This is a genomic window from Dyella sp. KRB-257 (assembly GCF_049445995.1).
Classification (GTDB): domain Bacteria; phylum Pseudomonadota; class Gammaproteobacteria; order Xanthomonadales; family Rhodanobacteraceae; genus Dyella_A.
Map to the genome: position 1 here is coordinate 1 of NZ_JBMSDZ010000010.1, position 55434 is coordinate 55434.

59 protein-coding genes and 1 pseudogene (1 of these 60 only partly in view) are annotated in these 55434 nt (G+C 65.4%); 34 read left to right on the forward strand and 26 right to left on the reverse strand.

The genetic code is table 11. The features are described from left to right. Window positions 1-238: 238 nt before the first annotated feature. The 3 genes from ACO2Q2_RS09580 to ACO2Q2_RS09590 all read left to right on the forward strand — a co-directional run bounded on the left by ACO2Q2_RS09580 (window position 239) and on the right by ACO2Q2_RS09590 (window position 5192). Entirely contained in the window at window positions 239-1966 is a 1728-nt protein-coding gene (locus ACO2Q2_RS09580) for a PAS domain S-box protein (RefSeq protein ID WP_423255648.1), read from the forward strand. Window positions 1967-2024: 58 nt separating this feature from the next. Then, on the forward strand, window positions 2025-4883 hold the full coding sequence (locus ACO2Q2_RS09585; protein WP_423255545.1) for a PAS domain-containing protein: 2859 nt from the start codon (window positions 2025-2027) through the stop codon (window positions 4881-4883). Window positions 4884-5006: 123 nt separating this feature from the next. Further along, entirely contained in the window at window positions 5007-5192 is a 186-nt protein-coding gene (locus tag ACO2Q2_RS09590; RefSeq protein WP_423255546.1) for a hypothetical protein, read from the forward strand. 211 nt (window positions 5193-5403) lie between these two features. Here the strand turns inward: ACO2Q2_RS09590 and ACO2Q2_RS09595 are convergent. Continuing rightward, window positions 5404-5617, reverse strand: a pseudogene (locus tag ACO2Q2_RS09595) (manganese catalase family protein); the annotation flags it as partial. After that, on the reverse strand, window positions 5618-5995 hold the full coding sequence (locus ACO2Q2_RS09600) for a hypothetical protein (protein WP_423255547.1): 378 nt from the start codon (window positions 5993-5995) through the stop codon (window positions 5618-5620). 223 nt (window positions 5996-6218) lie between these two features. On the opposite strand from ACO2Q2_RS09600, the gene ACO2Q2_RS09605 reads away from it, so the two are divergent. From ACO2Q2_RS09605 to ACO2Q2_RS09670, 14 genes are all read left to right on the forward strand, one after another. Further along, window positions 6219-6488, forward strand: a complete 270-nt coding sequence (locus ACO2Q2_RS09605) for a hypothetical protein (RefSeq protein ID WP_423255548.1) — start codon at window positions 6219-6221, stop codon at window positions 6486-6488. A gap of 141 nt (window positions 6489-6629) precedes the next feature. Then, window positions 6630-7136: a ferritin-like domain-containing protein gene (locus tag ACO2Q2_RS09610; protein ID WP_423255549.1), complete on the forward strand. Its 507-nt coding sequence runs from the start codon at window positions 6630-6632 to the stop codon at window positions 7134-7136. A gap of 83 nt (window positions 7137-7219) precedes the next feature. Continuing rightward, entirely contained in the window at window positions 7220-7558 is a 339-nt protein-coding gene (locus ACO2Q2_RS09615; RefSeq protein ID WP_423255550.1) for a divalent metal cation transporter, read from the forward strand. 5 nt (window positions 7559-7563) lie between these two features. Next, window positions 7564-8409, forward strand: a complete 846-nt coding sequence (locus ACO2Q2_RS09620; protein WP_423255551.1) for a divalent metal cation transporter — start codon at window positions 7564-7566, stop codon at window positions 8407-8409. Then, the gene (gene ctaD, locus ACO2Q2_RS09625) at window positions 8327-10195 is read left to right on the forward strand and encodes a cytochrome c oxidase subunit I (RefSeq protein WP_423255552.1); all 1869 of its coding nucleotides are present in this window, start codon (window positions 8327-8329) and stop codon (window positions 10193-10195) included. Before ACO2Q2_RS09620 ends, ctaD begins: the two co-directional genes overlap by 83 nt. Beyond that, a complete protein-coding gene (locus tag ACO2Q2_RS09630) occupies window positions 10192-10842 on the forward strand; it encodes a cytochrome c oxidase subunit 3 (protein WP_423255553.1) in 651 nt (216 codons plus the stop codon). Before ctaD ends, ACO2Q2_RS09630 begins: the two co-directional genes overlap by 4 nt. Continuing rightward, complete coding sequence (locus tag ACO2Q2_RS09635; RefSeq protein WP_423255554.1) at window positions 10839-11228, forward strand: hypothetical protein; 390 nt, start codon at window positions 10839-10841, stop codon at window positions 11226-11228. Before ACO2Q2_RS09630 ends, ACO2Q2_RS09635 begins: the two co-directional genes overlap by 4 nt. Continuing rightward, a complete protein-coding gene (locus tag ACO2Q2_RS09640) occupies window positions 11225-11599 on the forward strand; it encodes a c-type cytochrome (RefSeq protein ID WP_423255555.1) in 375 nt (124 codons plus the stop codon). Before ACO2Q2_RS09635 ends, ACO2Q2_RS09640 begins: the two co-directional genes overlap by 4 nt. Before the next feature lie 2 nt (window positions 11600-11601). Then, window positions 11602-13476, forward strand: coding sequence for a PQQ-dependent dehydrogenase, methanol/ethanol family (locus ACO2Q2_RS09645; RefSeq protein WP_423255556.1), 1875 nt, complete (start codon window positions 11602-11604; stop codon window positions 13474-13476). 52 nt (window positions 13477-13528) lie between these two features. Continuing rightward, a complete protein-coding gene (locus ACO2Q2_RS09650) occupies window positions 13529-14356 on the forward strand; it encodes a substrate-binding domain-containing protein (RefSeq protein WP_423255557.1) in 828 nt (275 codons plus the stop codon). Then, window positions 14356-14850 (forward strand): c-type cytochrome, encoded by a 495-nt coding sequence (locus ACO2Q2_RS09655; RefSeq protein ID WP_423255649.1) that lies wholly within the window; start codon window positions 14356-14358, stop codon window positions 14848-14850. The genes ACO2Q2_RS09650 and ACO2Q2_RS09655 overlap by 1 nt, the downstream gene beginning before the upstream one ends. Before the next feature lie 2 nt (window positions 14851-14852). After that, window positions 14853-15869: a cytochrome c oxidase subunit II gene (locus ACO2Q2_RS09660; RefSeq protein WP_423255558.1), complete on the forward strand. Its 1017-nt coding sequence runs from the start codon at window positions 14853-14855 to the stop codon at window positions 15867-15869. An 11-nt stretch (window positions 15870-15880) separates the two neighbouring features. Beyond that, complete coding sequence (locus ACO2Q2_RS09665) at window positions 15881-16726, forward strand: GlcG/HbpS family heme-binding protein (protein ID WP_423255559.1); 846 nt, start codon at window positions 15881-15883, stop codon at window positions 16724-16726. A gap of 218 nt (window positions 16727-16944) precedes the next feature. Next, the gene (locus tag ACO2Q2_RS09670) at window positions 16945-18060 is read left to right on the forward strand and encodes a cytochrome D1 domain-containing protein (RefSeq protein ID WP_423255560.1); all 1116 of its coding nucleotides are present in this window, start codon (window positions 16945-16947) and stop codon (window positions 18058-18060) included. A gap of 204 nt (window positions 18061-18264) precedes the next feature. Here ACO2Q2_RS09670 and ACO2Q2_RS09675 read toward each other — a convergent pair whose 3' ends face one another. Further along, a complete protein-coding gene (locus ACO2Q2_RS09675; protein ID WP_423255650.1) occupies window positions 18265-19242 on the reverse strand; it encodes an SDR family oxidoreductase in 978 nt (325 codons plus the stop codon). Between the two features lie 242 nt (window positions 19243-19484). Between ACO2Q2_RS09675 and ACO2Q2_RS09680 the strand changes: the two genes are divergently transcribed. Beyond that, entirely contained in the window at window positions 19485-19769 is a 285-nt protein-coding gene (locus ACO2Q2_RS09680) for a hypothetical protein (protein ID WP_423255561.1), read from the forward strand. Window positions 19770-19832: 63 nt separating this feature from the next. Here ACO2Q2_RS09680 and ACO2Q2_RS09685 read toward each other — a convergent pair whose 3' ends face one another. After that, window positions 19833-19994 (reverse strand): hypothetical protein, encoded by a 162-nt coding sequence (locus ACO2Q2_RS09685; protein WP_423255562.1) that lies wholly within the window; start codon window positions 19992-19994, stop codon window positions 19833-19835. A gap of 342 nt (window positions 19995-20336) precedes the next feature. Here ACO2Q2_RS09685 and ligD point away from each other — a divergent pair, with 342 nt between their 5' ends. Then, entirely contained in the window at window positions 20337-22907 is a 2571-nt protein-coding gene (ligD, locus tag ACO2Q2_RS09690; protein WP_423255563.1) for a DNA ligase D, read from the forward strand. A gap of 18 nt (window positions 22908-22925) precedes the next feature. Here the strand turns inward: ligD and ACO2Q2_RS09695 are convergent, their stop codons facing one another. After that, window positions 22926-23867: a Ku protein gene (locus ACO2Q2_RS09695; RefSeq protein WP_423255564.1), complete on the reverse strand. Its 942-nt coding sequence runs from the start codon at window positions 23865-23867 to the stop codon at window positions 22926-22928. 221 nt (window positions 23868-24088) lie between these two features. On the opposite strand from ACO2Q2_RS09695, the gene ACO2Q2_RS09700 reads away from it, so the two are divergent. Continuing rightward, complete coding sequence (locus ACO2Q2_RS09700; RefSeq protein ID WP_423255565.1) at window positions 24089-24271, forward strand: hypothetical protein; 183 nt, start codon at window positions 24089-24091, stop codon at window positions 24269-24271. 453 nt (window positions 24272-24724) lie between these two features. Here ACO2Q2_RS09700 and ACO2Q2_RS09705 read toward each other — a convergent pair whose 3' ends face one another. The 14 genes from ACO2Q2_RS09705 to ACO2Q2_RS09770 form a co-directional block, all read right to left on the reverse strand. Beyond that, window positions 24725-25735, reverse strand: a complete 1011-nt coding sequence (locus ACO2Q2_RS09705) for a DNA topoisomerase IB (protein WP_423255566.1) — start codon at window positions 25733-25735, stop codon at window positions 24725-24727. Window positions 25736-27568: 1833 nt separating this feature from the next. Next, a complete protein-coding gene (locus tag ACO2Q2_RS09710; protein ID WP_423255567.1) occupies window positions 27569-27925 on the reverse strand; it encodes a hypothetical protein in 357 nt (118 codons plus the stop codon). Between the two features lie 330 nt (window positions 27926-28255). Further along, a complete protein-coding gene (locus ACO2Q2_RS09715; RefSeq protein WP_423255568.1) occupies window positions 28256-28450 on the reverse strand; it encodes a hypothetical protein in 195 nt (64 codons plus the stop codon). Between the two features lies 1 nt (window position 28451). After that, window positions 28452-29603: a zonular occludens toxin domain-containing protein gene (locus tag ACO2Q2_RS09720; RefSeq protein ID WP_423255569.1), complete on the reverse strand. Its 1152-nt coding sequence runs from the start codon at window positions 29601-29603 to the stop codon at window positions 28452-28454. Continuing rightward, window positions 29600-29887, reverse strand: coding sequence for a hypothetical protein (locus ACO2Q2_RS09725; RefSeq protein WP_423255570.1), 288 nt, complete (start codon window positions 29885-29887; stop codon window positions 29600-29602). Before ACO2Q2_RS09725 ends, ACO2Q2_RS09720 begins: the two co-directional genes overlap by 4 nt. Continuing rightward, window positions 29887-31296 (reverse strand): hypothetical protein, encoded by a 1410-nt coding sequence (locus ACO2Q2_RS09730; RefSeq protein ID WP_423255571.1) that lies wholly within the window; start codon window positions 31294-31296, stop codon window positions 29887-29889. The genes ACO2Q2_RS09725 and ACO2Q2_RS09730 overlap by 1 nt, the downstream gene beginning before the upstream one ends. A 122-nt stretch (window positions 31297-31418) precedes the next feature. After that, window positions 31419-31637, reverse strand: coding sequence for a major capsid protein (locus ACO2Q2_RS09735; RefSeq protein ID WP_423255572.1), 219 nt, complete (start codon window positions 31635-31637; stop codon window positions 31419-31421). 217 nt (window positions 31638-31854) lie between these two features. Beyond that, window positions 31855-32130, reverse strand: coding sequence for a hypothetical protein (locus ACO2Q2_RS09740; protein ID WP_423255573.1), 276 nt, complete (start codon window positions 32128-32130; stop codon window positions 31855-31857). Next, window positions 32127-33209 (reverse strand): rolling circle replication-associated protein, encoded by a 1083-nt coding sequence (locus tag ACO2Q2_RS09745; protein ID WP_423255574.1) that lies wholly within the window; start codon window positions 33207-33209, stop codon window positions 32127-32129. The genes ACO2Q2_RS09740 and ACO2Q2_RS09745 overlap by 4 nt, the downstream gene beginning before the upstream one ends. Beyond that, window positions 33178-33378, reverse strand: a complete 201-nt coding sequence (locus ACO2Q2_RS09750; RefSeq protein WP_423255575.1) for a hypothetical protein — start codon at window positions 33376-33378, stop codon at window positions 33178-33180. The genes ACO2Q2_RS09745 and ACO2Q2_RS09750 overlap by 32 nt, the downstream gene beginning before the upstream one ends. After that, entirely contained in the window at window positions 33371-33763 is a 393-nt protein-coding gene (locus tag ACO2Q2_RS09755) for a hypothetical protein (RefSeq protein ID WP_423255576.1), read from the reverse strand. Before ACO2Q2_RS09755 ends, ACO2Q2_RS09750 begins: the two co-directional genes overlap by 8 nt. Further along, a complete protein-coding gene (locus ACO2Q2_RS09760; RefSeq protein ID WP_423255577.1) occupies window positions 33760-34449 on the reverse strand; it encodes a hypothetical protein in 690 nt (229 codons plus the stop codon). The genes ACO2Q2_RS09755 and ACO2Q2_RS09760 overlap by 4 nt, the downstream gene beginning before the upstream one ends. After that, a complete protein-coding gene (locus ACO2Q2_RS09765) occupies window positions 34446-34643 on the reverse strand; it encodes a hypothetical protein (RefSeq protein ID WP_423255578.1) in 198 nt (65 codons plus the stop codon). The genes ACO2Q2_RS09760 and ACO2Q2_RS09765 overlap by 4 nt, the downstream gene beginning before the upstream one ends. A gap of 106 nt (window positions 34644-34749) precedes the next feature. Next, window positions 34750-34917, reverse strand: coding sequence for a hypothetical protein (locus tag ACO2Q2_RS09770; RefSeq protein WP_423255579.1), 168 nt, complete (start codon window positions 34915-34917; stop codon window positions 34750-34752). Window positions 34918-35117: 200 nt separating this feature from the next. On the opposite strand from ACO2Q2_RS09770, the gene ACO2Q2_RS09775 reads away from it, so the two are divergent. After that, a complete protein-coding gene (locus ACO2Q2_RS09775; protein WP_423255580.1) occupies window positions 35118-35477 on the forward strand; it encodes a hypothetical protein in 360 nt (119 codons plus the stop codon). 325 nt (window positions 35478-35802) lie between these two features. Here ACO2Q2_RS09775 and ACO2Q2_RS09780 read toward each other — a convergent pair whose 3' ends face one another. Beyond that, entirely contained in the window at window positions 35803-37734 is a 1932-nt protein-coding gene (locus ACO2Q2_RS09780; protein ID WP_423255581.1) for a putative bifunctional diguanylate cyclase/phosphodiesterase, read from the reverse strand. Between the two features lie 106 nt (window positions 37735-37840). Further along, window positions 37841-39526, reverse strand: coding sequence for a methyl-accepting chemotaxis protein (locus ACO2Q2_RS09785; RefSeq protein ID WP_423255582.1), 1686 nt, complete (start codon window positions 39524-39526; stop codon window positions 37841-37843). A gap of 285 nt (window positions 39527-39811) precedes the next feature. On the opposite strand from ACO2Q2_RS09785, the gene ACO2Q2_RS09790 reads away from it, so the two are divergent. The 5 genes from ACO2Q2_RS09790 (at window position 39812) to ACO2Q2_RS09810 (ending at window position 43662) form a co-directional block, all read left to right on the forward strand. Further along, on the forward strand, window positions 39812-40144 hold the full coding sequence (locus tag ACO2Q2_RS09790) for a helix-turn-helix domain-containing protein (RefSeq protein ID WP_423255583.1): 333 nt from the start codon (window positions 39812-39814) through the stop codon (window positions 40142-40144). Between the two features lie 73 nt (window positions 40145-40217). Then, window positions 40218-41459, forward strand: coding sequence for an MFS transporter (locus ACO2Q2_RS09795; protein WP_423255584.1), 1242 nt, complete (start codon window positions 40218-40220; stop codon window positions 41457-41459). A 111-nt stretch (window positions 41460-41570) separates the two neighbouring features. After that, the gene (gene modA / locus ACO2Q2_RS09800; protein ID WP_423255585.1) at window positions 41571-42293 is read left to right on the forward strand and encodes a molybdate ABC transporter substrate-binding protein; all 723 of its coding nucleotides are present in this window, start codon (window positions 41571-41573) and stop codon (window positions 42291-42293) included. A 2-nt stretch (window positions 42294-42295) separates the two neighbouring features. Beyond that, on the forward strand, window positions 42296-42973 hold the full coding sequence (gene modB, locus ACO2Q2_RS09805) for a molybdate ABC transporter permease subunit (protein ID WP_423255586.1): 678 nt from the start codon (window positions 42296-42298) through the stop codon (window positions 42971-42973). Window positions 42974-42975: 2 nt separating this feature from the next. Beyond that, window positions 42976-43662 (forward strand): ABC transporter ATP-binding protein, encoded by a 687-nt coding sequence (locus ACO2Q2_RS09810; protein WP_423255587.1) that lies wholly within the window; start codon window positions 42976-42978, stop codon window positions 43660-43662. A gap of 58 nt (window positions 43663-43720) precedes the next feature. Here the strand turns inward: ACO2Q2_RS09810 and ACO2Q2_RS09815 are convergent, their stop codons facing one another. Both ACO2Q2_RS09815 and ACO2Q2_RS09820 read right to left on the reverse strand, forming a co-directional pair. Beyond that, the gene (locus ACO2Q2_RS09815; protein ID WP_423255588.1) at window positions 43721-44719 is read right to left on the reverse strand and encodes a DUF4105 domain-containing protein; all 999 of its coding nucleotides are present in this window, start codon (window positions 44717-44719) and stop codon (window positions 43721-43723) included. An 84-nt stretch (window positions 44720-44803) separates the two neighbouring features. Beyond that, window positions 44804-44938 (reverse strand): hypothetical protein, encoded by a 135-nt coding sequence (locus tag ACO2Q2_RS09820; protein ID WP_423255589.1) that lies wholly within the window; start codon window positions 44936-44938, stop codon window positions 44804-44806. A 129-nt stretch (window positions 44939-45067) separates the two neighbouring features. Between ACO2Q2_RS09820 and ACO2Q2_RS09825 the strand changes: the two genes are divergently transcribed. Then, window positions 45068-45613: a DUF2058 domain-containing protein gene (locus ACO2Q2_RS09825; RefSeq protein WP_423255590.1), complete on the forward strand. Its 546-nt coding sequence runs from the start codon at window positions 45068-45070 to the stop codon at window positions 45611-45613. A 270-nt stretch (window positions 45614-45883) separates the two neighbouring features. Here the strand turns inward: ACO2Q2_RS09825 and ACO2Q2_RS09830 are convergent, their stop codons facing one another. Further along, a complete protein-coding gene (locus ACO2Q2_RS09830) occupies window positions 45884-46162 on the reverse strand; it encodes a DUF6624 domain-containing protein (RefSeq protein WP_423255591.1) in 279 nt (92 codons plus the stop codon). A 74-nt stretch (window positions 46163-46236) separates the two neighbouring features. Continuing rightward, window positions 46237-48078 carry a chloride channel protein gene (locus ACO2Q2_RS09835; protein ID WP_423255592.1) on the reverse strand — a complete coding sequence of 614 codons (1842 nt, stop codon included), beginning with the start codon at window positions 48076-48078 and terminating at the stop codon, window positions 46237-46239. Between the two features lie 187 nt (window positions 48079-48265). Between ACO2Q2_RS09835 and ACO2Q2_RS09840 the strand changes: the two genes are divergently transcribed. The 5 genes from ACO2Q2_RS09840 (at window position 48266) to ACO2Q2_RS09860 (ending at window position 52379) form a co-directional block, all read left to right on the forward strand. After that, a complete protein-coding gene (locus tag ACO2Q2_RS09840) occupies window positions 48266-48640 on the forward strand; it encodes a hypothetical protein (protein WP_423255593.1) in 375 nt (124 codons plus the stop codon). A gap of 176 nt (window positions 48641-48816) precedes the next feature. Continuing rightward, window positions 48817-49662: a YihY/virulence factor BrkB family protein gene (locus ACO2Q2_RS09845; protein ID WP_423255594.1), complete on the forward strand. Its 846-nt coding sequence runs from the start codon at window positions 48817-48819 to the stop codon at window positions 49660-49662. Window positions 49663-49720: 58 nt separating this feature from the next. Then, window positions 49721-51082 (forward strand): cation:proton antiporter, encoded by a 1362-nt coding sequence (locus ACO2Q2_RS09850; protein WP_423255595.1) that lies wholly within the window; start codon window positions 49721-49723, stop codon window positions 51080-51082. A gap of 69 nt (window positions 51083-51151) precedes the next feature. Then, the gene (locus ACO2Q2_RS09855) at window positions 51152-51343 is read left to right on the forward strand and encodes a YetF domain-containing protein (RefSeq protein WP_423255651.1); all 192 of its coding nucleotides are present in this window, start codon (window positions 51152-51154) and stop codon (window positions 51341-51343) included. Between the two features lie 577 nt (window positions 51344-51920). Continuing rightward, window positions 51921-52379: a hypothetical protein gene (locus tag ACO2Q2_RS09860; RefSeq protein ID WP_423255596.1), complete on the forward strand. Its 459-nt coding sequence runs from the start codon at window positions 51921-51923 to the stop codon at window positions 52377-52379. A 733-nt stretch (window positions 52380-53112) separates the two neighbouring features. Here ACO2Q2_RS09860 and ACO2Q2_RS09865 read toward each other — a convergent pair. Beyond that, on the reverse strand, window positions 53113-54126 hold the full coding sequence (locus ACO2Q2_RS09865) for a DNA-binding protein (protein ID WP_369488112.1): 1014 nt from the start codon (window positions 54124-54126) through the stop codon (window positions 53113-53115). 348 nt (window positions 54127-54474) lie between these two features. On the opposite strand from ACO2Q2_RS09865, the gene ACO2Q2_RS09870 reads away from it, so the two are divergent. Together ACO2Q2_RS09870 and ACO2Q2_RS09875 are read left to right on the forward strand one after the other, a co-directional pair. Then, the gene (locus ACO2Q2_RS09870) at window positions 54475-54771 is read left to right on the forward strand and encodes a type II toxin-antitoxin system RelE/ParE family toxin (protein WP_423255597.1); all 297 of its coding nucleotides are present in this window, start codon (window positions 54475-54477) and stop codon (window positions 54769-54771) included. Between the two features lie 20 nt (window positions 54772-54791). Beyond that, on the forward strand, window positions 54792-55434 hold the 5' portion of the coding sequence (locus ACO2Q2_RS09875) for a HigA family addiction module antitoxin (RefSeq protein ID WP_423255598.1). The gene runs 473 nt beyond the window's last position; only the first 643 of its 1116 coding nucleotides appear in the window; its start codon is at window positions 54792-54794; its stop codon lies beyond the right edge, outside the window.

Here is a 55434-nt window from a genome sequence, read left to right on the forward strand (position 1 = left end):
ATTGCGGTAAGATCATGGGAAGACTGGCGAACGACGAACCGGGGTGGTTTGGAAGACACGAGCGATGCACGCAATGCGAGATTGATATGGAAGTATAAACGGCTAAATGCGCGACGCGAAGTGCGCGGAATGTCGAAACAGCATCTTCACCCATAGGGTGAACCCGGCATGAGGGCGGAACCCAAGCGCAGCATGGATCCGACCGGGCGAGCTCACGGAATCAGGTATCACCCATCGGCTGGACTACGAGGAGCTTCTAAGCGATGCGCTGGAAACCTTCCAGTCGCTGCGTACGAGTGAGCGCGAGGTGAAAAGTGGTGGTGGCCGTTGGTATATCGCCCGCATGCTGCCGTACCGCACTGCCGAAGACCGCATCGAGGGTGCGGTACTGACCTTCATCGACATCACCGGGCGCAAGCGTGCCGAGGAGGAGGCGCGCAAGAGCGAGGAACATCTCCGTCTCGTCGCCGAGAGCACCGACCACGCCATCATCACCTTCAACATCGACGGAGTGATCACCCATTGGAACAAAGGCGCCGAGCGCATCTTCGGATACGCGGCGGGCGAGGTGATCGGCCGCTCCGGCGAGCTGCTTTTCCCTGAGATGGATCGCGACGAGAACGTTTTCGCCAGGCAACTGGGCGTGGCGTTGAGCCAGGGCAAAGCGCATGTGGAGCATTGGTACCTGCGCAAGGACGGCTCTACCGTGTTCTGCAGTGGTACGACCGTGCCGCTCATCCAGGGAGGGCCGCACGGATTCGCCAAGATCATCCGCGACGAGACCCACGACCGGAGACATCGCCAGGCAGGCGGGTCCCAGTTGCCAGCGGGAAGTGCGTCGCGGGAAGCGACCCAACAGGCCGCTCTGCTCAAGGACGAGTTCCTCGCCACCATGTCCCACGAGCTCAAGCACCCGCTGAACCTGATGCTGATGAACGCGGAGCTTCTTTCGGCGATCCCTGAGCTTGCCTGCAATGACTCGGCACGCCAGGCCGCCGAAGTGATCCGCCGGTCTATCCTCAGTCAGGGCCAGATCATCGACGACCTGCTGGACCTTTCGCGCATCAGTACGGGCAAGCTGACGCTGAAGCTGGACGATCTGGACCTGGCCGGGAGCGTCCGCCGCCTGGCCACGCCCACCCGCGACGAAGCCAGCCAGCGCGGCCTGGAGTTCGCCTCGCAAATACCCGACACGCCAGTGATGGTGAAGGCCGACCGCGTGCGCATCGATCAGGTCATCTGGAACCTGTTGAGCAATGCGCTGAAGTTCACGCCCGCTGGCGGGTGTATCGAGCTTCGATTGTCGATGGGCGACTCGCGCGCCGAGCTGGTGGTGGCCGATTCCGGCCGTGGCCTTGGCCTTGACGAGCTGGATCAGATCTTCGAAATGTTCCACCAGGGCAGCGGTGTGTCCACGCGGGAAGGTGGCGGGCTGGGCATTGGGCTCGCCCTGGTGCGGCAGCTGGTCGAGCTGCATGGTGGCACGGTCAAGGCCACGTCGCCCGGTCGTGGCAAGGGCGCCAGTTTCTCCGTCTCATTACCCCTTTCCAACGTGCATCTCCCGGAGGAATCCGACGGCGCCGGGCACGAAGGCGAAATCGATGGCCTGCGCGTCATGGTCGTGGACGATGCAGTGGATATCCTCAGCCCGTTTCGTCAGGTGCTGGAGTTGAAGGGCGCCACAGTGGAGACCTTCGACTCCGCGCAGGCGGCGCTGAATGCGTTTGGCGCAGCGAGCTTCGACGTAGTGCTTTCAGACATCGGCATGCCCGGCATGAACGGCTACCAATTCATTCGTGAGCTTCGGACCCTGCCCGGTGGCGACAGCGTGATCGCCCTGGCTCTGACCGGTTTCGCCCGAGCCAAAGACCAGCGAGAAGCACTAAAGGCAGGTTTTGACGCGCATATCAGCAAGCCTGTGGCACTGAAGTCGCTGCTGGCCGTGCTGCGACGCCTGCGAGGCTGATCCCTCGTCCCGATCCGGCGTCGCACGATGGTCCCCCGATGAGGGTGGAGAGACAGATATGGCATGGCCTTACGGCGACAGTCCCACGGCGAGGCGCATCAGACGCCACGATTGGACGGCGACCCCGCTGGGCCCTCTGGAGCGCTGGCCGCAGAGCCTGAAGACCGCGCTGGACCTGATGATCGGGGCCGAACAGCCGGTACTGGTGGCCTGGGGCGAGGAGTTGACCGCACTCTACAACCGCGCCTTCGCCGCCTTGCTGGGCGAGCCGCGCGGCCGGTACTTCGGAGCACCTTGCAGTGAGCTGTGCGGGGAGCGCTGGCCGATGCTCGATGGCGCCGTGCGCGCCGCGCTCCGCGGTGAACCCCAGTTGTGGGCCGACCAGGGGATGAAGATCGGCCCGGACGATCTCGACACTGGCTGGTTCACCGTGAGCTGGATGCCGCTGCGCGATGAGAGTGATGCCGTCTCGGGTATCTACTGCACCGTCGTGGACACTACTGAAAAGGTGAGGGCACAGCAGATCCTGCGCGAGAGCCGCGACCGCCAGGCCTTCCTGCTCGCCTTGAGTGATGCGCTGCGGCCACTGTCCGGGCTCCGGGCGATCCAGCGGGTGGCGTCGCGGTTGATCGGCGAACACCTGCAAGCCGATCGTGTGGGCTTCGCCGAACGCGACGACGACGACGACGACGTGCACATCCTGGAGGACTGGTCGGCGCCGGACATGCCGCCGCTAGGGGCGATGCACTGCCTGAGCTCGTTTCACCCGTCGATCGGCGCCTTGTTGTGGCGGGGCGTGATCGTGAGGATCGACGACATCCGCACGGTCTGCGAACACCCGGCCGATCTGGCGATGTACCAGCGCTGGAACATCGGGGCCGCGCTGGTGGTGCCGTTGCGGCGCGACGACCAGTTCAACGGCAGCTTCTACGTCCACCAGCGCATCCCACGCCGCTGGAGCGACGGCGACGCGCGGCTAGTACAGCGTGCGGCCGAGCGGGTCTGGATCGCCATACAGTGGGCAGCCGCAGAGCGATCGCTGCGCCATGCACAGCAACGCCGGCGATTTCTGCTGCTGCTCAGTGATACGTTACGCGGGCTCGATCAGTCCGCCACCATCAAGCACGCCGGTTGCCAATTACTCGGCGAGCAGTTGCAGCTTGATCGGGTGGCCTACGTCACCGTGGACGCAGCAGGGCAACTGTCGGTCCAAGGCTGGAGCAGTGCCACCGGGTTCTTCGACCAGGCAGCGGCTCCTGCCACGGCCGAGCACGCGCTCGCCGATACCTGCTGGCAACACAAGCTGCTGGTAATCCACGACGTGGCCAACGAAGACAGGATCCCGCCACATGAGCGAGAGGCGCTGCTTTCGGCTGGCATCGGTGCCCTCGTCACGCTGCAAATAGCGGGCAAGGAAGCCGCCCGGCAGGCGGCCTTCGGCGGCGCGTCTCGGTCGGCGCGGCAGTGGTCCAGGGAGGACGTCGACCTGATCAAGGAAACCGCCGGGCGTCTTTGGTCTGCAGTGGAGCGGGCCCGTGCACTGGAGCAGCTGACCTTGCGCGAGGCCGAACTGGCCCAGGTGCAGCGTTCCGGCGGCGTGGGCGGCGTCATTATCGATATGGCTGATGGCATGCGCTCGCAGCGCTCGCCGGAATATCGACGGCTGCACGGATTGTCGCCGGAAGTGCAATTCGAAGGTCACGAAGAATGGCTCGCACGGGTTCATCCGAAAGACCGCAAGACCGCCGACCGCGCCGTACGCGAAGCGATCGCGCACGGCGATTCGTATACCAGCGAGTACCGGATCGTCCGCCCCGACAACGGCGCGGTGCGCTGGATCTCGGCCAAGGGAGAGATCCAGCGCGATGCCGACGGTCGAGCGCTCCGGCTGGTGGGTATCCACCTGGATATCACCGAGCGCAAGGAAATGGAGGCTGCGCTCAAGCTCAGCGAGCGGCGACTGCAGACGCTGATCTCCGGCATGCCGCAGCTGGTATGGCGCGCCGAGGAAGCAGGACGATGGATCTGGGCCAGCCCGCAGTGGGCCGACTTTACCGGTCAGCGTGCGCACGAGAGCCTGGGCCGGGGCTGGCTCGAACCGGTGCATCCGGAGGATCGCGGGCGCGTATGCGAGGCGTGGGAGAAGGCCGAGTCGAGCGGAGCGCTCAGCATCGACCACCGCATCCTCGGCCGAGCCGGGCAGCGCTATCGCTGGTTCCAGACCCGCGCCGCGCCAGTACGCAACGCCGATGGCGGTATTCGCGAGTGGCTTGGCACCTCCACCGACGTCGACGAAATGCGTACGCTGCAGGATCACCAGCAGGTGTTGCTGGATGAATTGCAGCACCGCACGCGCAACCTGATGGGCGTGGTGAGCGTGCTGGCCCGCCGTACAGTCGCCTCCAGCACCGACCTTGACGCCTTCGCCGTCCGCTTCGACGATCGGCTGGCCGCGCTGTCGCGAGCCAACAATTTGCTTTCTGGCGTCACCGATGGGCAGCGCATCAGCTTCGATGCCTTGCTGCGCCAGGAGCTCGATGCGCTCGGTGTACTGGACGGCCAGAATCCGCCGGTGGAGATGGCGGGGACCCCAGGCATCGCGCTGCGTTCGAGCACGGTGCAGATCCTTGCGCTCGCGCTGCACGAGCTGGGTACCAACGCGGTCAAATACGGCGCGCTGGCGCAGCCCGGGCGGCAGCTGTCAGTGCGCTGGTGGATCGATGCGCAGGTGGCACCGCAATGCCTGGTGGTGCAGTGGCGCGAAACCGGAGTTCCCATGGCAGACAGCGGCGGCTTTGGCTACGGCCGCGAGCTCATCGAGCGTGCCCTGCCGTATCAGCTCGGTGCCACCACCACCTACACCTTTACGCCCGACGGCGTGCTCTGCGTCATCCGGTTGCCGATCTCCGCGCAATAAGCCGTCGCCAACAGCTCGGCGCCAACGTACGGCGAGGGAGTGACGAATGCTTTAGGCCGGCGTCATGTGCGCTGCACCGGTGCTTTTCTAAGCTGCCCGACCCTCAGCCCCGCGGAGTTCGACATGACAGGACAACCACGCAAGCACGGCACCGGCGATCGCAACAACGACCAGATCGCCTGGAAAGACCATGAGATTCATCGCAAGCGCGACGAGGAGAATCGCGAAAGCGATCGCAAACGCGATCGGGTGGACGAGACGGGCACGGGCAACCAGGAACCATCGTCGGGCGGCAAGGACACGCCCTGACAGTAGAGACGTCCGTTCCGTTTCCAGAGGCCGGGCGCCCCACCGCAAGGGGCGCCCGGCCGGCGGGCTCTCCCGCCGCTGGTCCTGCCGAGTGCGTATCACTGTGCGCCGGCGGGCCTGAAACCGCCGTACACGCTTCATGGTCGCGACCGTTGACGGGCATGGTGACTAACGTTTCTTTTTACCGCGCCGTGGTTTATTTACCGCGCCCGTGGTTTACCGCGCGCGTCATCAGGAAGCCCAGCGCGTCGCGCACGCCCGGATCGGTGGCGACGTTGATCAGCCGTTCGTAGACGATCTTGGCGCGGGCTTCGGCCGCGATGTTCGAGCGCAGGTCGCAGGTGGGGTTCGCCGATGCTGTCGATGTAGCCGGCAGTCCACAGCTGGCCTCCGCTGTTGGTCAAGGCCGGACCGCCGCCGGGCAATCAGCCGGTGGGTCGGAAGTGCTGCGGATCGAACTGCGCCAGCGCTTCCATCAGCGTCAACACGTCGAATGGCTTCAGCAGGAAGGCATGCCGGCGGAACTTGCTCGGCAGGTGGTCGTGTGCATAGCCGGAGAAGATCAGGACGTTCACGTTCTGCGCCTGGAGCAGCTCGATGAGCGCATCGCTCGGCCCATCTTTCAACTCGTAGTCGACCAGGGCAATGTCGGGGCGACAAGACGCCAAGTGTATTGCGCCGGCATTGTCCTGGGCGGCACCAACAATGGGCCAGCGGTGCCAGGAGAGGACGTCCACTATGGTTTCCAGCAGGGCGGTATCGTCCTCGACAACCATGACGGAGGGGGGGCTGGCAGTAGCCATACGCGTTTCCTTGTATCGGCGGGACACCCCTGTACCCGCCGCAAGTATTGCGCCATATGCAGCGCTTTCACAATGCCATGCCGCCAACATGGCAATCGTTGCGTGTTCGGCCGCAGCACCCTGAAATATTTTTACGCGACAGGAACATTCTTTATGCAAATCAGCCGTGCCGCCGCGCAACGACAGCGCGGAGACGTTGGCGCGGTGCTTGCACGATATGGGCATGAGGCCTATCGCCAACCCGTTCATGCTCTACATCCCCTTCAACGCGAAGTCGCGCGCGCCGTGGCGCGTGCTCGAGCGCTCGCACGTGCTGGGTGTGTTCGGCAGTCGGGACGAATCACTGCACTTCGCACTGCGGCTCGCTGCCGAGGTGGTGCGCCGGGGCGGGGCGGAAGTGCGGCTGATGGTGGAGGAGGCGCACGGCGAATGGAAACAGATGCCGCCGGCACTGTTCGTCGACGCCTCCGAGCTGGCCAGCGACCGCGCCTGAGGCAGCGCGCGCAACGCACCCCTTCGACAGCAGACTCTTCGACAACCGCGGCACGGTTCGGACGCATCGGCGCGACGTCGGGTTCGTCAGGATGGCTGAGCCGGCATTCGCCGGTGCGTCCACATATTTCGAGGAATATCCATGACGGCCAAGACCATACAGGATCTGTTCGTGCACGAATTGTCCGATATCTACAGCGCGGAAAAACAGTTGACCAAGGCACTCCCGCGGCTCGCCCGTGCGGCCAGCGACGAAGAGCTCAAGAAGGCGTTCGAGGCGCACGCCGAAGAAACCCAGCGTCAGGTGGAACGCATTGACGCCGTGGCGCAGGCAATGGACATCCGCGTGAAGCGCCTCAAATCCGCCCCCATGGAGAGCCTCATCGAAGAGGGCCGGGACGTCATCGAATCGATAGCGCAGGGACCGCTGCGCGATGTCGCCCTGGTGGCCGGTGCGCAGAAGGTGGAGCACTACGAAATCGCCGCCTACGGCACGCTGTGCGCATTGGCGAAGGAACTGGGCCAGGACAAGGCTGCCTCGCTGCTGGAGGAGACCCTGCAGGAGGAAAAGCAGACCGACCAGAAGCTCACCGTGCTGGCCGAACAGGGCAGCAACAAACGAGCGAAGGCACAGTCTGCAGCAGGCTGAGCAGTAAGCCGGGGCGCGGCGACGGACGGCGGGCATGGACGCTGTAGCCCACCACCGTCGCCGCGCGCACGAGTTCTTCAGTGATGGACGTCCGTCGCTCCAGCGCCCCGCTGCGGGCGCTGGCGTCGCGCACGACACCGTGGCGTGCCAAGGTCGGCGGCGCAACCGCGAAGAACCTGGGTGCGCGAACCTGGGGCGCAGGCACGCTGGTCGCCGTGGGCTACATGGATCCGGGCAACTGGGCTACCGACGTGCAGGCCGGAGCTCAGTTCGGCTACGGACTGGTGCCGGTGGTGGTGCTGGCCAGCCTGGCAGCGATGCTGTTGCAGTCGATTTCCGCCGCGCTCGTGGCGGTGACGGGGCAGGACCTCGCCTGCCTTTGTCGCGTGCGCCTGCCGCGCGCCGCGGTCGTCTCGATGTGACCGGCATGCGAGATCGCGATCGTGGCATGCGACCTCGCCGAGTCGTCGGGGCAGCGGTGGCCTTGCGGATGCTTTTCCGGGTGCCCCTGTGGGGCGGCGTGCTGGTGTCCATGATGCTGATGCTGCCGTTCGTCTGGCTGCAGCAGTGCGGGTCTGCCTGGCTGGTCGGTGGTGTGCTGGTGTTGCTGGGCGTGGTGATGGCGGCGCTGGCCGCGCAACTGGTGGCCGCCGGACCCGACGGCCAGGCTTTGCTCCGGGGCATGCGGCCTGATCCACGGCAGTGGCACAGCCCGGACATGCTGTGGTTGGCCGCCGGGATCGTCGGCGCCACCATCATGCCACACAACCTCTATCTGCATTCCTCGCTGACCACCCCCATCGCACGCGCTCCGCGCTCGCGAATCAAACGCGCACTGCGCGGCATCGGGCTCGACAGCGGTGTATCGCTGGCGGTGGCGATGCTGGTCAACGTCGGTTTGCTGGTACTGGCGGCCGCCGTGTTCCACGTCCATGACGTGCGCGAGGTGAGCGATCTTTCGCAGGCGAGCCAACTGAAGCGCATCGCGCCGGTAGCCAAGCGAGCTCTTCGACAGACGAAACACCCACGATGCCCGCTCCGTTCACTCGCCGTTAGGGATGCTGTCTCTGCAGCCGCACCTGACGACTGCCGAACGATTTCGGAGAAAAACGCATGTCCGAACCTACTCGCTCCTGGAGTCGGCGCATATGCTTCGCGGCGGCCCGCGATGCCATGGGCAAGGCACGCGCATGAGCGCCGCCATCGAACGACTGGAGCACCTGTGGGAGACGCCGCCGACGCTGTTGGGCCGGCTTTCGACGGTGGATCATAAGACCGTGGGTATCCGCTACATCGTCACCGCATTCGCCTTCCTGATGGTCGGGGGCGTCGAGGCACTGGTGATGCGGGTGCAGCTTGGCGGCCCAGACATGCATGTGCTGTCGCCGGAGGCCTACAACCAGCTGTTCACCATGCACGGCGTCACCATGATCTTCTGGTACGCCGCGCCGATCCTGTCCGGGTTCGGCAACTACCTTGTTCCGCTGATGATCGGCGCGCGCGACATGGCATTGCCGCGCGCCAACGCCTTCAGCTACTGGACGTTCCTGTTGTCGGGCCTGCTGCTGTACGCCGGCATGGCCATTGGTCAGGCGCCGCACGATGGCTGGTTTGCCTATGCGCCCTACAGTGACCGGCCTTACTCGCCGGCGCTCGGGCTGGACTTTTACGCGCTGTCGCTGATTTTCCTCACCATTTCCACCACGGTTGGCGCGGTGAATTTCCTGGTAACGATCTTCAGCCTGCGCGCGCCGGGCATGTTGATCAGCCGGATGCCGCTGTTCCTGTACAGCACAGGCACCATCTCCATGCTGATCGTGCTGGCGCTGCCTGCGCTCACCGCCGGGTGCGTCTTCCTGGAGCTGCAGCGCAACTGGGGCTTCCATTTTTTCGATGCCGCCAACGGGGGCACGCCGCTCCTGTGGCAGCACCTGTTCTGGTTCTTCGGCCACCCTTGGGTGTACGTGATCTTCCTGCCGGCCACCGGCATGGTGTCGATGATTCTTCCGGTGATGGCGCGGCGGCCGATCTGCGGCTACGTGTACGTGGCGCTCTCCACCGTGTTGACTGGCGTCATCGGCATGGGGGTGTGGGTGCACCACATGTTCGCCACCGGCATGAATCAGATGGCGATGAGCTTCTTCGCTGCCGCCAGCATGACCATTTCCGTATTCAGCACAGTGCAAGTGTTCGCCTGGATCGGGACGCTGTGGCATGGACGGATGGTGGTGACTACTGCGACGCGCTTCGTCATAGGCTTCATCGCGCTATTCATCATTGGCGGCCTCAACGGCGTGATCACCGGCTTCATTCCGTTCGACTGGCAGCTCACTGATACGTATTTCGTGGTGGCGCATATCCACTATGTGCTGATCGGGGCCAACCTGTTTCCGGTGATGGCAGCGTTGTACTACTGGTTCCCGAAGATGAGCGGGCGGCTGATGAATGAGCGCGCCGGGGCCTGGAGCTTTTGGGTAATGTTCATCGGCTTCAACGTGTCGTTCCTGCCGATGCACTTGGCCGGTATTGCCGGCATGCCGCGCCGCATCTACACCTATGATGCGGGGCTAGGGTGGGATGCAATCAATGCCACCGTCAGCGTCGGCGCCTTCGTGTTTGCCGTGGGCCTGCTGGTTTCGCTGGTGAATGTCTGGATCAGCCTGCGCCAGGGCAAACCCGCCGGTGCCAATCCGTGGCAGTCGGACAGCCTGGAGTGGTCGATGCCGTCACCGCCGCCGGTCTATGCGTTCGAGCGCATCCCCACCGTGGCCACACGCCATCCGTTGTGGGACGACCACGACGAGTATGCCGACCCGCGCGATGAGCGCCGGCTGGACCACGGGCGCTACACGCTCGCAACCAGCGCAGCCGACGCGGTGCCGGTGGCTGTCGCCAAGATGCCGGAAGACACCCTGATGCCGCTGCTGCTGGCGCTGCTGATGACCGCCTTGTTCAGCACGCTGTTGATGAAGGCGCTGGTGTGGGCGCTGGTGGTGGCGGTGGTGGGTGCGCTGGCGATGGCCGCCTGGCTCTGGCCGGAAAAGGAGAAGACCGCATGAGCGAGCTGACCGTGGACAGGGCCGGCGTGGTCGTGGGCGGGGAGCCGGCAGCGGTGCCTTATCGGCCTGTGGCGGAGCTGGGCTGGGACGATCGTCGGGGCACGCGCGCCATGAGCTTCTTCATCGCCACCGAGGCGATGCTGTTCGTGGCTCTGTTCTTTTCGTATTTCTACCTTGGCGCTGGTCAGCCGCGCTGGCCGATCGACGAGCCGCCGGAACTCAAGCTGGCGCTGATCATGCTGGGCGTGTTGTTGAGCAGCAGCGTGGTGCTGTGGGTGGGCGAGCAACTCGGCAAGCGCGGCCACGCCGCTGCTTCGCGCGTGCTGGTGGCGGTCACCATCGCCCTGGGTGGCCTGTTCCTGTTTCTGCAGACGCTCGAGTACCGTCACCACCTGCGCAAGCTGATGCCGCAGCGCGATGCCTATGCATCGATCTTCTACACGATCACCTCGGTGCACGCGCTGCACGTGATGACCGGCCTGGGCATGCTGCTCTACGTACTGGCGCTGCCGGCACCAGAGCACACGGACCGGCCGCCGTACCGATCGCTGCATAACGCCGGTATGTATTGGCATTTCGTCGACGCCGTATGGGTGGTGATCATCGCGCTGCTTTACGTCATGCCGAACCTCGGGGCCAGGCCATGACCGATCAGCGCGCAAACATGCCATCGCGCGGCTCGCTCTGGTTTGCTGTATTGGCCGCCCCCGTCGGCTGGGCGCTCCAGGAGGCGTTGGGCTGGTTTCTCGCCAGCGCGCCGTGCGAGCGCTATAGCGCTACACATGCCTGGGTTGGTCGCGTTGGTGGCTGGCAGCTCACATTGCATGTGTTTGTCATCCTGCTTGGGTTCACCGGCCTTCTGTTCGGTATCCGTGGCTGGCGCCGGACGCGCGACCGGCCCGCGGCTGAGATCACTGATGTGGATCATTTTCTGGCGGTGGCTGGGACGGTGATCAGCGCCGTGGGACTGGCGGCGCTGGTGTGGGGCACGCTCGGGACCTGGCTTCTGCCTTCGTGTGAGGTGATGCGATGAACCTTGCACACCTGCCGCTGCTGTTGATGACACTGATGCTGGTCGCGTGCGAGGGCGGACGCGACCCCAGCCAGCCGGGGCTGCGCATGGATGGCAATCCTGCGCATGGCAAGCAACTGATCAGTCAGTACACCTGCGGTGCTTGCCATGTCATTCCCGGCATTCATGGGGCCGACGGGCTGGTCGGGCCGCCACTGACCATGTTCGGCCGCCGCGCCTACATCGGCGGCGAACTGCCCAACACGCCGGCGAACCTGCAGCGCTGGCTGCTGGATCCACCTGCGGTAGAGCCGGGAACGGCGATGCCCCGGCTCGGCCTGTCGCGCGCCGAGGCCCGCGACGTCGCCGCCTATCTGTCCACATTGAGGTAACCATGACGCTCTCACGCATGCTCATCACGTTTGTCGCTGCCGCCGTCGCGCTGGGAAGCGGGGCAGATCGTGCACAGGACAAGGCGCCGGTCGAGCCGGCGACCAAGCAGGGCGAGCTGCCGACGTCCTGGCACACCGGTGGGCTGCTCGAACACGCCGCGCCACCCATGCACCTGGTGGCTCCGCTGCCCCAGGGCGAGTGGAAGCTGCCTGGCGGCGACCTGGCCAACCTCCGCTACAGCCCGCTGGACCAGATCAACACCAGCAACGTGAAGAACCTCAAGGTGTTCACCACCCTGTCCACCGGCATTCCACACGGCCACGAAGGCGGCCCACTGGTGGTCGGCGATGCCATGTACGTGGTCACGCCGTTTCCCAACAACCTCATGGCGATCGACCTGACCAAACCCGGCGGCGCGTTGCTGTGGATGTACCAGCCGCATCCGGATCCACGCGCCGTGGGCATCGCCTGCTGCGACGTCGTCAACCGCGGGGCCTCCTATGCCGACGGCAAGATCATCTACAACACGCTGGACGACCAGACCATCGCCGTCGATGCCAACACCGGCAAGGAGGTCTGGCGCACGAAGGTAGGCAACATCGACATCGGTGAGACGGTGACGATGGCACCGTTGGTGGTGAAGGATAAGGTGATCGTCGGCAACTCCGGCGGCGAACTGGGCGTGCGTGGTTGGGTCAAGGCGCTGTACGTGTCGTCGGGCAAAGTCGCCTGGAGCGCCTTCAACACCGGCTCGGACAAGGACGTGCTGATCGGGGCGGATTTCCATCCGTTCTACCCGCACGACCAGGGCAAGGACCTGGGTCTTACCAGCTGGCCCAAGGGCCAATGGAAGCTGGGCGGGGCGACCGCCTGGGGCTGGATTTCCTACGACCCCGAGACCAACCTCATCTACTACGGCACCGGTAATCCCGGGGTTTGGAACCCGGACGTGCGCCCCGGCGACAACAAGTGGTCCTCCAGCATCATTGCCCGCGACGCGGATACGGGCATGGCGAAATGGGCTTGGCAGGTGTCGCCGCATGACGCATGGGACTACGACGAGATCATGGAAAACATCCTCGTCGACATGCCGTGGCAGGGGCATATGCGCAAGTTGCTGATCCATCCGGGCCGTACCGGCTTCGTGTTTGTGCTCGACCGCACCACCGGCGAGGTGCTGTCGGCGGAGAAATACGAGCCGACCAACTGGGCGCACGGCTACAACCTCAAGACCGGCCGGCCCGACGAGGACCCCGCCAAGCGCACGCATTTCGGCAAGGTCACCCACGACATCTGCCCATCGGCCACTGGGGCCAAGGACTTCATGCCGTCGTCGCTGTCGCCGCGCACGGGCCTGCTCTACATCCCTGCGCACAACACCTGCATGGACTACGAGGGAATTGAGGCCAACTACATCGCCGGCACGCCCTACCTCGGCGCCGACGTGCGCATGTACCCCGGGCCGGGCGGTTACCAGGGTGAGCTGGTGGCGTGGGATCCGGTGCAGGCCAAGCCGGTGTGGAGCATCCGCGAACGCGACCTGCCCCTGTACAGCGGTGTGTTGTCCACCGGTGGCGACGTCGTGTTCTACGGCACCATGGACGGCTGGTTCAAGGCCGTCGATGCGCGCAGCGGGGCGGACCTGTGGAAGGTGAAGGTGGCCTCCGGCGTGGTGGGCAATCCGATCACTTTCCTCGGGCCCGAGGGCCATCAGTTCGTCGCCGTCTACGCCGGCGTTGGTGGCTGGATGGGTGCCACGGCGTTTCCAAGCGTGTCCACGGATGACCCGACCGCTGCACTTGGCACGGTCGGCGCGATGAAAAAAATCAAGCAGTACACGGCGGCCGGGAGCGTGCTCTATGTCTTCGGCTTCTGATCGCTTTCGCCGTGCCGCTTCCGCGTGCCTGCTCGTGCTGGCTGTGCCCGCCATGGCGCAAGACAATCCCGAGGCACTGGAGCGGGCCCTGCATGGACCGGCGGTGCCGATCATCGCGCCCATCGACCAGCTGCGAGTGTGTGCCGATCCGAACAATCTACCGTTCTCCAACCAGCAACAGCAGGGGTTCGAGAACGCCATCGCGCGCATGGCCGCAAACGACCTGCATCGTCGCCTGGTCTATTACTGGTGGCCGCAACGGCGCGGCTTCGTGCGCAAGACGCTGAAATCCGGCCACTGCGACGTGGTGATCGGCGTGCCGTCGCGGATGGACATGCTCAAGACCACCACGCCGTACTACCGGTCCAGCTATGTGTTCCTTACCCGGCACGACCGGCACCTGGACATCCACAGCCTGGACGATCCGCGACTGCGCAACCTGCAGATAGGGGTGCACGCTGTCGGCGACGACTACGCTAACGTGCCGCCAGCGATGGCGCTGGCCCAGCGTGGCTTGGTGCAGAACCTGCACGGATACAGCATCTACGGCGATTACTCCCGGCCGGATCCGACGCGCGCGTTGATCGATGCGGTGGCGAACCGCAGCGTGGACGTCGCCATTGCCTGGGGCCCCCTGGCCGGCTACTTCGCGCAACGTGAGCCGGTGGCGCTGGACTTGGTGCCACTGCAGAGCGACGTGGGGTCGGCGCAGGTGATGCGTTTTGACATGTCGATGGGCGTGCGCCGCGAGGACAAGGCGCTGCTGCAGTCGCTCAACGAGTTTATCCGACGCCGGCAGGCGGCCATCAATGCGGTACTGCGCCACGACGGCGTGCCGTTGGTCGCTGGCGACGACCAGGAACAAGGGGGGCCACGATGATGCATGCACTCTGGCGCGCGTGCCTTGGCGCCGCGTTCGGCCTGCTCTGCAGCAGTGTTACTGGCTGCCATAGCGACCAGGACTACGAGCACGCGGCCACCCGCACGCCGCGTGCGGCGACTGGCCCCGTTCCGGGCCCGGGGCGTGCAGACGACCGCTCCAGTCGTGCCAGGCCCGGGCCCTACAGCGGCGATAGCGTCGGCGTGGAAGAAGGACGGAAGTTGTTCGTGCGCTACAACTGCTCCGGCTGCCACGGCGGCCATGCCGGCGGCGGCATGGGACCGAGCCTGCGAGACCAGGACTGGATCTACGGCTCCAGCGATGACGACGTGTTCGACTCCATCGTGCAGGGCAGGGCGCACGGCATGCCCGCATGGGGCTCACGCATTACCGACGACCAGGTCTGGATGCTGGTGGCGTACATCAGGGCGTTGCGCACGCCGCAGGAGCCGGATGCGCCGGTATCGCATGCGCCTGACGTACCGGAGCGCTAGGCATGGTCCGCGCGATGCTGCGATGCCTCTGCATGCTGTCGACCGTGGTGTTGCTTGCCGGCTGCCGTGGGCCGCAGAACTTCCTGTTCGCTGAGGGTACTGCCGCCGATCGCTTGGCGCGTCTGGGCTGGATCGCGCTGATTTCCTTCAGCGTCGTCACTGTGGTGGTGTGGTGCCTGCTGGTCGCCGTGGTGTCGCGCCGGCGCGGGAGCTTCGGCGAGCACGCGCCGGTGGACACCACCTCGGGCATCAACTGGATCATTGTCGGTGGATTGATCGTACCGATCACTGTATTGAGTACGCTGTTTTTCTTCAGCCTCGACACGCTGCGCGATTTTCCGATGGGCAAGCTGATGCATCCGGCGCCGTCGATCCGAGTCACTGCGCGGCAATGGTGGTTCGATGCGGAGTACCTCGATCCATCACTGCCCAACCGTTTCCACGCGCCGACCGAGCTGCACATTCCAGCCGGCGCGCCGGTGAACCTGGAGCTGGTCACCGCCGATGTCATCCACTCGTTCTGGGTGCCGAAGCTGCACGGCAAGGTGGACATGGTGCCGGGAATGACGAACCGGATCCGCCTCCAGGCAGATCACCCTGGTATCTATGACGGCGAATGCGGCGAGTACTGCGGCATGCAGCACGCCCACATGCGCCTGCGGGTGTTCGCCGATACGCCCGCTGATTATGCGCGTTGGAAATCCCGTCAGCTGGCAGATGCGAGCGAACCGCAGACGCCGGCAGAGCAGCGTGGCAAGGCCGACTTCATGGCCGCGCCATGCGCGGTGTGCCACACCATTCGAGGCACCGATGCCCATGGCACGGTCGGTCCGGATCTCACCCATGTCGGCAGCCGCACCCGCATTGCCGGCGGTATGCTGGTGAACAACACCGCCAATCTGCAGGCGTGGATCGTGCACGCCCAGTCATTCAAGCCGGGTACGCAGATGCCGGACATCAACAGTCTCAGCGGACAGCAGCTGAGCGAGCTGACGCTTTACCTGCAAAGCCTCAAATGACGGAGATCCCCATGCGACGTCCAGCCTCTTTCCTCTTGCTTCTCACCGCGGCCGCGATGCTCGCAGGCTGCAACGATCACGACACCGACAAGGAGCGCGGCAACACGGTGGCGGCCAACCGTCAGGCCGAAGCACCGGCCTCCGGCATTGGCACCACACAGGATGGCGCGGCGGACGATGTGCGCAAGCCCGGGCACGACCGCTCGGGAAAGTGTGGCGACCTGCCCACCACAGTCCAGCTGCACAACTGGCTCAACAGCACCCCGGCCGAAGGTGAGGTAGGCGGCTTTGCTGGCGGTCGGCACGAATGGGCGGCAGTGGTCGACCGCCAGGGAAGGCTGTGCGCAGTGGCGTCGGCGGATGCGGATCCCACTATGCCGTGGCCGGGTTCGCTCGGCATCGCCAAGGCCAAGGCCTTCACCGCCAATGCCTTCAGCAGCGACACGACACCGATGTCGACCGCGCGGCTCTACACGATGGCGCAGCCCGGGCATTCGCTGTTCGGTGCTGGCGCTGGCGATCCACTCAATCCCAAGTGCCTGCAGGCCCCTGGGGATGCCAGCGCTGATGGCACGGTGTGCGGCGGTGTCATCGTGTTCGGCGGTGGACTGCCGTTGTACCGTGACAAGACCAAGGTCGGCGGCCTTGGCGTAAGCGGCGACACGCCGTGCGCCGATCAGGAGATCGCCAAGCGCGTACGTCATGCGGCCAAGCTCGATCCGGTCGGTGGCGCCACTGTGGACGACATCACCTACAGCAGCGTCGATGGCGCGTCTATCTACACCCATCCGCTGTGCTACCACACTTGGCGCAACGGCCAGAAGATCGGTGAGGAACCGGTGGCCAGCGGCTACTGAGAGGCTGAGAAAAATTCGCCCGCCTACTGCGGCCGCTGCCAAACGCCCGTGCCGGCGGCGCCCAACGCACCTTGTCACGAACGCTTGGCGGCGCTCTCGCTACGGCGGGCGAATTTTTCTCAGCCTCTGAGTGGCCGCCTTCGTGCGTCGCAGGCGGGTTGATTCTGCGTGCTTCCGCGCTCGCGGGAGGGCGTTGCATTCTTGTGAGGAGAGAAAGCATGCGTGGTTCCATCCGTAGTGGCTGTGGCGCCCTGGCCGTCCACTTCGCCAGCGCAAGCCTGGCGGTCGCAGTGCTCTGCGCGCCGGCCCTTCATGCGGTTGAACGGACCGCTGCCTTACCTGAGGCCATCTATGTCACCAACGAAGCCGGCGGCACGTTGAGCGTGATTGACGGGCGCACCCTGCGGGTGACGCGCACGCTGGCTCTGGGCAAGCGGCCCCGTGGATTGGTCGTGTCGCGCGATGGGCGCCGGTTGTACGTTGCACTGAGCGGCTCGCCGCCGGCCGGCCCCGGTGTGGACGAGAGCACCTTGCCGCCGCCAGACCGCACGGCCGACGGCATTGGCGTGGTTGACCTGGCGCAGGGCAGGGTGGTGCGCATGCTGCGCGGTGTCTCCGATCCTGAGCAGCTGGCGCTCGGACCGGACGGCAAGCGGCTGTACGTGGCGAGCGAGGATTCCGGGCGGTTGTTCGTCTTCGATCTGGGCTCGGGTCAGATAGTGAAGCGACTGCAGGTGGGCGGTGAGCCCGAAGGGGTGGGGGTCAGCGACGACGGGAGCCGGATCTGTGCCACTTCGGAAGCGAAAGGCACCGTCGCCCTGATCGACGGCCGCGAGCTACGGGTACAGCGTATCGAGAGCGTCGGCCAACGGCCGCGTAACTGCCGCTTTTCGCACGACGGGACAACCCTCTATGTCCCCGCAGAAGTCGGCGCCACGCTGTCGATGATCGATCTTGATCGTGGCGGTCCTCCGCATACCGTCCCGCTGGCCGGCGCTGGTGTGCGGCCGATGGGCGTAGCGCTGGCGCCGGACGGTCGCAGTCTGTACCTGACAACTGGTCACGCAGGCCTGGTACTGCGCCTCGATGCGCGAACCGGCAAGGTGAGCGGGCGCGTGAAGGTGGGCGACCGTCCCTGGGGGCTGGCCATCGCAGCTGACGGCAGGCGGCTCTACACCGCCGACGGGCCATCCAACACGGTCAGTGTGGTCGCCTTGCCGGAGATGAGTCGGCTGACCTCGATCGCAGTGGGCGAAAAGCCCTGGGGCGTTGCCGTGGGTCCGCTGCAGCCGCCCGCTGCGGCCGTGCAGAGTCATCACGCCCGGCGTCCGTAACGAATACGGTTCTTCGTCGGGCGCGGACAGCGCACGATGTGCGACGTGCCCGCAAGCCGTACATGGACACAGAGCCGCGCGTCATCTCCGTCCCGCGCCTGTTCGATGCCGGTGTCTCCTTTCTCCCCAAGCCTTAGGACGGGCGGATGCTCGTGAACGCGACGTGGATACGGTATCGCCGCCGCGCAGCGGCGATGGCGCGCGTCAGGGCGTGGGGCCGCCCATCACCGGAAGAATCGCGCCGGTGACGTAACTGGCGCAGCACGGCGAGGCGAGAAACACGTACGCCGGGGCCAGCTCCTCCGGCTGAGCAGGGCGACCCAGGGCGCTGGATTTGCCGAAGTCTGGAATCTTCTCGGCCGGGCCATCGGCGGGATTCAGCGGCGTCCAGACCGGCCCGGGCGCTACCGCATTCACGCGAATGCCGCGACCGGCGAGGTTCGCCGCCAGCGACTGGGTGAATGCGTGGATGCCGCCCTTGGTCATCGAGTAATCGAGCAGGTTTGCGTTGCCAAACAGGCCGGTTTCCGAGCCGGTGTTGATGATGCAGTCGCCGCTCTTGAGATGCGGCAGCGCTGCGCGCGCCATCTGAAAGTAGCCGTACAGGTTGGTGCGCAAGGTGGTGTCGAAGCTCTCGTCGCTGATGTCTTCCAGTGAGTCGGCGTGCTGCTGGTAGGCCGCGTTGTTGACCAGCACGGAGAGCGATCCGAAGTGATCCAGCGTCTGCGCCACCGCCTGCTGGCAGAAATCGCGGTCGCGCACGTCGCCGGGAAGGGCCAGGCACTCGCGCCCTTCCTCTTCCACCGAGGCCTTGGTTTCCTTGGCATCCTCGTGCTCGTTGAGGTAGACGATCGCCACGTCGGCACCCTCGCGGGCGAACAGCACGGCCACCGCTCGGCCAATGCCGGAGTCGCCGCCGGTGATGAGCGCCACCTTGCCTTCGAGCTTGCCGCTGCCGCGATAGTCGGGGGCCCGGAAACGGGGGCGCGGCTCCAGGTCGCGCTCCAGGCCAGGTTTGTTCAAGCGCTGTTTGGGCAGGGGATTACGTGGCTCGGGCGTGGGTGCGGGGTCCATGGTCTTGTCGGACTTGCTGGGGGTCTTCTTGCTGGTCATGCCTTGCTCCTGTTGGCGACGAAGCTCGACGGTAGGTAGCGCGCGGTGGCGATGCAGTGAATGACCGATGCAGTTTTCTTGACGCGGCGGCACGACGAATGTGAGCCGGCTTTGGCTGCGGGCACATCGCACGTTGACATGGCCCGGCCTAGCTTGGACGGCACGTCGACACCCGTCGCCACGGCTGCATGGTGGCATTCGTACATTTCCATGGAGCGGCACACGCTGCGCCAACGCGTGGCGGCATGCGGTGTGCTCCAGGGTGCCGGTCTTGCCTGTCACCATTCCCCCACCCACTCCGGAGAAGCATCATGACCTCTCGTTCCAAGACCACTACCGACCACGAAGAAATCCGCCGCTGGGTCGAGCAGCATGATGGCGTTCCGGCGAAGGTGAAGGACACCGGCTCGAATGAGGATCCGGGCATCCTGCGCATCGATTTTCCCGGCGGCGCGAGCGAGGAGGCGCTGGAGCATGTGGACTGGGATGTCTGGTTCGAGAAGTTCGACAAGAGCAACGTCGCCTTTCTCTATCAGCAGGAGAAAGCCTCCGGCGAAGACAGCACCTTCTTCAAGCTGGTGCGTGCGGACGAATGATGCGCACAAGCTGGTGCGCCCACCCCGCAACGGGATGGACGCACCGCCGGCGGCGGACTGGCATCACTTCTGTTGGTGATTGTCCTCGCCGACGTCATTGAGCGCGTTGCCCTCGGCGTCGGTGTCTTCCGGCTTGCGTGGCGCCTTGGAATTGCGGTCCGTCTCCGGCTCGTTGTCCGAGTCGCGGGTGGGTTCGCCCTGGTCGTGGTTCTGCGGCTTGCTCATGCGGTGTTCCGTTCGATGCGGGAGGAACCAGCAAAGCAGATTGCGCTTGCAGCGACCGTGATGGGCCGAGCCCAAGCTCTACACGTTCCTGCCACTTGATTCGATGTATTTCATGCCTGGTAGCGGCTGCGTCATGGTGACACACCTCTCATCATCGACATGATCAATCCGTTCGGGGGTAGGCAGAGAGTCCGGCGACTCCATCGCCAGATGAGCAACTGCATGCACGGCCGTGGTCCTCCGCCTTGTCATCGCGTTACCCATCACATGGAATACAGGGTGCGCGGCAATGCCACGGGAGAGAGTCTGCACCATTCCTCATCAGACGCGAGCTCGGCTCCAATGAGTCTTCATGACTACCAGCGCAAGCGCGATTTCAGCCGTACGCGAGAACCTGCAACAAGCAGCCGAGCTTCGGCAGGCGAGCGTGCAATTTTCGTGGTGCAGTTACACCACGCCAGCCGGCGTCACTACGACTTTCGCCTTCAGGTAGGAAACGTGCTGAGAAGCTGGGCAGTGCCGAAAGGCCCCAGTTTCGACCCTGGCGACAAGCGCCTGGCGGTAGAGGTCGAGGATCACCCGCTCGACTACGCGAGCTTCGAGGGCGACATCGAGGCCGGCTACGGCAAGGGCCATGTGGACCGTTTCGATTACGGCGTGTGGTCATCGCCGGGCGACGTGGAGGCACAGCTGCGCAAGGGGCACCTGCGCTTCGAGCTGTTCGGCGAACGACTCAAGGGCGCCTGGCACCTGGTGCGCAGCGGTCGCAAGGAGAAGCAGCCGGCGTGGTTCCTGATCAAGGCCGTTGACGCCTTCGCCAGCGATGTACAGGCCGACGACCTGCTCGACGCGCGCATGCGCGCGAGCACGCGCAAGGCCGCCAAGACGCCGGCGCAGAAGCCTGCCGCCGGCAAATCGACGGCACGGCGGCGCGCCGCGCCCCACATACGTCCCGTAGAAGCACGCAAGCTGCTGGCGATGCTCAAGGTCACGCCGAAGGCGCGGCTCTCGCGTGTGTCGGGCGAGTTCTTCAAGCCGGAACTGGCGCGACTGAGCGACACGCCGCCCAGCGGTGACCAGTGGCTGCACGAAGTGAAGTGGGACGGCTATCGACTGCTGGCGACAGTGCACGACGGCGCGGTGGCCTTGTGGTCACGAAACGGCTTGTCGTGGACCGGACGCGTGCCGGAGATTGCACAGGCAATCTCCGTGCTGAGGCTAGAATCGGCGCAGCTCGATGGCGAACTGATTGCCCTGGATGCCGACGGCCGCAGCGACTTCAACGCACTGCAGAAGACCCTGGCCGGCGAGCTCAACGCGCCGCTGGTCTACATGCTGTTCGACTGCCCGGCGCTGCAGGGTTACGACCTCACACGCTCGGCGCTGGAGGATCGCAAGGCGCTGCTGGCGTACATCCTGCACGGCCGCCCGGCGCCGCTGGCCTACAGCGCGCACACGGTGGGGCAGGGCGATGCCGCTTTTCGCATGGCGAACGAACAGGCGCTGGAGGGCATCATCTCCAAGCGTCGCAATGCGCCGTACCGCGGTGGTCGCGGCGACGACTGGCGCAAGACCAAACGGCTGCAGAGCGACGAGTTTGTGGTACTCGGCTACACCGCACCCGGCGGCAGCCGCCATGGTTTCGGTTCGCTGCTGCTGGGCAAGCCGGATCCCTCTGTGTCCGGGCGCTGGATCTACGCCGGGCGCGTGGGCACCGGCTTTGGCGACGCGGACCTGCGTCGGCTGAGTCGCAGTGTGGCCAAGGGCGGCGCCTCGCGCCCGCCCATGGCCATTGAAGGCATTGACCCGCTGCTGCGGGGTGCGCGCTGGGTGGCGCCGCGGACCGTGGTGGAAGTTGCCTTCCGCGGCCACGGCGGTAACGCGCTGCTGCGCCAGCCGAGCTTCAAGGGCCTGCGTCCGGATAAATCGGTGGATGACCTCACTGATGCCGATCGCCCGTCCGCTGCCAAGCCACCCTCCCGGTCCATTTCCCGGAAGTCAGCCATGTCCCCACAAGCCGCCTCCGACACCGTGGAGATCACCCATCCAGACCGCCTGGTCTTTCCCAACGACGGGATCAGCAAACAGGACGTGGCCGATTATTACCGTGCGGTAATGGGCTGGTTCCTGCCCGGCGTCATCGATCGGCCGACCTCGGTGGTGCGCTGTCCCGACGGCGTCGATAAGGCGTGCTTCTTTCAGAAACACGCGACGGCAGGCCTGCGGCACGTGGGCACGGTGGCGCTGAAGGAGGATGCCGGCGCGGCGGCGAACTACCTCGTGCCACGCGACGCGCTGGCGGTGCTGGAACTGGTGCAGTTCGGCGCGGTGGAGTTCCATCCCTGGGGTGTGAAGGCCGAGTCCCCGGACCTTGCCGACCGACTCGTGTTCGATCTCGATCCTGGCCCTGACGTGGCATGGGAGCGCGTGGTGGCCGGAGCGCGGCTGGTGCGCAAGCAACTGGAGCAGCTTGGGCTGGTCTCGTTCCTACGCACGTCCGGCGGCAAGGGTCTGCACGTGGTGTTGCCGCTGAAGCCGGCCGCGCCATGGTCGGTGGTGAAGCCGTTCGCGCGCGCCTTCGCCGATTCGCTGGCGCAAGCGCACCCGCTGGATTTCGTTGCGGTTGCTGCGAAGGCGCAGCGCAAGGGACACGTGTATCTGGACTATCTGCGCAACACGCGCGGCGCTACCAGCGTGGCGTCTTACTCACTGCGCAGCCGGGCCGAGGCGCCGGTGGCGGTGCCGCTGCGCTGGAGCGAGCTGGGTAAGGTGCGCGGCGGCAATCACTACACCTTGCGCACGGTGACGCGTCGGCTTGCCAGCCTGCGTAGCGATCCGTGGCAAGGCATCGACAAGGTACAGCAGGATCTGCAGCAGGTGCTCGATACGCTCGGTTCGACGGCCTCGGACTGACCGCTACACCGTGGACAGTTAGCCCGACTTGCGCGATTTTCTGGCGCCGCTCGTCTTTTTGCTCTTGGCTGCGCTGCGCTTGGCGGGGGCCTTCTTCGCTGCCCTGGTGGACGCGCGTTTATTCGTCGCCTTCGGCGCGGCGTGCCTTGCCGGCGTGCGCTTGTTGGTGTCTAGGCTCTTCTTGAGCAAGGCCATGAAGTCGACCACATTGGTAGAGGCGTTCTCGGCCGGCGCTTCCTCCGCACTCTCTTCGGCCGTGACCACGCCCTTGGACTTGAGGCGCTTGTCGATCACCTTGCGCAGGCGGTCGCGGAATTCGTCGCGGTAGTCGCCCGGCGCCCAGTTGCTGGACATCGATTCGATCAGCTGTTCGGCCATCGCCATTTCCTTCGCGGCGATGCGGTAGTCGCTAGTCGATCTGGCAGGCAGGCGATACTCCTCCAGATCCACCAGTTCCTGCGGATAGCGCAGCAACACCAGCTGCAACGCCTGGCCGCGCGGCATCACGGCGGACAGATATTCGCGTGTGCGGATCACCACGCGGGCGATGCCGATCTTGCCGGTGCGCTTGAGTGTCTCGCGCAACAGCACATAGCCCTTTTCCGCCTTCTTGCCGGGCACCAGCACGTACGGCTTCTCGAAGTACTCGGGACCGATTGAAGCAGCATCGACAAAAGCCTCCACCTCCACAGTCTCGCGCCCTTCCGCGGATGCCGCCTTGATGTCGTCCGGATCGAGCACGACGTAGCTCCCCTTTTTGTATTCGAATGCCTTGACGATGTCCTTCCAAGGCACCTCGTCGCCAGTCTCCGCATTGACGCGTTCGTAGCGGATGGGCGTGTTGCTGCGGCTGTCGAGCATGCGAAAGTGCAGGTCGACGCTGCGTTCGCCGGACATGAGCGATACCGGTACGTTGAGTAATCCAAACGACAACGTGCCCGTCCAGATAGGTCTCGCCATAACGCTCTCCCGTATATCAATTCGCGATAACTCGTGGCGTCGACCCGAAACCCTGGTCGCGCTACAGCAGACGCTGCCATTCCTTCAGCATGTGTTCGCAGCATGTGTTCGTAGCGCGCGGCGTAAGCGCGAGGAAAGCCTGCGGATACCAGAGTGATGCGACGGTTAACGAGGCCCACGCTAGCCTGCCATGCGTCAATAAACCATGTGCAGATAGCACCGTGAGCGCCGCAAAGCAGAAGCTGCGCGACAAGATGCTGGACCAGTTCGACAGCGCTGCTCTGATGGGCTGTTCATCCGACTTCGACATGCAATCCATCAACCCCGGCAGCCGAAAATTCAACGGACAGTTGACCTCGTCAGGTATATACATGTCGCTCAGTTGGATCGAGACCTTGCCATGACAAAGAACAACCACGAAGACACTAGCTCTCGCGACCGCAAGGACCCCGCTACCGCGCCATCAGGGACGAATGAGTCAGGATCAAATTACGAGACGGACCAGCAGCGTCTGCAGCGAAAGCATCGCGAGAGCGAGAACCAGGATGAGGCGTTGGAGGAAACTTTCCCCGCCAGCGACCCGGTATCGCCGTTTGTGCCAGCTAAGCTGCCGAAGTGATGTACTCACACGAATGATCGCTCCTAGGTAGCAACCTGTCGGACTTTTGCTCGGCCGGGCTGCGAATCCGGCTGTGCGTTCCCTATTTCCGCCGCTTCGCCGACCCATGGAGGTTCCATGGGCCAAAAAGCGACGGAAATAGGGACCGCACGGAGGGCTTTGCAGCCCGAATAGCTTCTACTGCCCACGCTCCTTGCGCTTCGTGGTAGGTGGTCAGCGGGAAAAGTGTTCGTGAGGTCTACCGGCGTGATCCGCCTTCCAACTTGTCGAGCAGACCGGCGACCACCCATTCAGCATGCCGTGTGCGGCTACCTGAGACGCCGGCCATCGCCTGCTGTAAGTGTCCGCTGGCCCATGCCTCAAATATCGCTGGGTGGATATATGCGCGCCGACACACCTCGGGCGTGTTGCGGAGAACCTCTGCGACTTCCTGCACCACCTGATTGAGCAACTGCCGACGTTTGCGTTCGCTCATGTGTGGATCGTAAGGCAGCTCAGCGAGCCGCATCGCGGCCTCGAGAGTGCCCGTCCAGGTGCGAAAGTCTTTGGCAGTAAAGGCTTCGCCCATGTGCTCCTGGAGGTAATGATTCACGGCGCCGGAATCAACAGGGCGGAGCCGGCCATGCTCGTCGCGGTAGCGAAAAAGACGCTGGCCTGGCAGGCGGTGCATACGCCGAATGATATTCGTCACCCGACGGTCCTTCAGCTGAAGCTTGCATCGTTGGCCGCCCTTTGCGCGAAAATGCAATTCCAGGTTTCCGTTCTCAATGCGCACATGGCGTTCCCGCAGTGTGGTGAGGCCAAAATGGCCGTTCTGCGTCACATACGATTCGTTGCCGATACGGATAGCCGTCTGATCGAGAATCCTGACGATCAGTGCGAGTACCTTCTTCCGCGGCAATCCGCTGGTAGCAAGGTCGTGACCGACCCGCCGACGCATCGCAGGCAGCGCAAAACCGAAGCTCGCCATGCGCTCGAATTTCCCAAAGTCGCGCAGGCGGCGCCATTGCGGGTGATAGCGGTACTGCTTGCGCCCCTTGGCGTCGCGGCCAGTCGCCTGCAGGTGACCACGCGGGTCGGGGCAAATCCACACATCTTCATATGCAGGCGGAATAGCCAAAGATTGGATTCGCTCAAGCACTGCTGGATCACGGATGCGTCGACCACTGGAATCGAAGTAGGCAAAGTCGTTGCCGCGTTTTTTCCGGGTGAAACCGGGACAGTCGTCAGTCGTATGCCGCAACCGCATGTCGTTGCGACATGTTCCGTGGCTTCGCAAAGTAGCCTTTCGCCGGGCCACTCAGAGGCGGAACCGCACGCATAGAGCCGGCCTGTCAAGCTGCATGTCTAGTCTCGCTTTGTAGTGATGACGTCTCCAGTCAAGTTGCAACATCGGAGCCCAAGCGCTGTCCTTGCTGGCAGCATCAACCTCTGCGGCACCTGGCGTAGAGCCGCCCGAATTCGTTACTGCTCCTATGCTGGTCAGGCGAGTGTCCACTTGTTGCTATCAAGCCGCTCCCATTCCAAAACCGAACGCATCGCTGTCCTCAGTGAACCACCAGCGTCAGCCGACGCTCCAAAAGTCAAGGTCGGTTTCGAGGTTGGCTTGGTAGTCGCCCTCTCAGATCGATGCGTGATCAAGCGGAGTGGAAGAAACCTCATCACCTGTGGCAAGAGAGACTGACGGGGCCGTGGATGCGAAGAGGTCGAGTGCGACGGCAAGGCATTCAAACGCGGGTCGGGCCGCGACATGGGCACAAGCGTTTCCTCCATCTCATGGATAGATCAAAAGAATTGCCATCGCACTGTCCACGTACAGTGTAGCCAGCGCCTATTTGTCGTCACGCGAGTCCAAAGCCGGCCACGAACATTGAGCAGTTGGATCTTGCCGGTCAGACAGAGATGCCCCGCCTGCAAGAGCTCGGTTTCACCAACGTCTCTGAGTTCGTCATCTCTCAAGCACGCCAAATTTTGGAGGCGAACATCACGATATGGATGCGGATACAACCGTTTGTCCGCATCCCTACAGCAGGAGACGAAAATGAGCGAGTCGAGCAAGTCGAACCAAGGCGGTAGCCACGAACAGCATGTCAAGGCCGGTCAGCAGAGCCACAAGAACTCTGAAGGCAGCCAAGCGGCTGGAAGGGGCCAGTCTGGCTCGCACGGCGGTGGCGATCATTCAAACCATGAGCAGCACGTCAAGGCGGGCCAGCAGAGTCACAAGAACTCCGAGTCTGGACAGCGGAGCGGTTCCGATCGGAACAGGGTTGACTAGCAGGGATGCGTGCAGGATGGCGCAAGGATGCGCCTGTAGGCAAAAATCGAGTTGAGGCCGTTGACTTTTCCCGGATTCCCCACATCACGCATCCACGTTGCGAGCCGATAGCTCAGGGCTTGCTCGCAGGTAATCCACAAGTGGCGCATGGCCGCTTACCATCCGGGGACCACAGGCCGTTGCGGTTGAGGGTCCAGCCGGACCACTGGTCGTTCAGCGCACCGAGATCGCCCAGCCGCCGCAGGCGCAGCAGCCGGACCACAGACCACGGCACCCGGTTACGGCCGGCGTCCCAATGCCGGACCGTCCGCAGTGACATGCCGAGGAATTCCGCGCAGGCCTTCGGGCTCAGAAAGCAGCTATGCCGCAGCTCGCGGAAACCGTCAGGGGACAGGTGCCACGCACGTTTGCGGCGCGGTTTCGGGTGCCCCTTGGGAGCATCCTTGATTGCGCATAATGTATATTATGTCAACTCTTGGACGCTGGCTGCGGCAGAGCTGGCACGCGGTGTGCAAGGCGCTACGCCCCCTCTCGCATGGAGCGCACCAGTGGGCCGCAAGCGAAAGCGCCTGAACTGGATCTGGAACGACGCAGACCAGGAGTTCGAGACCCCATCGGGTCAAGTCGTGACGCTCACCGACATTGCGCAGATGATCGCCGACCGGATCAACTGCCGCTATGACTTCGTCGGGCCGTGGTCGGGCTGGAAGATGCGCGGTGACGCGTTGATACCGCCCGGCCATGGACCCGGAGCACCACGGCTCAAGCCGACCACCTCACGCCTGTTTCTGCGCTGGATCGCCGAGGCTACCGAAGGCGATAACGCCCCGAGCAAGCGACCGGACGACCGTCCGAGCCCGTGGCCTGCGTGTACGTCGATCCACTGACTGTAACGACGGTGCCGGCGATGCAGCGCTCGACCGGAGAAAGCATCCGGGAGCGTTGAAGCGCGTCGCGGCGAGCTGCCGCCCGGGCCGATGCCTGCGCAGCATCCATGGCGGCGCTTTGCTGCATTTCCTGCGCGGATGACTGCACGCCGCCGACGAAATCCATTAGGTCGCGCAGATCCCGCTGGCGGGAATATTCGTTGTAGCCCACGAAGCCGGCGACGCCGACGACGGCCGCGCCGATGATGCCCAGCGCAATCTTGCTCGATCCATCCATGCGAATACCCACCCTTGACGAAGCCCGAGGGTATCGAAAAAGCGGTTCGGCGGGGAGGCGCGGGGGAAGGTGGCCCGGGGTATTGGTGCAGGGGGCAGGAGCCCCCTGTATGCCCTTCACCGCCTTGCCGACAGCAAAGGAGCGCACCCGTCCTGCGGACAGCAGAAGCGGGCTAGAGGCTAAGGGAACCACCGACGCAGGATGCGATGCTTCATCGCGTGCGCAGCACCAGGGCCCTCGCACACGAAGCCCAGGCGCACAAGCAGGAGGCCGGGAAGCATAAACACCGCCCCGATCGCGTAAAGCACACCAGCCAGCAGCTGCCGCATGTCACGAACGCTCCGAATCGTCATCAAGGGGCTGAAGCTCCGCCGACTGACGGTCCAGCCAGACCAGCCGCAGCTCGTCGTAGAGATCACGCGCACGCTGGGCGAAAACGTGTTCGTCGTACCTGGAGGCTATGCGGAGAGCGTCAAGCACCGTTTGCAATTGCTCACCATCCAGACGCAGCTCGAAATCGTCCATATCAACTCCCCTTCCCGGAACCACCAAACGCATCAGCATGCCACGAGCCCGGCGCACCGGGAGGCGTGTACGTCTGCGCACCCACACCACCGGGCCAGCCGGCCGAGGCCGACACACCGGCACCAGACCGATCAACGCCAGGAGCCTGCGCCGGCTGTTCCTGCTGCTGCGCGACCTGACCGCCCTGCACGTCACGCGCTGGGCGACGGTACGGGTTATACACGCCGTCAGCGGCGATTGAGCGACAGATCTTCGGCTCGACCACGTAGCGGGTCCCCTGTTCCGTCTTACAGCTGCACCGGCCGTCCTCGACCGCGATGCAATACACCTCGGGCTCAGCGACCACGGCGCGGCCATCGTACGCAGGAGCTGTCCAGGGCTGGCCCTCAATTCGAGGCTTAAAGAACGACACCAGATCGTCAGGCCGGCTCGCACCCGCTGCGAACGATTGGCCAGCCGCGCGCGGCTCCGCCTGCTTTGGCTTGGGCTCAGGCTTCGGCACCGCAGCGGCCGCCACCTTTGCCGGCTTGTGCTCGTCCGGCGAGAAAAAGCCCGTCACGCGCCACACCAGCAGCCCCAGCCCGGCAAGCGCCAGCGGCAACGCCCACACGAACCACGGCACCCGCACGCGGGTTGTATCCATGACCGTCGATTCGTACAAATTCCGCTGCATCAACTGTGCAGGATATTTCCACGGCTTCTTTATCTGACTATTGCTCGTGTTCTCGGCGAACTTGTCCCAGCAAAGAATAATCGCGCCTTTTAATCCGGCTTTCCGCCTGACGTGCTCGTGCCACTCCACGAGCCCCAGCAAAAAGCCGTCAATCTGCTGCTTCGCCTGCTGGCAGATCAACACGAAATCAAACCCGCGATGCCGGTGGGTCGCCATAGCCTTGACGTAATCGGGGGTATTAGCACCCGGCGCACGTCGCGGAAACACCGAATAGCATTCGTCCAGCACTACGAACGCACCATCGGGCAACGCCTGCCATTGCTTCGGATCATCCAACGGGAAAAACCCCGCCGCAGCGTAATCCAGCCCCCGCACGCCGTGAACGTACACCGCACGGCCCTTCGCTTTAGCCTCAACCGCAAGCTCCATCGCCCGCAGCGTCTTACCGTGCCCAGGCTGTCCCGAAATCAGTGTGATCATTTCGCCAGCGCCTTAAGTGCCACGCTACCGGTTGCGGCTGCGACGGCGCTCGACAAAATCATAGTCATACCCACATCGCCGCCCAACGCACCGAATGCTTGAAAAACAAACGAATCCATCAGATAGCTTTTTGTGCGCGCGTACGCAATCAGATCCGGTAATGCAATCTCGTGAATAACGATGCCGATTCCGAGCGCCAACAGCGCCTTTAAAATCCACTGGCCGAGATACGTAGAAACGAGCCACATCAGCATGCGGCCAAGCGCGGCGAATACGGCGGGCATCAGCTTTTACTCCCGGCAAGAATTCGCGCAGAGATAAACGCGCAGATCAACAAAAAAATACCGCGCAGGACTGAGAGCCACTTACAGAACAACGTCTGATCCCCGAACGTCACTTCGGTGCCCAATAGCGTCACCGTCGGCAACTGCGGACACGTGTTGCCCGCCCAGCCGCTTTCGTCAATCACGCTCGTGTCGGTGGTTTCCGTTTTCACCACGGAGCCCACCGGCGTGTCACCAACAGGCGGCCCCACGTCGTCCAGGCCCTTCGTCACCCAATCCGGCATGCCGTCGCCGTCCGCGTCAGACTTGCTCGTGCCGCAGCGCTGCAACCAGCTTTGAGACACCACCGCACACGTCGGCGCGTCGCCAGAACAAATCGGCGGCGAATTGCAGTCCTGGCCACCGCTCGCACTTCCATTCGACGGCGAGGACGATGCCGGCGCCGGCCCGGAGTCGCCGGAGGTCTGACCGTTTGAGACGCTACCCGCGCTATCCGGTGGCTTGTAAACGTTCACCACCACCGGCAGCGTCGCGCCCGTCGTCGGATTGGCCTGCGTCGCCTTCGACTGCCCCACGATCTGTGTGGGCGGGTCCGGCACCTTCGACGGCGGCGGCAACGGAGGCGACGGCGAACCACCGCAAAGCACCACCGAGGACCCCGAACACCCGCCAGCCGAAGAACGCGCCGTACCGCCTGACACGCAATACTGCGCCCCGCCCGATGACGCGCAGTACTGATCACTCGCCGGGTTGTAGCAACTCGCCGAATCGCACACCGAAGGCGTCGAAGGCGTATTCGTGAAATCCGTAGGCGGCGCCACCGCAGGCACGTCACCACCCTGCCCGTCTTTGACACCCGACCCGCTCGCGAGGTTGCCACTCGGCGCCGCGCTGCCGTAGGTCTGCCACTTACCACTGTACGGGTTAAAAATCGGCGCACCCGACGGCGTGAACGTCATCGCGCACTGCACCGTCGCACCCGTATTCGGGTCCACAGCGTTTTGCGGGAACGTGTAGCCGGCGAGCATCTTGCCGTCGACGTACAAGCTAACGTGCGGAAGCGTCCCGCATGGGTTGCTCGGCGTAGTAGACGCCGCCCAAATGAAATAGTTGAACCGCGACACGATGGGGAAGCCGTAGGCCCTAAGCCCGGGCGACACCGCCCACCCCGCGTCAACGGTCGGCCTTGTCGGATCACCTACCGGAGCATCCGAGGAATAGATCGGATAAGCGACGCCGCAATAAGAGTCCGTCGTCGCTTGCGGACGCTCGGGATAATTACTGTGCGCAGACGCCTTGCACGCGGCCAACGCCGTGGACTGGTCGGGGTATGTCTCAGCAGCAACCGACGACGCCATGCCAAGCAGCAACACGCCGACTCCCGCGAGCAAGGCGGCGCGCATACTCACGAGTAAATCAACCAAACCGCCGGCAACAGCGCCAGCATCACGAAATAGCCTTCCATACGTCTATTCCTCGCAAAAGAAAAGCCGGGCAAGTCGCCCTGCCCGGCCTAGGTCACGTCACCGAATCAGCGCACCGCCGAGCGGAGGTGACGAATCAGCGCCACCACCGCCACGAGCGCCAACACCGCGCCGCCAATCGTGTACAACTGGGTCTTGCCACCACTCAGCTCGGTGGTCACGGTCGTGACCAGGTCATCGCCAGCGGTCTGCGCCGCGGCCACGCCGCTCAGGACCATGCCGCCCACGAGGCCCGCGAATCGGGCCATCTTCTGCTTTGCGTTCATTGCTTCACCTTTGTGATTGATTGCGAAAAAGCCGCACGAGATAACCCACGGTCCAACACCCGGCGATCACGCCGGACAATGCAAGACCCTGGGCCGCGCTAAGTGGCGGCACACTCAGCGTGTCGGGTTGCTGCACCCACACGATGTGAGTACAGGCGCCGGAGGCGTCCACGTCGGCTGGCGCGCACTGCGCCACGTACATGCCCCCGGACATGACTTAGCCAGCGGCCTTGACAGGAGCCGGCTTGCTCGACGGCAGCGCTCGCAACACCACGCGCGACATGGTGAGCCGGCCGTTACTCACCGAGTACGACTCAGGCGCGAGTTCGTACTCGCCCACGGCGTGCTCTTTGCCCGGGTCCACGGTGATCTGAAAGGCGGTCGGCAGACCGTCGATTTCGAGCAAGCACCACTGCTTGACACGCTGGCGCGTCACACCTTCCCAGGTGCTCTCAAATGCCTCGGGTGCACGGTTCAGAACTTGGATCTTCATTGCATCGTCTCCTGTTGATCGACTCGATAGGCCCACGGCTCCCCGTCCGGGCCAATACACACACGCCAAGGCGAGGGGAGGAATTCGCCCGTAAATCTGTCCATGTACCCGCCAGTCACCTTGCGGATATCCGCGCGGCCGGACAGCGCATCACGCACCCAGAACGGCGCTTGCCAGTAACGGATATGCCGGCGCGACTCCACGTCCAGCCCGCCAGCGCCATGCATGCGCGCCCCACGCGGATAACCGTGCACGTCGCTGGCCATCGTCTTGCTCGCGTACTTCGCGATGTAGGAAATCGGCGACTGCGCCGTCTTGATGTTCGTCGCGCCGTGCGGCCACCAACCCTGCGCATCGGCGAACGGCAGGAACTTGCCCTTGGGAAGCCAGACGACGACGTGGTAATGCACCGCGCCCCGCCCCTGCAGCTCGGCCACCCACACGAAACGGCAGCGCACCTTGCGCCGCTTGCACCACTGGCGCAGCGCATCGCGGAACTTCGAGAAGTGCCCAGGACGCCAGCCGTCGCGCTGCCGGTACGTCAGCGTGATGAACTTCTTGTTCCAGCGCTGCGCGGCCAACTCGCTATGCGCGTCGAAGTGAAGCAGACGCGCCGCGTGCCCCACAGCCGTCCGCATGCGCTTGATGCGCTGCGCAGAGCGATTGATCTTGATCTTCTCTCGGACCGGCCCGGATGCGTCCGCGTTGTCCTTCGTCCCACTTGTTGCATTAGAGACAAGCCCCAGGCACCCCCCGCGCGCTAACGCGCGCGGGGGTGCCTGTGTCGCCTGTCCCTGGCTTGCCTGCCACTGCTGCTTTTTAAGCTCGGCGAACGGAGCATCGAGCGCCGATTGCTGATGCGCATACACGCGCGCCGCACGCACGCGCATGCGTGCCTTGTGTTCGTCATAGCTGCCGCGAAGCGCGGGGAGCGCCGCAGCGGGCGCAGGAGGCGGCAACAGATCCACCGGCGGCACGAAAGTCGGGAGCTTGTCCAGCGTGCCCCAGGCGCGCATGCACCGAAGGTGCGAATCGAACCGCGCAAGCTCAGCCGGCGCGATCATCAGCGCCCCCGTCATCGTCTTCGCCGAACGCAACTTCGGCGTTGTCCTCGATGGAGCCCGCCGCGAGATCGAACGAGAACGCCAGCCACGTCTGGCCGTTGTCCATGGCACGCGCGAACAGCACGCGGATATCGGCCACCACCGCCGCCACTTCGGCAGGCGTCACACGCCCTTGCTCAGTCATGGTCTGTGTCCGGGAAGGTCATCAGAAACGCGTGAATGCGCGCGAGCAGCTGATCGCGAGAAGGCGCCCCAGGGCACGGCGCTGGCGTGCCGCACTCGGCAAGCCACTGGTTGTGATAGACGGTGGCGCGCCACTCGCGCACGAGCGCCTGAAGCTTCAGCGGAGGCGCGACGGGGCGCAGCAGATCCAGCGAGGCCAGAATCGTGTCCCGCGCCTCACCACGCGGCAGACCCTTTGCGGCGAGGAGCGCCGACGCCAGATGCGACGCGAACGCGTCATCCGTGCGGCCGACGATGGCCGACGCCGTGCGCAAGCCAGCGAGCATGCCCTCGGCGTACACAGTGGCCGCGTCCACCAGAACCGTTGTCTCAGCCCGGGCCGTCATGCGCGCACCCCGCCGCCACCAATGCCATCGGGGTTGCCGCCGAACGTTTCTTCGTCGCTGGGACCGTCCGACGTGTCGTCAGCAATGGCGCGCTCTTCCGAATCCGCCGCACAGTCCGGGCACGCGGGGAACAGATCGCCGACCAACTCGTCAGACTCGACACCACACACCGAGCACACGCCCATCGCTTCGTCCTCGTCAGATCCATGAAAGCCGCAGGCGGGACAACCGTCCCAATGCTCGCCCTCGGCCATCTCCAGCACGACGCCGCACGCCATGCACATGGCCTGCCCTGGCGCCAACGTCAGCACGCCGTCTGGCGTGTCAAAAAAGCAGTCACCGCACAGATCCCCGTGATTAGTCGGGAACTCGTCGTCAGTCGGGATCGGCGAGCCGCACCGCTCGCACGTCAATTGCTCGGACTCTTTGCCCTTCGAGCGCCGCCCCGAAGTAGCGCCCACGAACACACGCAGCAGCACCAGGACAGCGGCCAGCACGAGAAGGGCAGCGCCCACGGCGATCACCTGCGACTTACCGGACGAGAGAACCGACGACGTTTGCTGCGCAACCTCAGCCGCCGACGAATAGGTGCCAGTGCACGGAGCGGTTGAATTCGGGTCGGACCCGAGGCCGCAATCGCCGAAGAACGCAGCGAACGGATGCAAAGAGGTATAGGAGGGGCTCATTCGCGACCGCGCCCGTGGTGGCTGGCGAGGCCAGCGAAGAAGAAGGCGGCGAAGCTCGTGAGTACCACCACGTTGCACTGAACCCACCAGGGCTGCAGCGCCATCCAGTGCGAGAGCGGATAGCTCAGCACCAGGACAACGAAGGCGGCGGCGACCATCATGCGCGCGCCCACCGAGCGCAGCGACGCGCCCACAAGAACGACCCCAACGCCCACAGACCAAACGCGTGGGCGACCTGATACCAGGGCTGGCCAGCAGCGAGCCAGAACACGAGGGGGAGCAAGAGGACGGGGAGGAGGATCACGACGAAAACCCCTGCACGCCCTGCGCGCGGTACTGATCCTCAAGCACCTGGCGCAACTCGTCCGTAAGACCCACGTCATCCGGCCAGCGCAGCACCTGGGCAAGCCGGTCCGCCTGCTCAGCCGTCAGCGTCAGAATCAGATCGGCCTGCAGAATGCGATTCACAGGCGCACCCCTTCCAGCGTGGCGCGCTGGCGGGCGACGAGGTTTCGGAGGGTCACGCCGGCCCGGACGGCCCAGGCGGCGGACAGAAAGAAGCAGAAAGCGGCTAGAGCAGTCATCCTTGGTCCCCTGTCGTCGTCAAGTGAATTGCGACGGGGCGGACCGTAAAGTAGATTGCGACACCCCGTCAAGAGGAATGCGACATGTCGGCTGTAAACAATTTGCTTGACAAGTATCGCGAGGCGTGCTCGCTGACCTCAGATAGCGCCGTAGCGGACTCGCTCCACATCAAGCGGCAAGCGGTCCACCAGTGGCGCAAAGGCGTGTCTTGGCCGAGCGAGGATCACGTGCTCGCGATGACGAAAGCGATGCAGGAGCCGGCCGAACGTTGGTTCGTCGCGATCAGTGCGGAGCGCGCATCGCCCGCTGCACGGAAGGTCTGGCTAAAGCTGGCGCAGATGGCCGCGGCAGTGACACTTGCGGTAGGCCTCTACCCCGCGCACGCAGCGCCGCACACGGCGGGTTTCTCGGCCGATAACCCGGGCCACGTGTATATTATGTAAAATTCCGGAGGTCTCGTCGATTGCATCGACCGATTGCATCGTCGTGCGGATAGTGCTGCCTGGTTCGGGACACATCGTTGCCGAGCACAGTGTGCAGCAGATGCTCGCCCGAAGGGCGAGCGCGGTAGAGGCCTGCCGCGTGCAAAGAATTCAACCGTGTGCCGCTCCCCTGCCCGCACGCACATCACGTCCCCATCGTTCGATCCGTGCTGATCGGACCGGCTGATCGGATCGGGAGTTGCAGGGGCGATCAATCCTTCAGGTACTCCTGCACCATCTGCCGGCCGCGATGGATGCCGCGCCGGCATCATCCAGGCCGTTCCGTTCAGGCCGGGAAATCCGCTTTGCTCTCGTCTTCAAGCACATGACGTCGAGCGAAGTCGAGCGTCTCGGCCGATGCCGGGCGCGCATACAGGTAGCCCTGGACGGCGTCGCAGCCGTGCGCCCTGAGCCACAAGGCCTCTTCCTTGCGTTCGACCCCTTCGGCCACCGTGCTGATGCCCAGCGCCCGGGCCATCTGCAGCATGGAGTCGACGATCGCCTGGCTGTCGGACAGGCGATCCACGTTGCGGACGAACGAGGCATCGATCTTGACCCGGGTGATGGGCAGCCGCTTGAAATGCGAGAGGCTCGAGTAGCCGCGTCCGAAGTCGTCGATGGTGATGGCGATGCCCATGCCGGCAAGACGGACCAGGTTCGTGCGCAGCTCCTCGTCGAGATGCAGGGCGACGGTCTCGGTGATTTCCAGTTCCACCAGCTGGGTGCGGAGCCCGGCCGAGATGATCGTGGACTGCACGACGTCGACGAAGCCCGGTTGCCGAAGCTGCACCGGCGATACGTTGATCGCCACCGGGCCGTCGTATGCACCCTCCGCCAGCCAGCGGCAGGCCTGCCCCAGCGCCTCGCGGAGTACCCATTGCCCAAGCTCCAGGATCTGTCCGCTGCGTTCGGCGACAGGAATGAACTCGCTGGCCTTGATCTCTGTGCCGTTGCTCTCCCGCCATGCGCACAAGGCCTCGAGTCCGATGATTCGTCCGGTCGAAAGACTGAACTGTGGCTGGTAGCGCAGATGCAGGCGACCGAGCGCCAGGGCCTGGCGCAGGCCCTGCACCAGCTCCACGTAATGCCAGGCCTCGCGGCGCATGCCGGGATCGAACTGCACCACACGGTCCCTGCCCGCCTGCTTGGCATGGCACAGGGCGGCATCGCCTGCACTGAGCAGGGTGTCGACATCCGTGCCGTGCTCGGGCCACCAGGCGATTCCGATGCTGCACGTCCGGGCAAGCGCGAAATCGTCGCCATTGCCGGTATCGGCGACCACGCTGCGAATATTCCTGGCCAGCGCGATGGGCGCCATCGGCGCCGCCGGCTTCGTCATCACGACAACGAACTCGTCACCGTCGAAGCGACCCGCCATGACGTTCCGGTCGGCGAACGCGCCGATCCGTGCGGCGACTTCGCGCAGGTGGAGGTCGCCGCTCGGATATCCCTGGGTATCGTTGATCAACTTGAAGCGATCGATGTTGATGAACAGCACGGCCATCTGTTGGTGCTCGGGTGCCTCGCGAATCGCCCGCCCGAGGCGTTCCCTCAACGCACCGTGCGTCAACAGCCCGGTCAATGGATCGATACCGGCCTGCAGCCGCTGCAACTCCTGCTCGCGCAACTGGGCAGTGACATCGAGGCATATGACCAGTTCGACCTCGCCGTCCGCGCGGTCCAGATGGGTCGTCAGGAGTCGCGCATCGAACTCGCTGCCATCGGCGCGTCGGTGCTTGACCAACTGCTCGCCGCGGCGCCGAGCCACGTGTCCGGCCATCTCTGGGGCGCCCGCCTGCACGTCGAGGTCCGCCAGCCGGCAGGCCCGCCCAGAGGGCGGCGCAAGCCCATACACATCGCGTGCCTCCCGATTCGCCTCCACGATGGCGCCATGGCCGGGTTCCACCACGAGACAGGGCATGGGAAGATTCTCGATCAGCTCGGCATAACCCCGCTCCAGCCGCGCCAACTGGCTGCTGCTGTCGATGAATCGGCGGGTCGCGCGGCGTTGCAGGCCATAGATGACCAGGGTCGAGACGGCGATGAAGATCAACCCCTTGGTGGCGAAATAGATTTCCCGTCCCGCACCCGGCGGGATCCATTCGGCCACTGTGTCGGAAACCGCCAGCCACAGGACGCCCAGCAGGGCGTAGCGCCGTGCCAGACGCCCCGATTGCCGCTGCAGGTCGCCCCAGGGGGCGGGTGTCGGTTGCTGCATGATGCAAGGCTCCGCAGGTGGGTGTTGCACGCATGCCGCGTGGAAGCCTGAAAGCCTCTGCGCCGCACGCCGCATGTCGTCGAAGGATCGAGACCGCACGGATCGACTAGAACTCCTTCCAGACGGATGTGTCCTCGACGCGATGCGACCGCTCCGAAGCCGGCTTGTGGTCGGCCGCGTGCGCAGACGGCCGATGCGCACCCCCGATTCGTGCATCGTGGGCGGGTGCGAGGGAGGCCTCCTGGGCTTCCTCGATGTGGAAGTAGGCCACCTGCCTGCGCAGGTTCATCGCCTGCTCTTCCATGGCGCGGCTCGCCGAGGCCGCCTCCTCCACCAGCGCGGCGTTCTGCTGGGTGACCTCGTCCATCTGGGTCACCGCCATGTTCACCTGCTCGATGCCGGCCGACTGCTCGGTACTCGCCGCGGCGATCTCGGCCACGATGTCGGTCACCTTCTTGATGCTCTCGACGATGGCCGCGAGCGCATGCCCCGACTCGTCCACCAGGCTCGAACCCAGCTGGACTCGCTCGACGCTGTCACCGATCAGGGTCTTGATCTCCTTGGCCGCCTGAGCGCTGCGCTGGGCAAGGTTGCGCACCTCGGATGCGACCACGGCGAACCCCCGTCCCTGCTCGCCGGCGCGGGCCGCTTCCACGGCGGCGTTCAGGGCGAGCAGGTTGGTCTGGAAGGCGATCTCGTCGATCAGGCCGACGATGTCCGCGATCTGCTGGCTGGAGGCCGAGATCGCCCCCATCGCCTCGACCGCCCTGCTGACCACGGCACCGCCATGCTCGGCCTGTTCGCGTGCGCCGCGGGCCAGTTGATCGGCGTGCGAGGCGTTCTCGGCGTTCTGTTTCACCGTGGCGGTCATCTCCTCCATCGAGGCGGCCGTTTCCTCCAGGCTGGAGGCCTGTTCCTGGGTGCGCTGGCTCAGGTCGTCGTTGCACTGCGCGATTTGCCGCGCGGCGGTGCTCACCGACTCGGCGCCGGCCCGGACATCGGCCACCACCTCGGCGAGCTTCGCATCCATGCGCGCCAGCGATTGCAGCAGACGGCCGACCTCGTCCGCCGATATCCGCTCGATGCGGTTGTTGAGCCTGCCCCCCGCGATGTTGTCGGCCACGCGCATGGCCTCGGCGAGCGAGCGGGAAATCGACCGTACCAGCCGAAAACCGATGGCTCCGCTCAAAGCCAGACCGAACGCGATGGAGGCGATCGTGGTCCTGGCTGACCGCGAGGCCTTCTGCTCGTCGGCGGCATACGCTGCATTGGCGCTCTTGTCCTGCAGGGCGAACAGGTCCCCGATATCGCCACGCAAGGCGGTGTAGCTTTTCTCGCCGGCGCCATCCAGGGCCTGCGCCGCAAGATCGTACTGTTTCGCGTCCAGTGCCCTGGCGGCGCGGTTCATTGCGTTGCGGAAATCCCCGTAATCGGCATCCAGCCGGCCGCCGATTGTTTTTTCTGCCGGCGACAGTTTCGCCGCATGGAATTTCGCAAGTAATTGCATCAGTTCAGCGTCATCCCTCCGCAGGGACCGTTCGTAAGTGGTGGCCTGACCCTGATTGCGCGCGCCCAATGCGCGTTGCAGGAATGTTCTTTCGCTGCCGAGCAGGTCCAGTCCACGTGCCAACGACATGGCGGGTATCAGCTTGTCTGCATACATGTCGCGCAGGGCAGCATTGCTGCTGCTCAAATCGGAAATACCCATGGCTCCCAGCGCCGCAAGCAGCGTGGCGAGAGTGCCCAAAGCGATTATCAGCCTGACCTTGATCGACCATTGCGGAAAATGCATGACCGCTCTCCGGTTCATGGGAAGTGATTGACTGATCGGTCATCTGCCGAAACCAGTCTGTTCGGAATGTCCTGTTTCAAATGCCTGGTGCCCGGACCGGACCATGGAACGCGGTCTCGCCGCTTTCCCGACGGACCACGGCATCGGCCCGCTTCCGGTCCGATGAGCCGCTGGGCGTGCGCTTCCCTTAACGACCGGGCCCCACCGATCTTGAGCGGGAAAATATTCCGTTTTGGACTACTTGTCAGCACCGCCCTAAGGTGCCCCGCCCACTGAAATAACGCAATGATGCGTTCCATCTACGATGACGAGTACCGCCGGCTGCTCGACTTCATGCTGCAGGTGCGCGAGGCATTGGGCATCACTCAGACAAGCCTCGCGCGGCGGCTGCGGACCACCCAGTCCTACGTCTCCAAGTGCGAGCGTGGCGAACGCCGCATCGATGTGATCGAATACGTACGTTATTGCGACGCACTGGGCGTGGATGCCGCGGTTCTGATGGACGTATTTCTCGACCACCGCCTCGGTGGCACCGACGACAGGGCCGTGATAATCGCCACCCTGTTGCGGAAAAGCCGGCGCAGGTGGCGCGCACGGGTACAGTCCGGCGCCAATTGACCCCTGCACCGGCCGCCATGGGCAAGCCAATGGCTGGACTGGCGCGCCGCGTCATCCGTGCACGAGACAACCGATGCCAAGAACCGCCCACCCGTCGCCGCATTCTGTCGGCCCCCGCTGGTTGAACCGCACGGTGGCCGGTGCCGGCATCACCAGCGCGCTGGGCGATTTCTGTTACGAGACCACCACGGTGATCCTGCCGGGCTTTCTCGCCGTGCTCGGTGTGCCGGCGGCGGCGCTCGGGCTGATCGAGGGCGCGGCCGATGCAGTGGCGAGCTTCACCAAGATGCTTGCCGGCCACGTGGCGGACAAGCTAGGCCATCGCAAGGCGCTGGTGCTGGTGGGCTATGCGCTGACGCCGGTCGGACAGGCGCTGATCGCGCTCGCCGCGGGCTGGCCGCTGCTGCTGGCTGGACGGCTGCTGTCATGGTTCGGCAAGGGCCTGCGCGGTCCGCTGCGCGACGCCATCGTGGTGCAGGCGGTGCGCGCGGAGACGCGCGGGCGCGCGTTCGGCTTCCATCGCGCCACGGACACGCTGGGCGCGGTGGCCGGACCGCTGCTGGGTGTGGCCCTGCTCGGCTGGGCGCAGACCCTGCCCACGCATGATGCCGCCTGGCCGTTCCGGCTGGTGCTGTGGCTGTCGCTGATTCCCGGCGCGCTGGCGGTGCTGGTGTTCCTGCTGCTGGTGCGCGATCCGGGGCACTCGGTCAATCCGGCGCTGCAGTTGATGCATTCGCTGCGCACGCTGCCGCCGCGCTTCAAGCGCTACCTGGGCGCGGTCGGTTTGTTCGGCATCGGCGATTTCTCGCACAGCCTGCTGATCCTGGCCGCCACCACGCTGCTGGCGCCGTCGATGGGCGTGGTGCGCGCGGCGCAGGTGGCCGGCCTGCTCTACGTGGGGCGCAACGTAGTGCAGGTGCTCGCCTCCTTTCCGATCGGCGCGCTGGCCGACCGTGTGGGACATCGTCCGCTACTGCTGGCCGGCTATGCGCTGGGTGTGCTGACCGCCACGCTGACCGCGCTGGTGTTCTGGCGCGGCAGCGCGGGCGTGCCGGCGTTGGCCGGCATCTTCGTCGTGGCCGGGCTTTACGTGGCGACGCAGGAGGCGCTGGAGTCCACCGTGACCGCGGCGATAGTGCCGCCCGAGCGGCTGGCCACCAGCTACGGCGCGCTGGGCACGGTGAACGGCGTGGCTAAGTTCGTCTCCAGCGCGGCGGTGGGGCTGGCCTGGAGCCTGCATTCGCCGGCGGCCGGATTTGCCCTCGCCGCGCTGCTGATGCTCGCCGGCACGATCGCCCTCGCGCGCAGCCGCTGAGCGTCCGGCGCTTGTCCCGTGCGGGATTTCGTCGTCATATGGCGATCCACATAACGAAGGCGCACGCCCCGCATGACCCCGCCACAGACACGACGCCGCCTAGGTGCCGCGATGCTCGCGCTCGCGGGCCTCGCCGGCAGCGCCCACGCCGACGACCTGGTGGTGTCGGCCGCTTCCAGCCTCACCAATGCGTTCCAGTCGGTAGCCACGGCCTACGAGGCGGTGCATCCGGGCACCCATGTGGTGCTGAACTTCGCCTCGTCCGATACCCTGCTGCGGCAGATCGCCAACGGCGCGCCGGCCGACGTGTTCGCCTCGGCCGACCAGGTGGCGATGGACAAGGCGCAGGCGCAGCAGGCGATCGCGCCGGCCAGCCGCGTGGACTTCGCCGCCAACCAGTTGGTGCTGATCGTGCCGACCGGCGGCGCGAAGGTGACCACGCTGGATGATCTCACCCATGCCTCGTTCAAGCGCATCGCCTGGGGCGACCCGGCCTCGGTGCCGGTGGGTCGCTACACCCAGGGTGTGCTGGACCGCGCCGGCCTTACGTCGCGCCTGGAAGACAAGGCCGTGCTCACGGCCAACGTGCGCCAGTGCCTGGACTACGTGGTGCGCGGCGAAGTCGACGCCGGCTTCGTCTACGCCACCGACGCGGCCATCGCCCGCGGCAAGGTGGACGTGGCGCTGCGCATTCCATCGACCACACCCATCACCTACCCCATCGCCGTGGTCGCGCACAGCAGGCACGCGGATGAAGCGCGCGCCTTCATCGCCTTCGTGCGCTCGGCCAGGGGGCAGGCGCTGCTGGCCGATGCCGGCTTCCTGGCGCCCTGAGCGTGACGCCGGACATCTGGCAACCGCTGCTGCTCTCGCTGAAGGTCGCCACCTGGGCGACCGCGCTGAACCTCGTGCTCGGCGTGGCGGTGGCCTACGGACTGTCGCGCTGGCGCTCGCGCTGGTGCAACACGGTCGATGCACTGCTCACCCTGCCGCTGGTGCTGCCGCCCACGGTGCTCGGCTACTACCTGCTGGTGCTGCTGGGCCGGCGCGGCGTGATCGGTGGCTGGCTGGAGCAGTGGGGCATCAACCCGGTGTTCACCTGGCAGGGCGCGGTGATCGCCGCCACGCTGGCCGCCTTCCCGCTGGTGCACAAGGCCGCGCGGGCCGCGTTCGAGAACGTCGAACCGCAGCTGGAAGACGCCGCGCGCGTGCTCGGCCTGGCGCCGCTCGCGGTGTTCTTCCGCGTTTCGCTGCCGCTGGCCGCGCGCGGCATCATTGCCGGCGCCCTGCTCGCCTTCGCCCGCGCGCTGGGCGAGTTCGGCGCCACGCTGATGATTGCCGGCAACCTGCCTGGCCGCACGCAGACGCTGTCGGTGGCGATCTACTCGGCGATCGAGGCGGGCGACGACGCCGGTGCCAACACGCTGGTGATCGTGGCCTCGGTCACCTGCGTGGCGGTGCTGGTGCTCGCCGGCCGGCTCACCCGCGGCCGCGCACCACGAAGGAGCGCGTAGCGATGCGGCTGGACGTCGACATCCGCCGCGTGATGGCCGACCCGCAGCGCCCGTTCTCGCTGGAGCTGGCGTTCCGCTCGGACAGCCCGCGCGTGGTGCTGTTCGGCCCCTCCGGCTCGGGCAAGAGCCTCACCCTGCGCGCCATCGCCGGGCTGATGCGACCGGACGCCGGCCACATCGGCGTGCGCGGCCGCACGCTTTTCGACGATGTCCGCGGCGTGGATGTACCGGCGCGCGCGCGGCGCATCGGCTACGTGTTCCAGGACTACGCGCTGTTCCCGCACCTCACCGTGGCGCAGAACGTGGCATTCGGGTTGACGTCCGGCCTGCGCCAGCCCTCGCGCCGGAACGTGCCGGAAGCGGCGCGGCGCTGGCTCGACGCGTTCGAGCTGGCCGGCCTGGCCAGCCGCTATCCCGCGCAGATTTCCGGCGGTCAGCAGCAGCGCGTGGCGCTGGCCCGGGCGCTGGCGCCGCAGCCGGATCTGCTGCTGCTGGACGAACCGTTCGCCGCGCTCGACCCGCCGCTGCGCGGCCGCCTGCGCGACGAACTGGTGGCGCTGCAGGCGCGGCTGGACGTGCAGATGCTGGTGATCACCCACGACCCGGCCGACGTCGAGGTGCTGGGCCAGCACGTGCTGGAGATCCGCGACGGACGCCTGCACCGCGACTCGGCGCGCGAGACCGCCTGACCCACTCAGTCGGCCATGCTGGCAACAGTCTGCGGGAGGGTCTGCATGGCGTGCCCGGTCACTGCGGCGCGCGGATCGCGCGGGAGAAATCATCGCCCGGACCACTGCGTTGCGCCTTTTCGGCGATGCGCGCACGCGCACGCTGCACCTCGACCGGCTCGCTCGCGTCGATGGCGCCGTTGTCGCGCAGGTAACCCTGCAGATAGCCGGTGAGCAGCAGGCGCAGGTCCATCGGCAGGCCGGGGTTGAGCTGGCGCGCCATGCGATAGACCAGCGTGGTGCAGTTCGAAGTGATGGTGTTGTAGAACGCCGGCCGCGCTGCCAGCGTGTTGGCGGCATCAACGTAGGAAAGGAACAGCGCGCGCATGGTGCTGCGCTCCAGCGTCATCGGATACAGGTAGTCGTCCTCCCCGCGCACGTTGGTGCGCACCCGCACGATATCGCGCTCGTCGGCGGCCACCAGCACCATCTCGAACTGCTTGAAGAAGCCGCCGATCTCGGAGAATGCCTCGCCCTTCTTCTTGCGGATCTCCACCGAGAACACCACGTGCCGGCCGTCGTCGAAGCCGAAGGAAATCATCGCGTGGGCGATCGCGCGACTGCCCCAGTACGACAGGATGGCGTCGGCGGAGACGAGACGATCCAGGTCGTAGTCGCGGGTTTCCCAGCGCACGTCGTAGTCGCTGTCGCTGCGCCAGTCGAAGTCGCGCACGTTGTGCAGGGTGACAAGATTGCCGTGCACCTGGCCGCTGAGCAGGCGGGCCACGTCGTCGGCCCAGAGGCGGTTGTTCGAGGGGCGGATCGACCTCCACCACGCCATCAGCAGCACCGTGCACAACGCATAGGCGCCGATCGGCCACCACGCCTGCCAGACGATCGCCAGCGCCGCCAGGCCCAGCACCAGCAGCGCCCACAGCACGCTGCCGGTCGCGCGCACCACCTTGCCGCCGGGCAACTGATACCACAGCGCCAGCGTGCCCCACGCACCGCTGAGGAACACCACCAGCGCGCCGAGCGTGCCGGCGACGGCATGGAGCAGCAGGCTGCGTCGGTTCATCACGGCGGCGACGGCTCGCACAACAGGAAAGGTGTCCACAGGGTCGGAGGTTTGCGCGCGGCTGACAACACCGGTGCGCGCGCCTCATACATGCAGGCCCAGCGCTGCGCGCAGGGCGCGGATGCCCTTGCGCGCCCGATGGATGCCCGCATGCCGCCAACGGACGTCGCCCAGCGCGCGATCGACCTGCCGGCACTGCGCCAGCATCAAACCATGCAAGGCCTCGCCAACCGGCAGCGAAGCGGAGGATGTGCGGAAGGCAGCGGGAGCGGCGCCAGGCATCGCTGAAGTCTAGTCCCGCGCCGGACCGGGGCTACAATCGGGCGTTTTCCGGACGAACGACAGCGCATGCGCAATCCCCTGCAGGACCAGTTGCTCAAGGCCGGCCTGGTCGACAAGGCCAAGGTCAACCAGGTCGCGCGCGAACAGAACAGGCAGAAACTGGGCAAGACGCCCCCTGCTCCGCCGCGCGAGGACGCCATCGACACCGCACGCCTGCAGGCCGAGCGCGCCGAACGCGATCGTGCGCTGGCCGCCGAACGCAACGCACAGGCCCGCGCCGTCGAGCTGCGCGCGCAGGTGCGCCAGATCATCGATACCCACAAGGTCAAGCGCAGCGGCGAGATCGATTACCGCTTCATTCACGCCAACGCCATCCGCAGCGTGCTGGTGAACGAGTCCCTGCGCAGCCAACTGGCCAGCGGTGCGCTGGTGATCGCCGCGCTGGACGACCGCTACGAACTGCTGCCGCGCGCCGCGGCGGAGAAGATCCGCGAGCGGGATCCCGCGATGATCGTGCTCGACCACGCCCAGCCTGCGGCCGATGCCACGCCGGCCACTGACGACGACGCCTACTACAGCCAGTTCCCGGTGCCGGACGATCTGGTCTGGTGATATCTGGCGGCGGAGTGGCCCTGGCGTTCGACTAATCGGAAGCAAAGCGCCCCCTCACCCCGGCCCTCTCCCCCGGCGGAGCCAGGGGAGAGGGAACCAAACACGGCTTCCTGACGTTTTCCGCTCCACCCCATCTATGCCCATCTATGGCGTGGTCATCAAACGAGCCAGAAGCCGTACGCCGGAACTCCCTCTCCCCTGGCTCCGCCGGGGGAGAGGGCCGGGGTGAGGGGGCGCTCTTCGCTGGCGCCCTACTCCACTGCTCAGCACTCAGCCCGTCGGTGCGATTGCGTAAACCACCTCCATCACGCACCGGTAGTCGCTGATCGGCATCAGCCCCGCCTCGGCACGTCGCTCATCGAGATGTGCCGGGTCTTCCACCGGTGCCATCACCACCTTGCCAGGATGCGCTGGGTCGGCAACGAACTGCGTGCCGTAGCGCTGTGGCTTCTTCTGCGCACGCAGCACGCGATCGGTCAACAGCGCAAAGTCGGAGTTCTTGATTCCCTGCCCGGAGATTCCGTGTCGCCATTCTGTGCATTGATCCACTTCTCCTGTGTTTGATGGGACTTGACACCTGACGATAACGCAGCGCGTCCTCTGCAGGTGATCGGCACCCTGCCCTACTTCACCCTCCCCAGATGCCGCGACACCTGCCGCGCCTCGCGCAGCCTTTGCGCGTGCGCCTTCAGCAGATCGCCACGGGTAAGCATGCCGACCATCCGCGCACTGTCGCCCTTGCCCAGCACGATCAACCGGCCGACATCCGCCTCCACCATGTGGTCGGCCGCTTCGCGCAGGGTGTGATCCTCGTGCACGGCCAGCGGCGGACGGCGGACGAGGCTGCCGACCGTGGCGTCATCGGGCACGCTGGCGTCGAACAAGGTGCGGCGGGTGAGCACGCCGAGCGGCTTGCCGGACGCGTCGAGCACGGGGAAGCCCTGGTGCTTCGCCACATCACCGGCGCTGGCCAGCCACGCGCGCAGTTCGCCCATGCGCTGGTCGGCCGCCAGCGAGACCACCTCGCGACTGCAGGCGTCGCGCACCAGGATCTGATCCAGCGCATCGGCGCTGTAGTCGGACGGCACGCGCACGCCGCGGCGCACGATCTTCTCGGTCATGATCGTATTGCGCATTATCAGGCCGGAGACGAGATACGCCGCCGCGCAGCCGCCGAGCAGCGGCAGCAGGCCGTGCGGTTGCTGGGTGGTCTCGAAGGCGAACACCACCGAGGTGAGGAACGCGCGTGAGGCGCCGGCAAAGACCGCCGCCATGCACACCAGCGCAGCGAGGCGCGGATCGACGTGCAGCGCCGGCAGCGTGGTGGCGATCAGCAGCCCCATCGCGCCGCCCAGCGTGCTGCCGATGGTGAACAGCGGCGCCAGCGTGCCGCCGGAGGTGCCGCTGCCCAGCGCGATCGACCACGAGGCCAGCTTGGCGATGCACAGCGTGAGCAGCCCCACCAGCCCGATCTGCCCGCTGATCGCCGCGGTGATGTTGGCGTAGCCCACGCCCAGCGTGAGCGGCTGGAAATACCCAATGACGCCCACCGCGAGGCCGCCGATGGCCGGCCACCACATCCAGTGGATCGGCAGCTTCTCGAAGCCGTCCTCGATGGCGTAGGTGAGCCTGGTGACACCCACGCTGACCACGCCCACGATCAAGCCCAGCAGCACGTACACCGCCAGCGCCGAGGGTGACGCGCTGGCGAGGTCCGGCATCGGGAACATCGGCGCGTTGCCTTCCAGCAGGTAACGCACGCCGGTGCCGACGAAGGCCGCGAGCGCCACCGGAATCAGCGAGCGGGCGCGGCGCTCGAACAGCAGCAGCTCGATCGACAGCAGCACCGCCGACACCGGCGCCGAGAACACCGCCGCCATGCCCGCGGCGGCACCGGCAGCGAGCAGCGTCTTGCGTTCATCCGCGGTGACGTGGGCGAGCTGGCCGATCAGCGAGCCCAGCGCGCCACCGGTGGCGATGATCGGACCCTCGGCGCCGAACGGGCCGCCGGTGCCGATGGCGATGGCGGACGACACCGGCTTGAGCCAGGTCATGCGCGGAGGGATGCGGCTCTCGTTGAGCAGAATCTGCTCCATCGCCTCGGGAATGCCGTGGCCGCGGATCGCACGCGAGCCCCAGCGCGCCATCACGCCCACGATCAGCCCGCCGATCACCGGCACCGCGATCACCCACAGGCCCAGGTGATGGCCGGCCGGGCTGCTCAAAGAGGTGTCCCAGCGACCGTAGAACGACAGGTTGGTGATCAGCCCGATCAGCGCGGTGAGCAGCCACGCAACACCGGCAACGAGCGCGCCGAGCACCATCGCGGCCAGCGTGATGCCGAGCACGCGGCGATCCAGCGGACGGAACTGGCGCGGCAGGTGCGCCTGCGCCAACGTGGCGTCGAGCGAAGGCGCAAGCGGAATCGCCGCCCGCGAGTGCGGGGCGTCGGTGTGATCAGTCATGGGAGTTCAAGCCAGAGGATGCAGCCGCGAAAGGCTACGCGGATATCGCGCCAGTAGCTGGCTGGAAAATGAACAGGGGTAGCGCCCCGCCTTGCACCACGCTATCAATAGCGACCTTCCGGCCAGCCGCGGCGCCATGTCGACTTCCTCCCAACCTCAAGCCGACGCTCAACCGGAGCCGCGCTCCGTGCGCATGACCCTGCTCAGCCGCCCGCTGTGGCTGATGCTCTATTTCGCCGGCTGGACCTTCATCGGCCTGTGGCTGGGCACCAACGTGTGGATCAGCCAGCGCGACAACCCCAACGCCGTGGCCTGGCACTACTACACGTGGGAGTTGAGCAGCGCGCTGGTGATCGGCGCGCTGGCGCTGGCGGTGGGCTGGTTCGAATCGCGCTGGAAGATCACCGGCCCCGGCGCGTGGCGACGCCTGCTGGTGCACCTGCCGGCCGCGGTGGTGTTCTCGCTGGCGCACGTGGCGATCATCGTGGCCATCCGCAAGGCGGTGTACGCGGCGGCGAGACGTCTGAAAAATTCAAGGCATGCGCAGCTATGTCTGAAATAGCCAACGTGAAGAGGACGCCATAATGAGCCTCACATCTCGATCTCGAGGCGGTTCGCAGAGCGGTTGAAAACTTGCGCCTCCAGCTAACGGCGGGCGGCATCACTCACGTTCTGCCAACCCTGGCCCGGCTACCGTGACGCCCCAATTCGCCACGATCTTCGTTCGGCATTCCTTCGATGCAGCAGATGCTCCGCCTGGTCCGCAAGGTCTTCTCCGGATTCTGGGACGATGAACTTTTCACCCGCGCCGCCGCTCTGGCCTTCTATTCGGCGTTCTCCTTCGCGCCCGTTCTGGTGCTGTTGCTGTGGGGCGTGTCGGCGATCCGCCCAGGCCTCGAACAGCAACTCGTGCAGACCATGGCCGCCATTGTCGGGAACGACGGTGCCGAGGCGGCGCGACTGGTCATCCGCAGCGCGAGGGAGCGTCCCCGGCTGGGCCATCTACTCGGCCTGGTTGGATTGGGCATCACCCTGTTCAGTGCCTCGGCGGTGTTCGCGCAGATGCAGAGCACGCTCAACCGGGTGTGGGACATTACGCCCCGGCCGGGCAAGGCCCTGACCGGCTGGTTGCTCGCCCGGGCACGGGCGATCGGCGTGCTGGTGGGCGTGGGCTTCTTGGTCATCGTCTCCTTCGCGCTGACCGCATTGATCGGCCTGGTGGTTCCCAGAGGCAGCCTGTGGTGGCTGCTGCTGGAGAATACGGTGGCCGCGTTGGCGCTGTGGATTGCGTTCGGCGCGATGTACCGCTTTCTTCCCGATGCCCACATCGCCTGGCACGACGCAGTCCGGGGCGGCCTGTTGACTTCGCTGCTGTTCATGGGAGGCAAGTTCCTCATCACGCTGTATATCGAACACTCGAAGGTGGGCGGCGCCTACGGTCCGGCCAGCGCCATCGTGGTGTTGCTGATGTGGGTCTACTACGCCTCGCTCATCGTGTTGATGGGGGCCGAGCTCAGTCACGGGCTGGCGCAGGCGCGGGGCGAGCGCGAGCTGCCCGCTGCGCACGCCGGGCCGGCCCGATGATCACGCGGGCTGCGGCCGCAAACCAGCGCCGGCATGATGCGGAGGGCCGGCAGTGAGCGTGACCGCATGGATCGCGGCATGCGGCGTATTGCTGCTCGGTGCCGGCCTCACCTCCGGATGGATCAAGCGCCTGCCGATCACTTCGTTCTGGCTGTTCCTGGCAGCGGGCATCGTCGCCGGCCCCTGGTTCCTTGATCAGGTGTGGCTCGATTTTCCACAGCACCCCGACTGGCTTGCGATGGCGAGCGAGCTGGCGCTGTTGGTGTCGCTGTTCATCGGTGGCCTGAACCTGCGGATGGGCTTCCGCCACATTGCTTGGCGCACGGCATTGCGGCTGGCGTTTCCCGGCATGCTGCTTTGCATTGCCGGCGTCTGCTGTGCCATGCACTGGGTCTTCGGCACCAGTTGGGCGCTCGCCCTGCTGTGCGCCGCGATGATTGCCCCGACGGATCCGGCGTTGGCGAGCATGGTCTCGGTGGACGACGCAGCGGACCGTGACGCGATGCGTGGCGCGCTGTCGGCAGAGGCCGGTCTCAACGATGGCGCGGCCCTGCCATTTCTAGTCCTCGCCATGCTCATGCTGGAGCAGCCGGAGGGCGTTTCCCTGCATGCGCTGGGTCGCTGGTTCGCAGCCAACATATTGTGGTCGCTGCCGGCCGGCCTGGTGATTGGTGGCGGCATTGGCCTGTGCCTGGGCCTGGTCGGCACCTGGATGAAGTCCATCACCAACGATACCGCGCCAAGTGACTTCCTTGCCCTGGCAATCGTCATGTTGTCGTATGCCGCAGCCGAATGGCTGTCTGGGTCGATTTTCCTTGCCGCTAGTGCAGCCGGCATCGGGTTGAGACGCGCCGAGCTGATGATCGTATCGAGGCACCCGCACCTTAGTGCCAACGACGGTCGACAGGAGGCCAAGGACGACGGCGGCCATCCACCGGCCGAGTTCCTGGTGGACCGTTCGGCCCGGCCGAGCGACAAGCTAGGGCCCGCCGAATCGATCGGACTGGTGGTGTCCGACGCGCTGTCCTTTGGTGACACCCTTGAGCGCATCCTCGCCGCCACGCTGGTGTTTGCCACCAGTGCCGCACTGGCCCGACACTGGAGCCTGCAGGCGATCGCCGTGTCGCTGCTGCTGTTCGCACTGATCCGTCCATGCTCGGTCTATCTGGCCACCATCGGCTCGGGCGTGCCGCGGCCACGCCGCCTGCTGATGGGCTGGCTGGGCGTGCGTGGCATCGGCACTGTCAACTACCTGGCGTACGCGCTTACCCACGGTCTCGATGGGAACGACGCGGCCATGGCGACCTCACTGGCGGTCACCACCGTGGTGCTCAGCGTGATCTTGCACGGCGCGACGGCGCAGCCCCTGATGCAATGGCGGCGACGACGCCTGGCCCCCCGCGCCACTGAGCCCTTATAAAAGTTGCCAGCCAGCAGGCGTATTGCCAACCGGTGGCGACCATGAGTAACGGCCGTCGCATGGACTGCGCTGCAGGACTGTTCCGCCGTGCTGGTGCGCGACGGCATCGTCGACTGGCGCGAGCAGGTGCGCCGCCATGTGAGCTGCGAGGATTTCCAGGTGGGCAAGCGCGCCGCCGACTGCCGCTCCGACGAGGCGATCGAGCTGGCACTGCTGGAGACCTCCGGCAGCATCACGATCCTGAAGAAGCGCTCGGGCTGACACCCGAGGCACGCGATCACGAACTCCCGGGACGCCTCCCGCCCCCCTCCAGCGCGCTGCGGCGCGGCGCCCGTCCGCGCGGCTTGTCGGTGGGGTGAATCCGACCCTCGCGCTCGGCGCTGTCGATGCGTGATCGCATCTGTCGTTGACGCAAAATCTGGGCACGATGTGCGGCGTTTCCTCTCATTGCCATGTTGCTGGTCCGTCCCACGTGGTGGAGGCGGTATCTGGCACGCGGAGCCGTGCAGCCGAAGCGACTGCAGTGTCGACGGACTCATGCACGTGCGTTCGAAGCGAGGACGCTCCGATCGCGCTGATACGACGCACACCATGCGCCTGCCGCTGGAGGTCGCACCCTCCTGGGGATGGACTGGCGCTCGCAGCTACGACCACGCCATCCCGAAAGATCGTCACGTGATCGACCCGCGTATCAGCATCGCCTTCCGCTGCCGCGCAGCCCGCGGGTGATCGAGCAGCCGCGTCGTGGATGAGTGCGTTCACCGAATCGCTGCGGCGCGTTGAGCCGGTCGCCCCGATCATGGCCGCTCGCGCCCATGTGGCCTCATCCGGAACCACTATGACCCGATCACCCCGCCACGACCGCGATCCACGCGATGGCGTACATGACGACAGCCCCTCGTCGAATACCTCGGCCAGCCGCCCCACCGGCGCGCCGCCGTCGCGCAGCGGGCAGGGCGGCACACCGCGAAGCCAGCCAGCGCCCGATCCCATCACCGCGCAGGTGCCGTCCGGGGGCGGCCCCAAGGCATTGGACACGGGTGATGGAGCCGATGGTCGAACCACGCACGGATTCACCGGCGACGACGGCGAACACGTGCCTGCCTCGCGCGGCGGCATGCCACCGTCCCGCACGCCCGGTGCAGCGGCGGATCTGGGTGCCCACGGCGACACACGCCGCCATGGCGTGCCGCGCGATCCGGTCGAACGCACCAGCAGTGGCGATGCACCCAACGAAGGTGGCGGCACCGCGGGGGCGGAGGGTGGGCCAAGCCCGTACCGACGAGATACCCGGTGAGGATGCCGACGAGGCCACGAAGGCGGCAGCCAGAGCGGCAATGATGCACAGCGCGATTCGCAAGTGTGATATCGGCACCAGGCCGCTGAGCGGCCCGAGCCTGGCGAGGCGCCTCACTCCTTGGGCGCGGATTCGCGTTCGCAACGCTCGCGGTGGGCTTCGTCCCGGCGAAGGCTTCCTTCTTCTCCAGATCCGCAGCCACCGGCATGGCCTCCACGCCGTGCGCCTTGCGGATATCGCAGCGACGGCTTCCAGTTCGGTAGCGTCTGGTGCCGCCAGGCACACCGGATGGCCGTGGGTGGCGAAGCGATGGGCCAGGTGCAGACCGATGCTGCTGCTTGCGCCGGTGATGAGTACGCGTTCGGTGTTGACGGTCCCGCTGCGCTGGGTTGCCATGGCTGTCTCCGTCGGTGCCGGCCTGAGGGTTGGCAGGGATACGACCAAAAAGCGGCAATTCCGCTTGTAAGTGACTGACTACAGATAGATTCGCGCTTGAGTGGTGGCTTTTGCCCAAAGGGCTTTCGCGATGGCAGTGCATTCGCGTCCGGGTGGCTGGAAAGGAACCTGGGCGTCTGGCTGCAGACGGGAGGCAGGCCCATGATGGAGTGCCGTCAGCACCTGCTTAAGCCCTTAGCCGAGACCCTGATTGCACCCCGGGGCTTTGGTGACCGCGGTCGCTTCATGATGTAGCCGTGCAGCCTAAGCGATCGGCCACCCTGTGCTGGCCGGTCGCTTAGTCCTGCTCAGGCGACGCGCCGACCGGCTCTTTGGTTTTCAGCTGACAGAGAAACTCCTCGATCGCGCTCAGGCGCGCCTCGCGCCGGCGCTGGTCTTCGATGTCCGCCAAACGCGCTTGGCGCTCGGCGGCCAGCTCCGCGACATAGCGTTCGACGTCGGCGCGAAGCTGATCGCGTTCGTTGGTGACCCGAAGGCATTGCTGTGCCAACGTCTCGGCTTCCTTCTCTAGCCGTGGCACCTCTTTGGCCGTCCGTGCAGCCTGGTCGTGCTCGCGGCGCAAGGTTCGCAGCGCGCTCTCGCTTTGCCCCTGCAGTTCGGTCAGACGCGCGTTGTCACGATTGAGCTGCATGACCTCATGATTTTTGGCCATCACCAGTTCGTTGGCTTGGCGAAGTTCCACCTGCAAGGTTTGCACCTGATGCTCGTGGCGCCTAGCTTCGGCTTCCCGCTGCTCCTTGGCCGACTGCCGGAAATGCTCCAGCGCCTGGCGCGCCTGGCTGTGTTTCTCCTCCAGCGACTGGGCGTGGACGGCCTGTTCGGCCAGTCGCGCCTCCAGGCCCGTGGCCCGCTCTTTCAGGGCGCTGATCGCGATGGCCCGTTCGTGCAGTTGCCCCCGCGCCTCCTCATGGGCGCGCTTTTCCTCCTGAAGGACGGCCTCTGTCCGCTGCAGGCGATCGCTCAACGCCCGACCCTCGCGTTCCTGGTGGGCGAGCGCCTCGGCAGCCTTCTGAGCGGCGGCGTCGAACTTGGCTTTGGCCTCGGCGATGCGGGTGTCGGCCTCCTCGGCAAGGCGTTTAGAGAGCTGGGCGACCAAGGTGCGCAGCGCATCGCTGATGACGATGTCGGAGGCCGGTGCGGTCGTGGCCTCTGCTTCCAGTTCCTTGAGGTAACGGTGGATGGTGGTTTTTGAGCCGGTGTTGCCCAGGGCCACACGGACGGCGTCCACCGACGGATGCTTCCCTTGCGCGATGAGGCTATCGCGCGCCTTCTGTACTTCGGTCTTGTACAAGCCCGCTCGCGCCATAGCCGCTCTCCATGTTTTACGTACCGTATTACATACCACGTAATTACGTAACAAACAATAACTAAAGTTCAGCTAGCTTGGGCGCCATAGTGACATGGGGTAATGTTGGATTATCCCGCCTGACCCGGTCAGAAGGTGAATTTGGCCCGGCCGGCAGTACGAAACGGCGTTTCCGAGCCACTGCGGGGCTGGACGCCCGCGCCGAGGCCGGAACCGCGCTGCGGCCAAGGATTCGCCTGGTGTCGCTCACCTTTGGCGCTTAATTGCCTTCTATTACACTTAGTGTAATAAGGTCATTGACATACCCATCTTAGGGCGCTAGGCTGCCTGCCCATGGATGTGGACTTCGAAGACGCCTCGCTCAAGAGGCTTGAGGCGGACCCGGGGTTCACGGCCGGCTACGACGCCGTGATCGTCAAAGCCTTCCGAAAACGGATGCAGCTCATCCGTGCGGCGGCGGACGAACGCGCGTTCTACGCTCTGAAATCCCTGCATTACGAAAAGTTGAAAGGAGACCGGGACGGTCAAAGCTCGATGCGGCTGAACGATCAATGGCGACTGACCTTGCGAGTACAGCAGGACGACGACGGCAAGACGGTCGTGGTCATTTCCATCATCGATTACCACTAACCCTTCCCGAGGATGAGTCCATGAACACGGTTGCCGAAATCTTCCCGCCCGGTGAGTTCCTTCGCGAGGAGCTGGAAGCGCGTGGCTGGTCGCAGACCGAACTGGCGGAAATCATCGGCCGCCCGGTACGGTTGATCAACGAGTTGATCGCCGGCAAGAAGGCGATCACCCCGGAAACGGCGATCCAGCTGGGCGACTCGCTGGGCACGGGCCCGGAGCTGTGGATGAACCTGGAGAGCCAGTACCAGCTCTCCAAGGTTCGCCCCACGGACGGGCTGATTGCCCGTCGCGCCAAGCTCTACGAACGCTTTCCCGTGCGCGAAATGATCAGGCGCGGTTGGATCGAAGCCACCAAGAGCATCGAGGTGCTCGAACAGCAGTTCCTGACGTTCTTTGGGGTCGACAGCCTGGAGGCTGAGATTCCGTTCTGCCACGCGGCCAAGAAAACGGATCCGCAGGATCAACCGAGCATGCTGCAGTTGGCTTGGCTATACCGTGCCCGCCGCATTGCCTCGGAACTGGTGATCGCGTCCTATGCCGAGGCGCAGCTGCGCCAGGCGCTACCCCGGCTGTCGGCGCTGCTCTCGGCGCCGGAAGAAACGCGTCACGTCGCCCGCATCCTGGCCGAGTGCGGGGTGCGCTTCGTCGTGGTCGAGCCCATTC

Coding starts and splice junctions, on each gene's coding strand:
- ACO2Q2_RS09585 (WP_423255545.1), top strand. CDS start 2,025: ATGGCATGGCCTTACGGCGACAGTCCCACGGCGAGGCGCATCAGACGC.
- ACO2Q2_RS09590 (WP_423255546.1), top strand. CDS start 5,007: ATGACAGGACAACCACGCAAGCACGGCACCGGCGATCGCAACAACGAC.
- ACO2Q2_RS09600 (WP_423255547.1), bottom strand. CDS start 5,995: ATGGCTACTGCCAGCCCCCCCTCCGTCATGGTTGTCGAGGACGATACC.
- ACO2Q2_RS09605 (WP_423255548.1), top strand. CDS start 6,219: ATGAGGCCTATCGCCAACCCGTTCATGCTCTACATCCCCTTCAACGCG.
- ACO2Q2_RS09610 (WP_423255549.1), top strand. CDS start 6,630: ATGACGGCCAAGACCATACAGGATCTGTTCGTGCACGAATTGTCCGAT.
- ACO2Q2_RS09615 (WP_423255550.1), top strand. CDS start 7,220: ATGGACGTCCGTCGCTCCAGCGCCCCGCTGCGGGCGCTGGCGTCGCGC.
- ACO2Q2_RS09620 (WP_423255551.1), top strand. CDS start 7,564: ATGCGAGATCGCGATCGTGGCATGCGACCTCGCCGAGTCGTCGGGGCA.
- ctaD (WP_423255552.1), top strand. CDS start 8,327: ATGAGCGCCGCCATCGAACGACTGGAGCACCTGTGGGAGACGCCGCCG.
- ACO2Q2_RS09630 (WP_423255553.1), top strand. CDS start 10,192: ATGAGCGAGCTGACCGTGGACAGGGCCGGCGTGGTCGTGGGCGGGGAG.
- ACO2Q2_RS09635 (WP_423255554.1), top strand. CDS start 10,839: ATGACCGATCAGCGCGCAAACATGCCATCGCGCGGCTCGCTCTGGTTT.
- ACO2Q2_RS09640 (WP_423255555.1), top strand. CDS start 11,225: ATGAACCTTGCACACCTGCCGCTGCTGTTGATGACACTGATGCTGGTC.
- ACO2Q2_RS09645 (WP_423255556.1), top strand. CDS start 11,602: ATGACGCTCTCACGCATGCTCATCACGTTTGTCGCTGCCGCCGTCGCG.
- ACO2Q2_RS09650 (WP_423255557.1), top strand. CDS start 13,529: ATGGCGCAAGACAATCCCGAGGCACTGGAGCGGGCCCTGCATGGACCG.
- ACO2Q2_RS09655 (WP_423255649.1), top strand. CDS start 14,356: ATGCATGCACTCTGGCGCGCGTGCCTTGGCGCCGCGTTCGGCCTGCTC.
- ACO2Q2_RS09660 (WP_423255558.1), top strand. CDS start 14,853: ATGGTCCGCGCGATGCTGCGATGCCTCTGCATGCTGTCGACCGTGGTG.
- ACO2Q2_RS09665 (WP_423255559.1), top strand. CDS start 15,881: ATGCGACGTCCAGCCTCTTTCCTCTTGCTTCTCACCGCGGCCGCGATG.
- ACO2Q2_RS09670 (WP_423255560.1), top strand. CDS start 16,945: ATGCGTGGTTCCATCCGTAGTGGCTGTGGCGCCCTGGCCGTCCACTTC.
- ACO2Q2_RS09680 (WP_423255561.1), top strand. CDS start 19,485: ATGACCTCTCGTTCCAAGACCACTACCGACCACGAAGAAATCCGCCGC.
- ACO2Q2_RS09685 (WP_423255562.1), bottom strand. CDS start 19,994: ATGAGCAAGCCGCAGAACCACGACCAGGGCGAACCCACCCGCGACTCG.
- ligD (WP_423255563.1), top strand. CDS start 20,337: ATGAGTCTTCATGACTACCAGCGCAAGCGCGATTTCAGCCGTACGCGA.
- ACO2Q2_RS09695 (WP_423255564.1), bottom strand. CDS start 23,867: ATGGCGAGACCTATCTGGACGGGCACGTTGTCGTTTGGATTACTCAAC.
- ACO2Q2_RS09705 (WP_423255566.1), bottom strand. CDS start 25,735: ATGCGGTTGCGGCATACGACTGACGACTGTCCCGGTTTCACCCGGAAA.
- ACO2Q2_RS09710 (WP_423255567.1), bottom strand. CDS start 27,925: ATGGATGGATCGAGCAAGATTGCGCTGGGCATCATCGGCGCGGCCGTC.
- ACO2Q2_RS09715 (WP_423255568.1), bottom strand. CDS start 28,450: ATGGACGATTTCGAGCTGCGTCTGGATGGTGAGCAATTGCAAACGGTG.
- ACO2Q2_RS09720 (WP_423255569.1), bottom strand. CDS start 29,603: ATGATCACACTGATTTCGGGACAGCCTGGGCACGGTAAGACGCTGCGG.
- ACO2Q2_RS09725 (WP_423255570.1), bottom strand. CDS start 29,887: ATGCCCGCCGTATTCGCCGCGCTTGGCCGCATGCTGATGTGGCTCGTT.
- ACO2Q2_RS09735 (WP_423255572.1), bottom strand. CDS start 31,637: ATGAACGCAAAGCAGAAGATGGCCCGATTCGCGGGCCTCGTGGGCGGC.
- ACO2Q2_RS09740 (WP_423255573.1), bottom strand. CDS start 32,130: ATGAAGATCCAAGTTCTGAACCGTGCACCCGAGGCATTTGAGAGCACC.
- ACO2Q2_RS09745 (WP_423255574.1), bottom strand. CDS start 33,209: ATGACGGGGGCGCTGATGATCGCGCCGGCTGAGCTTGCGCGGTTCGAT.
- ACO2Q2_RS09750 (WP_423255575.1), bottom strand. CDS start 33,378: ATGACTGAGCAAGGGCGTGTGACGCCTGCCGAAGTGGCGGCGGTGGTG.
- ACO2Q2_RS09755 (WP_423255576.1), bottom strand. CDS start 33,763: ATGACGGCCCGGGCTGAGACAACGGTTCTGGTGGACGCGGCCACTGTG.
- ACO2Q2_RS09760 (WP_423255577.1), bottom strand. CDS start 34,449: ATGAGCCCCTCCTATACCTCTTTGCATCCGTTCGCTGCGTTCTTCGGC.
- ACO2Q2_RS09775 (WP_423255580.1), top strand. CDS start 35,118: ATGTCGGCTGTAAACAATTTGCTTGACAAGTATCGCGAGGCGTGCTCG.
- ACO2Q2_RS09780 (WP_423255581.1), bottom strand. CDS start 37,734: ATGCAGCAACCGACACCCGCCCCCTGGGGCGACCTGCAGCGGCAATCG.
- ACO2Q2_RS09785 (WP_423255582.1), bottom strand. CDS start 39,526: ATGCATTTTCCGCAATGGTCGATCAAGGTCAGGCTGATAATCGCTTTG.
- ACO2Q2_RS09790 (WP_423255583.1), top strand. CDS start 39,812: ATGATGCGTTCCATCTACGATGACGAGTACCGCCGGCTGCTCGACTTC.
- ACO2Q2_RS09795 (WP_423255584.1), top strand. CDS start 40,218: ATGCCAAGAACCGCCCACCCGTCGCCGCATTCTGTCGGCCCCCGCTGG.
- modA (WP_423255585.1), top strand. CDS start 41,571: ATGCTCGCGCTCGCGGGCCTCGCCGGCAGCGCCCACGCCGACGACCTG.
- ACO2Q2_RS09810 (WP_423255587.1), top strand. CDS start 42,976: ATGCGGCTGGACGTCGACATCCGCCGCGTGATGGCCGACCCGCAGCGC.
- ACO2Q2_RS09815 (WP_423255588.1), bottom strand. CDS start 44,719: ATGAACCGACGCAGCCTGCTGCTCCATGCCGTCGCCGGCACGCTCGGC.
- ACO2Q2_RS09825 (WP_423255590.1), top strand. CDS start 45,068: ATGCGCAATCCCCTGCAGGACCAGTTGCTCAAGGCCGGCCTGGTCGAC.
- ACO2Q2_RS09835 (WP_423255592.1), bottom strand. CDS start 48,078: ATGACTGATCACACCGACGCCCCGCACTCGCGGGCGGCGATTCCGCTT.
- ACO2Q2_RS09845 (WP_423255594.1), top strand. CDS start 48,817: ATGCAGCAGATGCTCCGCCTGGTCCGCAAGGTCTTCTCCGGATTCTGG.
- ACO2Q2_RS09860 (WP_423255596.1), top strand. CDS start 51,921: ATGACCCGATCACCCCGCCACGACCGCGATCCACGCGATGGCGTACAT.
- ACO2Q2_RS09870 (WP_423255597.1), top strand. CDS start 54,475: ATGGATGTGGACTTCGAAGACGCCTCGCTCAAGAGGCTTGAGGCGGAC.